General features: G+C 44.5%; 53 protein-coding genes (1 of these 53 running past the window's edge). 13 read left to right on the forward strand and 40 right to left on the reverse strand.

Going from position 1 to position 57,671, the window contains the following annotated elements; genetic code table 11:
- The first annotated feature begins 413 nt into the window (after window positions 1-413).
- The gene (locus B3850_RS02920) at window positions 414-725 is read left to right on the forward strand and encodes a hypothetical protein (RefSeq protein ID WP_016341413.1); all 312 of its coding nucleotides are present in this window, start codon (window positions 414-416) and stop codon (window positions 723-725) included.
- A gap of 308 nt (window positions 726-1,033) precedes the next feature.
- Here B3850_RS02920 and B3850_RS02925 read toward each other — a convergent pair whose 3' ends face one another.
- From B3850_RS02925 to B3850_RS02970, 10 genes are all read right to left on the reverse strand, one after another.
- The gene (locus B3850_RS02925) at window positions 1,034-1,330 is read right to left on the reverse strand and encodes a hypothetical protein (protein WP_011235827.1); all 297 of its coding nucleotides are present in this window, start codon (window positions 1,328-1,330) and stop codon (window positions 1,034-1,036) included.
- 41 nt (window positions 1,331-1,371) lie between these two features.
- Window positions 1,372-2,010: a hypothetical protein gene (locus tag B3850_RS02930; RefSeq protein ID WP_231378600.1), complete on the reverse strand. Its 639-nt coding sequence runs from the start codon at window positions 2,008-2,010 to the stop codon at window positions 1,372-1,374.
- 98 nt (window positions 2,011-2,108) lie between these two features.
- Complete coding sequence (locus B3850_RS02935) at window positions 2,109-3,275, reverse strand: hypothetical protein (protein WP_011235829.1); 1,167 nt, start codon at window positions 3,273-3,275, stop codon at window positions 2,109-2,111.
- A gap of 6 nt (window positions 3,276-3,281) precedes the next feature.
- Window positions 3,282-5,519, reverse strand: coding sequence for an ATP-binding protein (locus B3850_RS02940; protein ID WP_011235830.1), 2,238 nt, complete (start codon window positions 5,517-5,519; stop codon window positions 3,282-3,284).
- The gene (locus B3850_RS02945) at window positions 5,520-6,857 is read right to left on the reverse strand and encodes a class I SAM-dependent methyltransferase (RefSeq protein WP_011235831.1); all 1,338 of its coding nucleotides are present in this window, start codon (window positions 6,855-6,857) and stop codon (window positions 5,520-5,522) included.
- A 162-nt stretch (window positions 6,858-7,019) separates the two neighbouring features.
- Complete coding sequence (locus B3850_RS02950) at window positions 7,020-8,618, reverse strand: Tn7-like element transposition protein TnsE (protein ID WP_016341414.1); 1,599 nt, start codon at window positions 8,616-8,618, stop codon at window positions 7,020-7,022.
- A 3-nt stretch (window positions 8,619-8,621) separates the two neighbouring features.
- Window positions 8,622-10,130, reverse strand: a complete 1,509-nt coding sequence (locus tag B3850_RS02955; RefSeq protein ID WP_011235833.1) for a TnsD family Tn7-like transposition protein — start codon at window positions 10,128-10,130, stop codon at window positions 8,622-8,624.
- Window positions 10,131-11,798: an AAA family ATPase gene (locus B3850_RS02960; protein WP_011235834.1), complete on the reverse strand. Its 1,668-nt coding sequence runs from the start codon at window positions 11,796-11,798 to the stop codon at window positions 10,131-10,133. It abuts the gene before it with no gap.
- Window positions 11,798-13,876, reverse strand: a complete 2,079-nt coding sequence (locus B3850_RS02965) for a Mu transposase C-terminal domain-containing protein (protein WP_011235835.1) — start codon at window positions 13,874-13,876, stop codon at window positions 11,798-11,800. Before B3850_RS02965 ends, B3850_RS02960 begins: the two co-directional genes overlap by 1 nt.
- Complete coding sequence (locus B3850_RS02970; protein ID WP_011235836.1) at window positions 13,860-14,687, reverse strand: heteromeric transposase endonuclease subunit TnsA; 828 nt, start codon at window positions 14,685-14,687, stop codon at window positions 13,860-13,862. The genes B3850_RS02965 and B3850_RS02970 overlap by 17 nt, the downstream gene beginning before the upstream one ends.
- 334 nt (window positions 14,688-15,021) lie before the next feature.
- On the opposite strand from B3850_RS02970, the gene B3850_RS02975 reads away from it, so the two are divergent.
- Window positions 15,022-15,549, forward strand: coding sequence for a hypothetical protein (locus B3850_RS02975; RefSeq protein WP_011235837.1), 528 nt, complete (start codon window positions 15,022-15,024; stop codon window positions 15,547-15,549).
- A gap of 56 nt (window positions 15,550-15,605) precedes the next feature.
- Here the strand turns inward: B3850_RS02975 and B3850_RS02980 are convergent, their stop codons facing one another.
- The 17 genes from B3850_RS02980 to B3850_RS03060 all read right to left on the reverse strand — a co-directional run bounded on the left by B3850_RS02980 (window position 15,606) and on the right by B3850_RS03060 (window position 31,925).
- The gene (locus B3850_RS02980) at window positions 15,606-16,028 is read right to left on the reverse strand and encodes a helix-turn-helix domain-containing protein (RefSeq protein WP_011235838.1); all 423 of its coding nucleotides are present in this window, start codon (window positions 16,026-16,028) and stop codon (window positions 15,606-15,608) included.
- A gap of 395 nt (window positions 16,029-16,423) precedes the next feature.
- Window positions 16,424-18,256 carry a glutamine--fructose-6-phosphate transaminase (isomerizing) gene (glmS, locus tag B3850_RS02985; RefSeq protein ID WP_286911370.1) on the reverse strand — a complete coding sequence of 611 codons (1,833 nt, stop codon included), beginning with the start codon at window positions 18,254-18,256 and terminating at the stop codon, window positions 16,424-16,426.
- 3 nt (window positions 18,257-18,259) lie between these two features.
- On the reverse strand, window positions 18,260-19,627 hold the full coding sequence (glmU, locus tag B3850_RS02990; protein ID WP_286911371.1) for a bifunctional UDP-N-acetylglucosamine diphosphorylase/glucosamine-1-phosphate N-acetyltransferase GlmU: 1,368 nt from the start codon (window positions 19,625-19,627) through the stop codon (window positions 18,260-18,262).
- Between the two features lie 102 nt (window positions 19,628-19,729).
- The gene (locus tag B3850_RS02995) at window positions 19,730-20,146 is read right to left on the reverse strand and encodes a F0F1 ATP synthase subunit epsilon (RefSeq protein ID WP_053954494.1); all 417 of its coding nucleotides are present in this window, start codon (window positions 20,144-20,146) and stop codon (window positions 19,730-19,732) included.
- Between the two features lie 17 nt (window positions 20,147-20,163).
- Window positions 20,164-21,549, reverse strand: coding sequence for a F0F1 ATP synthase subunit beta (gene atpD / locus B3850_RS03000; RefSeq protein ID WP_058576458.1), 1,386 nt, complete (start codon window positions 21,547-21,549; stop codon window positions 20,164-20,166).
- A 42-nt stretch (window positions 21,550-21,591) separates the two neighbouring features.
- Entirely contained in the window at window positions 21,592-22,455 is an 864-nt protein-coding gene (atpG, locus tag B3850_RS03005) for a F0F1 ATP synthase subunit gamma (protein WP_053954492.1), read from the reverse strand.
- 57 nt (window positions 22,456-22,512) lie between these two features.
- Window positions 22,513-24,054, reverse strand: coding sequence for a F0F1 ATP synthase subunit alpha (atpA, locus tag B3850_RS03010; protein WP_053954491.1), 1,542 nt, complete (start codon window positions 24,052-24,054; stop codon window positions 22,513-22,515).
- A 14-nt stretch (window positions 24,055-24,068) separates the two neighbouring features.
- Complete coding sequence (gene atpH / locus B3850_RS03015; RefSeq protein WP_053954490.1) at window positions 24,069-24,602, reverse strand: F0F1 ATP synthase subunit delta; 534 nt, start codon at window positions 24,600-24,602, stop codon at window positions 24,069-24,071.
- A gap of 18 nt (window positions 24,603-24,620) precedes the next feature.
- Complete coding sequence (gene atpF / locus B3850_RS03020) at window positions 24,621-25,091, reverse strand: F0F1 ATP synthase subunit B (RefSeq protein WP_053954489.1); 471 nt, start codon at window positions 25,089-25,091, stop codon at window positions 24,621-24,623.
- Window positions 25,092-25,128: 37 nt separating this feature from the next.
- Window positions 25,129-25,383 (reverse strand): F0F1 ATP synthase subunit C, encoded by a 255-nt coding sequence (gene atpE / locus B3850_RS03025; protein WP_053954488.1) that lies wholly within the window; start codon window positions 25,381-25,383, stop codon window positions 25,129-25,131.
- Between the two features lie 74 nt (window positions 25,384-25,457).
- Window positions 25,458-26,255 carry a F0F1 ATP synthase subunit A gene (gene atpB, locus B3850_RS03030; RefSeq protein ID WP_053954487.1) on the reverse strand — a complete coding sequence of 266 codons (798 nt, stop codon included), beginning with the start codon at window positions 26,253-26,255 and terminating at the stop codon, window positions 25,458-25,460.
- 12 nt (window positions 26,256-26,267) lie between these two features.
- Complete coding sequence (locus B3850_RS03035) at window positions 26,268-26,654, reverse strand: ATP synthase subunit I (protein ID WP_286875449.1); 387 nt, start codon at window positions 26,652-26,654, stop codon at window positions 26,268-26,270.
- A 169-nt stretch (window positions 26,655-26,823) separates the two neighbouring features.
- Window positions 26,824-27,702, reverse strand: coding sequence for a ParB/RepB/Spo0J family partition protein (locus B3850_RS03040; RefSeq protein WP_053954485.1), 879 nt, complete (start codon window positions 27,700-27,702; stop codon window positions 26,824-26,826).
- 18 nt (window positions 27,703-27,720) lie between these two features.
- A complete protein-coding gene (locus B3850_RS03045) occupies window positions 27,721-28,515 on the reverse strand; it encodes a ParA family protein (RefSeq protein WP_053954484.1) in 795 nt (264 codons plus the stop codon).
- 45 nt (window positions 28,516-28,560) lie between these two features.
- Window positions 28,561-29,181, reverse strand: a complete 621-nt coding sequence (gene rsmG / locus B3850_RS03050) for a 16S rRNA (guanine(527)-N(7))-methyltransferase RsmG (RefSeq protein ID WP_286875445.1) — start codon at window positions 29,179-29,181, stop codon at window positions 28,561-28,563.
- A gap of 9 nt (window positions 29,182-29,190) precedes the next feature.
- Window positions 29,191-31,086, reverse strand: coding sequence for a tRNA uridine-5-carboxymethylaminomethyl(34) synthesis enzyme MnmG (gene mnmG / locus B3850_RS03055; protein WP_286875443.1), 1,896 nt, complete (start codon window positions 31,084-31,086; stop codon window positions 29,191-29,193).
- Window positions 31,087-31,475: 389 nt separating this feature from the next.
- Window positions 31,476-31,925 carry a flavodoxin domain-containing protein gene (locus B3850_RS03060; protein WP_126752085.1) on the reverse strand — a complete coding sequence of 150 codons (450 nt, stop codon included), beginning with the start codon at window positions 31,923-31,925 and terminating at the stop codon, window positions 31,476-31,478.
- 55 nt (window positions 31,926-31,980) lie between these two features.
- Between B3850_RS03060 and B3850_RS03065 the strand changes: the two genes are divergently transcribed.
- Window positions 31,981-32,475, forward strand: a complete 495-nt coding sequence (locus B3850_RS03065) for a beta-lactamase hydrolase domain-containing protein (protein ID WP_286875440.1) — start codon at window positions 31,981-31,983, stop codon at window positions 32,473-32,475.
- Between the two features lie 64 nt (window positions 32,476-32,539).
- Here the strand turns inward: B3850_RS03065 and gloA are convergent, their stop codons facing one another.
- Entirely contained in the window at window positions 32,540-33,091 is a 552-nt protein-coding gene (gene gloA / locus B3850_RS03070; protein WP_058576464.1) for a lactoylglutathione lyase, read from the reverse strand.
- Between the two features lie 76 nt (window positions 33,092-33,167).
- Between gloA and B3850_RS03075 the strand changes: the two genes are divergently transcribed.
- Window positions 33,168-33,419, forward strand: a complete 252-nt coding sequence (locus B3850_RS03075) for a GIY-YIG nuclease family protein (RefSeq protein ID WP_286875438.1) — start codon at window positions 33,168-33,170, stop codon at window positions 33,417-33,419.
- Here B3850_RS03075 and B3850_RS03080 read toward each other — a convergent pair.
- Genes B3850_RS03080 through rpmH form a run of 6 tightly spaced genes read right to left on the reverse strand, consistent with a single transcriptional unit; the run spans window position 33,402 to window position 38,933 of the window.
- The gene (locus B3850_RS03080) at window positions 33,402-35,081 is read right to left on the reverse strand and encodes an FUSC family protein (RefSeq protein ID WP_286911373.1); all 1,680 of its coding nucleotides are present in this window, start codon (window positions 35,079-35,081) and stop codon (window positions 33,402-33,404) included. The two genes, B3850_RS03075 and B3850_RS03080, sit on opposite strands and share 18 nt — an antisense overlap.
- Before the next feature lie 26 nt (window positions 35,082-35,107).
- Window positions 35,108-36,481 (reverse strand): tRNA uridine-5-carboxymethylaminomethyl(34) synthesis GTPase MnmE, encoded by a 1,374-nt coding sequence (gene mnmE, locus B3850_RS03085; RefSeq protein WP_053954143.1) that lies wholly within the window; start codon window positions 36,479-36,481, stop codon window positions 35,108-35,110.
- Between the two features lie 17 nt (window positions 36,482-36,498).
- Entirely contained in the window at window positions 36,499-38,169 is a 1,671-nt protein-coding gene (gene yidC / locus B3850_RS03090; protein ID WP_286875434.1) for a membrane protein insertase YidC, read from the reverse strand.
- Entirely contained in the window at window positions 38,166-38,477 is a 312-nt protein-coding gene (gene yidD, locus B3850_RS03095) for a membrane protein insertion efficiency factor YidD (protein WP_074668967.1), read from the reverse strand. Before yidD ends, yidC begins: the two co-directional genes overlap by 4 nt.
- The gene (gene rnpA / locus B3850_RS03100) at window positions 38,432-38,806 is read right to left on the reverse strand and encodes a ribonuclease P protein component (RefSeq protein WP_286875432.1); all 375 of its coding nucleotides are present in this window, start codon (window positions 38,804-38,806) and stop codon (window positions 38,432-38,434) included. Before rnpA ends, yidD begins: the two co-directional genes overlap by 46 nt.
- On the reverse strand, window positions 38,799-38,933 hold the full coding sequence (gene rpmH, locus B3850_RS03105; RefSeq protein ID WP_011235863.1) for a 50S ribosomal protein L34: 135 nt from the start codon (window positions 38,931-38,933) through the stop codon (window positions 38,799-38,801). The genes rnpA and rpmH overlap by 8 nt, the downstream gene beginning before the upstream one ends.
- 424 nt (window positions 38,934-39,357) lie before the next feature.
- On the opposite strand from rpmH, the gene dnaA reads away from it, so the two are divergent.
- The 4 genes from dnaA to gyrB are packed head-to-tail and all read left to right on the forward strand — an operon-like array spanning window position 39,358 to window position 45,373.
- Complete coding sequence (gene dnaA, locus B3850_RS03110) at window positions 39,358-40,731, forward strand: chromosomal replication initiator protein DnaA (protein WP_053954097.1); 1,374 nt, start codon at window positions 39,358-39,360, stop codon at window positions 40,729-40,731.
- A 28-nt stretch (window positions 40,732-40,759) separates the two neighbouring features.
- Entirely contained in the window at window positions 40,760-41,863 is a 1,104-nt protein-coding gene (dnaN, locus tag B3850_RS03115) for a DNA polymerase III subunit beta (protein ID WP_053954098.1), read from the forward strand.
- Between the two features lie 11 nt (window positions 41,864-41,874).
- Window positions 41,875-42,939: a DNA replication/repair protein RecF gene (recF, locus tag B3850_RS03120; RefSeq protein ID WP_286875429.1), complete on the forward strand. Its 1,065-nt coding sequence runs from the start codon at window positions 41,875-41,877 to the stop codon at window positions 42,937-42,939.
- 16 nt (window positions 42,940-42,955) lie between these two features.
- Window positions 42,956-45,373: a DNA topoisomerase (ATP-hydrolyzing) subunit B gene (gyrB, locus tag B3850_RS03125; RefSeq protein WP_053954100.1), complete on the forward strand. Its 2,418-nt coding sequence runs from the start codon at window positions 42,956-42,958 to the stop codon at window positions 45,371-45,373.
- 70 nt (window positions 45,374-45,443) lie between these two features.
- Here gyrB and glyS read toward each other — a convergent pair whose 3' ends face one another.
- Window positions 45,444-47,510 carry a glycine--tRNA ligase subunit beta gene (gene glyS / locus B3850_RS03130; RefSeq protein ID WP_286874738.1) on the reverse strand — a complete coding sequence of 689 codons (2,067 nt, stop codon included), beginning with the start codon at window positions 47,508-47,510 and terminating at the stop codon, window positions 45,444-45,446.
- Window positions 47,511-47,523: 13 nt separating this feature from the next.
- A complete protein-coding gene (gene glyQ / locus B3850_RS03135) occupies window positions 47,524-48,435 on the reverse strand; it encodes a glycine--tRNA ligase subunit alpha (protein ID WP_286874740.1) in 912 nt (303 codons plus the stop codon).
- A gap of 93 nt (window positions 48,436-48,528) precedes the next feature.
- On the opposite strand from glyQ, the gene B3850_RS03140 reads away from it, so the two are divergent.
- Together B3850_RS03140 and B3850_RS03145 are read left to right on the forward strand one after the other, a co-directional pair.
- Window positions 48,529-49,128 carry a DNA-3-methyladenine glycosylase I gene (locus tag B3850_RS03140; protein ID WP_286874742.1) on the forward strand — a complete coding sequence of 200 codons (600 nt, stop codon included), beginning with the start codon at window positions 48,529-48,531 and terminating at the stop codon, window positions 49,126-49,128.
- A 26-nt stretch (window positions 49,129-49,154) separates the two neighbouring features.
- Complete coding sequence (locus tag B3850_RS03145; protein WP_286874744.1) at window positions 49,155-49,646, forward strand: GNAT family N-acetyltransferase; 492 nt, start codon at window positions 49,155-49,157, stop codon at window positions 49,644-49,646.
- Window positions 49,647-49,664: 18 nt separating this feature from the next.
- Here the strand turns inward: B3850_RS03145 and tusA are convergent, their stop codons facing one another.
- From tusA to fadB, 3 genes are all read right to left on the reverse strand, one after another.
- Window positions 49,665-49,904, reverse strand: a complete 240-nt coding sequence (gene tusA / locus B3850_RS03150; protein ID WP_286874776.1) for a sulfurtransferase TusA — start codon at window positions 49,902-49,904, stop codon at window positions 49,665-49,667.
- 212 nt (window positions 49,905-50,116) lie between these two features.
- Window positions 50,117-51,280, reverse strand: a complete 1,164-nt coding sequence (gene fadA / locus B3850_RS03155; protein WP_286911374.1) for an acetyl-CoA C-acyltransferase FadA — start codon at window positions 51,278-51,280, stop codon at window positions 50,117-50,119.
- 20 nt (window positions 51,281-51,300) lie between these two features.
- The gene (gene fadB / locus B3850_RS03160; RefSeq protein WP_286911375.1) at window positions 51,301-53,457 is read right to left on the reverse strand and encodes a fatty acid oxidation complex subunit alpha FadB; all 2,157 of its coding nucleotides are present in this window, start codon (window positions 53,455-53,457) and stop codon (window positions 51,301-51,303) included.
- A gap of 87 nt (window positions 53,458-53,544) precedes the next feature.
- Between fadB and B3850_RS03165 the strand changes: the two genes are divergently transcribed.
- From B3850_RS03165 to B3850_RS03175, 3 genes are read left to right on the forward strand one after another with little or no spacing between them, the layout of a single operon-like run.
- Window positions 53,545-55,554: a transglycosylase SLT domain-containing protein gene (locus B3850_RS03165; protein ID WP_286911376.1), complete on the forward strand. Its 2,010-nt coding sequence runs from the start codon at window positions 53,545-53,547 to the stop codon at window positions 55,552-55,554.
- 9 nt (window positions 55,555-55,563) lie between these two features.
- Complete coding sequence (gene pepQ, locus B3850_RS03170; protein WP_286874756.1) at window positions 55,564-56,913, forward strand: Xaa-Pro dipeptidase; 1,350 nt, start codon at window positions 55,564-55,566, stop codon at window positions 56,911-56,913.
- A gap of 2 nt (window positions 56,914-56,915) precedes the next feature.
- A complete protein-coding gene (locus B3850_RS03175) occupies window positions 56,916-57,542 on the forward strand; it encodes a YigZ family protein (protein WP_286874758.1) in 627 nt (208 codons plus the stop codon).
- Here B3850_RS03175 and trkA read toward each other — a convergent pair.
- Window positions 57,539-57,671 carry the final stretch of a Trk system potassium transporter TrkA gene (trkA, locus tag B3850_RS03180; protein ID WP_286911377.1) on the reverse strand. 1,244 nt of this gene lie beyond the right edge of the window, so only the last 133 of its 1,377 coding nucleotides appear in the window; its start codon lies beyond the right edge, outside the window — the gene reads right to left on this strand; it ends in the stop codon at window positions 57,539-57,541. The genes B3850_RS03175 and trkA overlap by 4 nt on opposite strands.

The raw sequence follows: 57,671 nt of genomic DNA on the forward strand, positions 1-57,671 counted from the left end.
TCGGATTCATCCGAAACATGCACCTTGCTCAGCGAGTATTTTTATTTTGCCATTTCATCAACTCGATATGCTTTATTTCAGCATAACCGAGTTTCTATCTTTATCAAGATAAGCTAACTTTGGTTCTTTATTACTAGGTATTAAACTTTATTACTACGCCACAAAAAAATGTGGTGTGGTAATAAAGCTCCATACTATACTCGGCTAAGTTATTGATTTATTGAATCACATTCGCAGACCTGAATAATAAACAATCATACTAATAAATCGATTAGCCTTTTCTCTTGACTAAAATTTAAGAATAAAGTGTCATACCTACTGGCCTCTACAATCACAGACTAAAAGGCTTGATAATACGATGCTTTATATCAGTATAGCTTGAGGCTGAGAGACCATGTCTTAAGAGGTTATGAATGAAAAGCTTATCTTGCCCTGCCGCTCTATTCTTCCATGGCTCTATCGCTTGGCTAATCCGCTATCTTCACTCAAGGGCCGATGCGCTTTTTTATATCGTGTTAACACTAATCACTTCACTTGTTGTTCACTTTGCTACTTATAAAGGTGTATTTGTAAGATATTGGCCAGAACATCTCAAAGACGATGCAATATTGTCTAGACTTTTTACGGTACCGCTTCTTGCAACCGCCAATATTGCAGTAGCGGCGATTTCTCTTTTCATTGCATCCTTTATTCATAACCCCATGGGGGAGCATTTAAAAAAATAGAAGATACTATTTATAAAAATCAATTAAGCACTCAGAACGATCTTGAAAACCTCAGATTGCATATCCCTGCGTCAAAAGAGGTTACCGTAGTATCAGATTTTTTATTTTGGTTGAAAAGTCAATTTTTCTGAAACTCTTACTTTTAGTGTAATAGAGGCTTCTTTGACGTCAATCGTTTTATTTTATTTATCGAATATATTCTTTTTTTGATAATCAAACTAATTAAAACTATAGTTAATGGCTAGCTAATATGGCTTTCTATTGAACAAAAAAAGTATCAATTCGAGTTAAACCTATAGTTTAATCTATTACCAAAGTTCTCTTTCTGCAGTTTCTATAAAACTTTCTATTACGTCAAACTCGGCATTAGTAAAAGCTATTTTTGCTCCCCCATGTGTCAAGGTCACACCGGAGTCCGTAGAATAAAAACCATAATTAATATTATTTTTATGATTATCATTTCGATCATAATTTTTAATATAATTATTAGCAATCTCAGGATCGATCGGAACGGACCAGCCGCCTGAAGATACGATCAAAAGACCTTCTGAATCAGCTTTAAGGAATACTTTACCTTCATCTCTGTCAAGCTTAATCGTATTCATGAAATACACCTTTTAAAATGATAAGTCTAAATAGATATAAATTACTTCTTAAAACAATACCAATTATGACTACAAAGTTCCGAATTATGACTCATAAACAAATGTTTACTATAGTCATCACTCTCTGTCCCCGAGTCTGGCTTGAACCATTTTTGATGGCATTGGCTAATTAAATCGCTAAAGATAGAAACATGGATCCCTTCATCGTGGTCAACCAAGTGGTCTGCTATAATCATCAAAATTGTAGAATAAAAGTCTAACTGGCTAGTTGGAATTCTTACTGAGCCAAACCCTCGGTTTTTACTCTTTTCAAGACTTACGTTCAATTTATCGTGTATGTCATGAACCAATACAGAGTTGTCCTGTTGAGCATGAAATACAGGATGTGCCGGACTAACTTCCTTATCAAAATCGTAATGAAAACCTATAGGATCTTTAAGATTTAGTTTCTCACTTGGCTTGTTAGGTCGGCAATACAGTACATCCGTTTTGTATTTTGTAAAATAAATATCTTTACCCTTCTTAATTGCGTGCATATGGCCTTTTACATATATATTTATTTTACTCTTACGATCTGACTTGCCCGAGTCTGATACACTTTCAAATTTAGCTAAATCACATATATCACATTTAAAAATACCATCATCAATCTCTTCAATAGACCAAGGAGGTATATGCACGAAGGACCCTATATCTAACTTAGAACACATAGTTAAGATACAATTCGTAAAATGACTATGGTTCTTATCAAGTAGCTTTTGAAATGACATGTAAGTTACTAATTCTTAGATTCTAAGTATGGATGATATAGTTCATACGCTTCTGTAGCAATACGGCTCAAATCAGCACCTCTAGGCATCCAATCCAACGCACCTATAGAGTGTTTTTTACAAACAGGAGCTTCTTTAACCAAACAAAAATATCCCGCTGACTCTCCACACTCGAGACATGCAGATTGCTTGCATTCGATACCTTTCTTAAGAAGAAGTTGATAGCCTGAATCTACCTCTTCATCAATTAAAATATCATCTAAGTCGAATCGCCACCAAAATTCGTATTTTGTTTTCTGAGAGAATGGACCAGTGTATAAAGCTGAGTTAAATTGTTGCTTATTTTCTATGAAATCATCGTAATTAAGATCCAAATATGACGCAGCAGCTTCAGACTTCAAAATGACACCAGGAAATTTCAATACAGAATTATATAGCCAGAATCCTATTAAATAGGCTAACCCTGTTTTAAATTTTAATATAACGGAATCTTCATCAGAATTTTCATTATCTATAGCTTCAAGAAGCTCAACATAGTCACCGTATAAGTTAAAAGACCTCGCATATCCACTAAGAATGGGTTCCATATCGTCTTTATCCAAAATTTCTGTGGCTATGTCTACAATATCTTTTCTAGTATTATCTTCATTAACGAAGTCTTGCTTTTCTAGCTTATTAATTCTTTCTCTAAGTTCTTCAAATCCCAGGTAGATTGAATGAATACGTACAATATCCTCAGGGATTAATTCTATATCCTCGTTCCCCGTCCCTTTAAGGTCTAATTTCGCTGAATATAAATGAGCACGTTGAACGAGCTCTTTTATTCTTTGACGCGGAGTTTGCTTGGACATAACGCGAGAATATCTGCAATGAGGCACCCCAGCAAGCTTACAGGCATCGCTCACTACAGACTCTGATAGCTTTGAGTTATAGCCGCTCAAATCGTGATCGACTACAACTAATTTTATATCAGGGTTATCTGTTAAGTACCGCTCGAATTGCTTCTCAGTTGAATTGTTAGCTCCAACTTTTTCAGATGGCTTCAACAAAGTTTCGCAAACAGAATCGTCGACTTCGACAACTTCTACACTATCTTGTTGTAATTGACGCCGTAAATTACTTACTACTTCGGATCGTTTCTTATTATCGTCGTCAATAACTAAAATTTTATCCATAAAAACCTACTTAACAGGAAGTTCAATTTCAAAGGTAGTTGCAAACCCATTCTCAGGCGAGACCAACTCTATCCTGCCACCGAGCTTTTCGATTATTTGTTTTACTAAGGGCAACCCCAATCCCATTCCACTACCTAATGGGTTATTTTCGTTAGAAGTGGTCGTATACAGTGGGTCCCATATGAGTCTTCTAGTTCCAGGAGGAATACCTGCACCATTATCACTCACTCGAATAAAGTGACTGTTTTTCCGATTCAGAGTCGAGATTTTTATGCATTTATTCTCTTTTGATTCAGATACAAGAGCCTTAAGGGCATTAGTATATAAATTGTGAATGATTCCTTTATAGACAGCCACCGGCATTTTAGGCGCATACACATCTCGGTCTACATCTACCATATCTATATCAATATCGCGTTCTAACCTGAACTTAGAAAACGAATTAACGACATCCTGTATTTGAGGAAAAGCTCTAAAATAGACCTCATTGCTGAAATTGATCGACTCAATAAACGACTCAGTATACTCGGTATAAGCTAAAAAAGCAGACAACGACTCATCAAGCTTTTGTGAGTGGCCAGATAATTCAGGATAGTTAGCTTCGAGAAATTTTACTCGATCTAGAGTTTCCTCTAAAAGATGAAGAGTGCTTTTGAATTCATGCGTCATAAAACCCGCAACCACTCCGAGTAACCCCATATTTACAAAATTTTCACGGGTCTTTCTTTCATGATCTATGAGCTTATCATAGTCATTTCTCAAAGAGCTGTATTTACTTGTTAGTGCTTCCTTGTCCTCTTGGCTCAATGTCGACGTATTTTCGATTAGGTCAATTACCTCGTCTATCTCGTCTTGTGCCCTTTCATAATCTCTTTTTTTTCTTTCTTCCTCTTCATCCAGAGAATATTTTTTATCATGGTATGCGACTAGCTCTATGGAAAATCGGCATATATCATTTAGCTGTTGAAACCCCTCATTTTCTACTAGGCCTTGCCTATCGGTACTAGGAGAAAGAGATTTAATATCGTCAGTTATACGAGCATTGCTAGCCTCAATAAAAACCCCTCCAACTAACTGATGAGTTTCAGGTAAGGCAAGCATTGGGTTGAGTTTAGGACTCGTTCTTTGCTCAGTCGACATTTCATAGTGTTCTTTCATAAAGGGAGAACGCCAATGCCGTTCGCTGCGAGAACTATCCGCATTTAGACTTAACCAGTCATCATCAATCTCTCCGTAAGGAGGTACCTTAAAGCTTTTATCATATACAGCTACACTTGGTGAGTTTCTTATCCATGCTCTAGCCTTGTTCCCGTTAATAGTTCCATTTCGGAGCATACCTTTACGGGAAGGAAAATAATTCACTTGTCCGTATATATCACAACCCATTAAATTCTTTATTGGAATTTTTACTTCATCACATAAACCTTTATCACGATGAAGAACCTTCATAAAAAGATTATTTCCGTTGGTATAGAAGTAGGATCTAAATAGATAACTTTTGAGAACATCGTCCGCGATATTATCTACTTCAGACTTTCTTTTCTCGGTTTTGTCGCCAGGAACTATAAAATTTAAATTGAATTTATCGCTTTCTTCTGATGAAACTTCACGTTTAGATTTATAGGAATGCTTTAGCTTAAAGTCATAAGGTGCGTCAGACAAAAGTGCATCTATCGGCGATACCATTGATAAAGTGCTATCTTTGATTTGCTTAATTTTTTTGTAATCGAATTTGTGTCTGAGGTTTTTTATAACTAAGGTAGTTCCCGCACTATCCTCAACTCGATTATAAAGTCGATAACTAATAATAAGCGAGTCGATCGAGGATTGACTATCTACTTTTTCCCAATTAAATCTAGCAACTATTTTGCTTCTATCACCACATTTATTTTCATAGACCGTGATTAAAAGTAAAGTTTTTCCTAAAAATCTAGTCGCAAACCTTCCAATTCCCTTTGAGCCAGTAATTGTTCTACCAAACACTTTACTTGTAGGTGAGCCTGCTTTATTTCCGGTAGCAATTCGCATCCATTTATTCTTAAAGTCATCCAGACTCATTCCATGTCCGGTGTCTTTCACAACGATTCGGCTATCACTCCACTCAACATTACAGCTTGTTGCATCAGCATCGTATGAATTTTTAATCAATTCGGTCAACGCGACTTCAGAAGAGCTAACAAGCTGCTCTCCTAACTCACGGAGGATTGCACTTTCAACACTGAAACGAATTTCATCGCGATTCATTTAAGTCTGCCTTTTTAGCCAGTCGACTATCACGCTATTCATCTGGTTCACCTCTACCTTTTTTAGCTTATTCGAGTGACTTACTATCTGTCGCTCAAAGTCTACCGCCTTTAAATGATTAATCAAACTATCAATATCATCCTCAGCGACTTGATGAACTCCATGTACTGTACCTATAGCAATGGCACCAATCCTGTTAGTAAGAGTTCTTGGTCCAAACTTTGTAAATCCGGAGTTGTACAATATAGAAGGGGATGGATGAGGACTATATCTCCACCACGGCGATTGCTTCCGGCAAGTATAGGTATCTATAAGCTCCTCAGGAACTGAATCAAAATAGCGTTGAAGATTTTTTGAAGGTGAAGAGGACGGAGAAACAAGCCAGCACTTCTGATCGCCCAAAACGTAATATTTAAAAAAATTATTCTCATCTAAAGAGTCGATGTTAGGCGGCAAAGTCTTCATTTGGGTAATGCAGGGAAAGACATCAAATCCCACTTTCAAGCCAAACTGCTTTCTTATTTTTTCTGTCAGACAGAAAACAGTCTGTGAACCCGGACTAAGGCCTCGTTGAGCAAAAATTTCTTTATCTCGTTTTGTATAAGAAAGAAGTCTCTCATCACTCCCTGTTACCGACTCAGCTTCCTTAATTTTTAAATCTTCCGATACTTTAAAAAACCTCCAACGGCATGAGCTCGTAGATTTATCAATTATTGAAAGGCTTGCTGTTGTTAAAACCTTTGAATCAGTAAAGATATTTGACTCAAATCGATACACGTCAACTGACCAACCTTTCTTCTCTATTGCGTTACGTAAAAAGGCTGCAGAAGGTCGTGATACCCATTCGTACGGAACTACTTGAGCACAAAGTCCGTCATCTGCAGTACTCAAGAGTGCTTGGCACATAAAATAAACAAATCCATTAGCTCGCTTATCGAACTTTTCGTCCAGCGCACGACCAAGTATGCCCGATAACTCTAGCTTCCACTTCGGAGACAAATCGTGGTGTCGAACATAAGGAGGGTTACCGATAGCCAAATCGAAATCGCCCCCAAAATCCTCACCAAAAAAAGCACATTGGTTCAAAATCCTTTTGCGATTTTCGTTTTGAAAATCGCCAAGCCGTTTACTATCTACTTCGATCCCGAGATAACTATCATATACGTCTGATCTCGAAAAATTTCCCGAGCCGGCACCTAAGTCCAAAACTGAACGGATATCCCTTCGATACTCTTTCACCAATTTCCAAACAAATTCGACAATTTTATCTGGCGTATCAATTTGACACCTTGATAAATAGTTATCCATAAATTGGTTACTTTCAGGATTTACAGTCATCTTTGCACTTTGCCCAGTATTTACATAGATATAATGTAACCTTTTGAGTCGACGTCCACAATCCCCATAGGTACTATTTACCCGAAGAAATTAGCTTTTCTTAATGTACGAGAGAGAAGTTAATCGATATAGCTTTTCTGTTCACTAGTTATTCATTACCACTCATACTCTGGCTAACAAATGGCGGCAAACATTATTAGCCCACCTCCTTACATTTTCTTGCCGTATTGAACCCGCTTTTTCAGACGCTTGATGTACTATAAAAAAATGATTGTCTTTACCAAACCCACTATCAAAATAATCCTTTGGCCAACTCAACGACTTTTTGAGTAGCTTTATCTCAATCTCGGATAGGTGTTCAACTACTGCTTTCGCAGAAGAAGCCATAACCACCTTTGTTGATAATGACTTTGCAGCATCCGAGGTATCAACCTCCATAAGGTAGAATTGGTGACCACTGACAGTCACCCTGGCCAACATCCAACACCTTGGCGCTAAGTCATCCCGCATTAGGTGCATTTTGCATCGACCAACAGATGGCAGCTTTCTAAAGGCTAGACGCTCAACTCTGCAGTTATGATTAGTAACCAAGTAGTTCAGCATTTTTGAAAAGCTTTCAAACTTACTATCGTACAAGTGCATATCATCAGTATTTTCGTCTAAACCATCCCATTCAGCACTAGGCAACTCACCCATAGGAGATTGTTCTTCTGTACTAACTAGACTGGATGCTTCGCTTCCGTCAGAATTGTCGCTGGAACCAACCTTTTTCCTTTTTCTTGCCGTTTTATGAGTATTTACCGCCTTTGCAAATTCAACTTTCGTTTTGACTCCATCAATTTGCACCGGATCATTTTCACCACTGGAGTCTTGATCCTCATCTACTTCATGATTAGGCGGTCGGTAATCTCCACCACGGGCACCCCTTCCACCACTCAGCTCAGGCACATAGAATTTGGGACTAAAGAACTCAACGTCACTAGGCACACCTGTCGGAATACCTGTTAATTCAGTGATTTCATAAACCAACAAGGTATTAGTTTCTGTATCTAAATTTCCGCGAACTTTTAAATTAACTCCTTGAAGGGGAGGAGGCTCAAACTCAAAGTTCCAAATCCTGTATGAGCCTCGGTTAAAGCCAGACTCTAGCTGCGCCTTACTGATACTTTCGTAGGAGAGCCGAGCATCGTTATCTAAGAGAAGCCAAGCTAAGTAACGCCGGTAACCGGGATCTGAAAATACGTTATCGGGGCAGGTGCTATTTGGGAGCACAGTAATGACGGCATGCTCTGAATTAGTCGCATCATGCTCTACTGAAAACTCATTCTGCAGTATTCCGTGCTCCATACACGCACGAGAGAAGTAGGCATTATGAAAAAATAACGCCCTGGCTAATTCAAACTGCGGTAAATACACTGTCATGCCATCAGGTAAGGTTTTAACGAAACAACGAGACTTCCGCTCCTTTGGCAAATCTCGCTCTTTCGCAGGGCAGTCTTCTAGATTGCTTACTTCCCATTTTTGTAAGTTATCGACGGTGAACTCTATCTCAGAACCTTGTTTCCGAAATGGTCGCGTGGGATTAATAACATTTTTTCTGACTAGAATTGGGGCTTGAGACAATAGAACACTATCGTTGCCTCTCGTTTTTCTTGGGTAAATACTTAGATTAATCCCCCATTGGCTTCCATCAGTCCGTTTGAACACTGATCCAATACCATTTATCCAGGTGTTATCTTCAAACCCACCGAGCCTATCCATCGCTTACAACCCCATTACCTCAGAAAGAAACTCTCTTGCTTCTTCCGTTAAGCGCTCTTCACTAAGCCCAGCGCTACGCAAAACATCCCATCGTTTAAGGTGTTCACTTTGTTTATGCCGCTCAATCGCCACGTGTGTTATGCGGCGGATCTGATAGTCCGCAATCGTTTCCGTGTATCTACTTAGAAACAGCTTACACAGGGGAAGCTTATATAAGTTTTTTTCCACCTTTGACTTATGATCCAACTGGTTAAAGTACCAGTTTCTTGATCTCCTAGGGCTCTCCAGCTTTATTTCAAAGCAGTCACGAATGGATATCAGAGCCTTTAACAAGCCGCGATCAAATGAGCTCCAATTCACTCGTGTAGACAGTGCTGACCTTTTACACATCAACTTTGCATTAAGCGACAATAACCAAGCTCTATCGTGGCGATACAGCCAAGTATAGTCTCCTCCGGCACCTTCAAGGCGAGCCCTTTTCGTCCCTTTATTCTTTATCGCTTTAAGCCAAACTCTGCGCCGTTTAAGTATTGTTAACTTATCAGCCTGGAGCATAAGGCTGTGAGTAACTGACTTTTCCGGCTCATATGATTTGACGTCTTTAATGACGTCATTTAACGCAATCGTATCTCCGAGAAATGCATGTAATACAACAAGGTGCTCAAGGTAACTGAAGCTTTTACGATGTTTTCTAAATAGGCTTCTTAGCCAGCATGTATCAGAGTCTATTAGTTTCAGGCCAACACTTTTCAACCAGCTTTCTGACCAATAGTTAGTGACTTTCCGAGCGACTTCTTCATGCTCTATATTGCAGCCTCTATTGAATCCAAAATCACAAGCAAGAGCTTTATAAAACAACCCCCATTGGATAACTGTTGGTACCGACTGCTCAGGCAGGTTCAAAATCGATGTAATGCTTGAATTCAAGACATTGCTCTGCCTATTCGTTTTGCTTTGCGGCTTACAAGAACATAAGTTTAGGTCTGCGGCCGTATACACATGGCGCTTATAAGAAGTCCGTCTTACTGCTGTTTCCTTTAGCTCCCCATGAATAGGACAGTAATCCATACCCGCAATTTGCCAGTCTCGTCGCCAGAAGCATTCGCCAAATTGATTCCATTGCTGTTCAATGCATTTAGGGCAATATCGTAAGTAGTACGGTTGAGTAATTCGGGATGCGGCGAATCCTGACATGACATGTACCGAATGCACTTTATCGGCTAAAAGCTGCTTTTTCAGTTCTGTTCTTCGTGATTCGCCAATAAACAGAGCGTACAGAGGAAACAATGTATGTTTATAAAGCAAACTCTCAGGTTGAACGTTCAGCTGGCCTGGATATAGTTCCGCTACCTGCTCTAAATGACCGTGTAAGTCAGACGTAGCAATGATTGTGTTCTTCCCAAACACTTCGTGTAAGAGCTCTTTAGGTGAGGTTAAACCGCTGTGGATACCATAACGGGCTATCGTGCTATAGATAAGCTCATCGGGATAAGGAAGCGGAAAACCGAGCATCTATCCCACCTGTTTTAACCTAGCTTCCATATCGAAAATGTCACGGCCTACTGCAAGCTCACCATAAAACTGACTTTTCCGTTGTGAGTATTTAAAGCGTAAATCATCGGATGGAAGGGTGTGCCATTCTTTTGACTTTATTGTTTTTGCCTTCGGTTTGGACTTTTGCACTGCCGTAGGCTCTTGCTCCGTTTTATACCACTCGAGAACGATACGAGTTAACTCCGGCAGCTCAAGCTCAGAATGTTCACTGAAAACTTTCTCAACCAGCGCCGGCAGCAAGTCAGATTCGCAGCCCATCGCCTGGAGCATATTATAAAGCCTTAAAGCTTTTTCATTATTGCCAAACGACACCTCTTTTTTCTTCTCTTCCTGCTCCTGTGCAATTAGGTTTCTGAGTTCAAGTAAGCGCTTATCTATTGAGGGTAAGTGTAAGTCCGAGTATTTCACTATCAAGTCAGCATCATTGCGTCTCAAGGCTTCAAGCATTGGGTGAACAGGAATAAGTTCTTGTTCATAAACTTTTCGAAGTAAGTCTGCGGTAATACGTTCAAGGCCCGTCGCTATTGCCCGCATTTGAGCCAATACAAAAATCTTCACGACGATATCTAAAACGCCTTGTGATAGGTCATACCAACAGTCTCGAACTTCGTCACTGAGCGTTTCATCTCGTCGCTCTAGCCACTGGTACTTCCATAGTTTATTAGTAAAGGCCTCCCATTCGCTCAGCTTTGGCTCTCCCGTTTTAGGGTGGTATCGACGAGTGCCTCGTTGCATTGGTTCCCAAAACAATGAACCAAATCCAGCGCTTCTTCTCCCAGCCTGCAGCTCCATTTCAAAGATCGGCCTGGCTTTTGGTGTTCCAACTAATACAACCGGAACACCGATGACGTTTACCAACGCAACAAAGAACTCAAGCATAGCTTCTTTACTTAAAGTACCTTTCAACCCTAGTCTTTGAATTTCATCGATAACAAGAACACCAATCGCTTTTTGAGTAGCTACTTGCCCCATCAAAGCCAGGAGAACTTCAGGCCCATGACGTTTTCGAACATACTTTTTCTCATAGCCTGTCTGAAGCGTCCGGTCGACTTCACGGAAAAAGTTCAAACATAAGCTTTTAAGAGAACCATCACTCGGGCATTCAATGCGCAGGTAGGGGAGTTGAATAAAATTATAGTCCGGATGGAAAATCACCTCAGGATAAGTAGCGAGTATACGGTTAACTGTGGTGCTTTTCCCTGACCCTGAACAGCCTATCAGGGACAAACATTTAGCCGTTGAATTCGACTGTGAAAAACGAAAGTCACTCGTCGCCCCCTCCATTATGCGCTGATATCCCTCCTGCATTTTTTTGTTAAGGGAGCCATCTGCAGGGTTACGACCAACGTAACCCGCCCGAATCATGATTGACAACTTCTCCTCTAACTGTAAATGCATTGATAGAGGTTGAAAGAAATCATCTAGCAAAGACGCTATGTTATGGGCTCTTTCTTGAGGCTCTGCAAATCGATTTTCTTGGTCGAACCGGACTTTTCCGGTGAGGCTATTTCGAAGTGTTTTGCGATCCATTATCGGAGGCAGAGCTTCAATCAGCGGGTTGCCCTGATAGCGCTCAGGTTTAAGAGGCCTGTAAACCGCTGAAACGTAATTATTGGGTAGCGGCATTAATCGTCATCCTCAAAGAGTTCATCAATATAATCCGGATAATCAAGGTCAGGGCTGCTTTCCTTAAGAGGGATAACATCAGCTGATTTATTACCCGACTGAGCATTTTTAGGTGCTTTGCTTTTACGCTCTAATCTTTTTTCACTAGACCGGTTGTCATTGATAGCTCTTATTCGCTCCGCTTTTGGCCGATCAGAGCGAGCGGGGGAATCAGATACAGTCTGAGAAATCTTATCAAGCACAAATTCTTCATGTTCTCGACGGCTTTCTTTAGCTGCTAACTTTGCTTTTGCAGCAACTTTCTTCTGCTCTTCTTGAAGTTGCCAAACATCCCAAAATGATGAGCCTCGGTATTGACGAGAAATTTCAGTCAGGCTGCACTTCCAGTACTTGTTGCTTCCTTTTTCATAAAAGAGATAAATACTGTCTGCACTCAACGGATCATATGCCGCCATCATCTTTTTAGGTCGTTTCACATCACGACCCCGATGCGTCCAACCTAACCGGACGATCTCTGAAGCAGTATAATACAAGCCAAATAACCCCACACCGCGCTCTGAAAGCGTTACCTCACTCCTGGGAAGCAGTGCAATTTTAAGTGCATCACTATCAGTCTGGCGGAGACGCCCAGTACGATTTTGAATACCCCAGTTCCAAAGGTGAATGGGAGTACTCGGTAAGTCCGTTGGCATATCAACTTCCCGATCGTATTTATCAAGTACCGCAAATTGATTGTGTTGCAGCACTGACGACAAAACAATTTGAGTGAAGTCTGTAATCGTTAGCTTGGCATCAAGACGGTAATCTGAGCCTCCACGCTTTTTCACCAAATTACCGGTTACATAACCAGGCACAAACGGACCAAAAGATTCGTGCATTGTTTTAAAATGCCTTTCGACAATACCTTTGGCTTCGCCTCGATACGGTGGAGTATTTTCTATTCGCATAGAAAAACTACTCTCTAAATTTTCAATCTGATGACCAAGTAATTCCCCTCTATCGGCCAGGAGGGCATCAGGCAAACCAATACATGGCCACTCATCGTCCGTGATATCAAAACCAAGCTCGCGACAATAGTCTGACTTACTGCTTATCGCTACGTGCAATGCCTGAAGCGCAGCGGCGTATGAGGGGTTTTCAAAACCGATATAAAATCCAGCCACCATTCGACTGAATACATCGATAACCATGTAAACAACCGGACGCCCAACGATATTGCCCCTGTCGGAATCAGAAACCAGATAAACATCCGCTATCGTCGCATCAATTTCATAACGAGAGCCGGGTCCCAAAGCTTGCGATGCTGCAGTTCCGTGTAACGGTCGTATATCTTTGCTGTAGTCTTTCTTCGATATCCTTTTTTGCAGCGCTTCCGTTTGATTATATTCTCGTTTATAGAAATGACGCAGCTGCCATAAGCTTGGTAGATTTTCCTCAGCAACATCCGGAAAGTAGTTGTGATACATGGTTTCTAAGCGACGATGTGCATAGGGAAATGAATGCCTCTTGTCGCTTAAAATATACTTATCAATCGCTATCCGAAATAACCGTTCAGTTTGTTCATCAACAATTGCTCCCGTGCCTGGTAAATACTTACGCGGGCGGCCTAATTTTTTTCCTTTGGCGACACGCTTTTTGCCCTTGCCACCAGAATTCTTGTAGTCAGGCAGTAAGGCATTAGGTATTTGTCCCCGTTGCCAATATCTCCGCGCTAGTCGGTAAACCGTCTGCTTTGTCGTACCAAACTCACTAACAATTTTATCAACTACTGGTCCTCGCCTTTTCGGATTATAAAAGTCAGTTAGTTCAATCAAAGGCCTCAACACCGCAAAATTCTTATCCCGTTTATCACGGGCAACGGTTCCCTCGCCCGGCGATTCATATGCAAGGTAGTTATACGGGTCGTCTATACGCTCAAAAGCGTCATCATCAATTGTCTTATAAATTTCGCTGATAAGAATTAACTCGGGCAGTGCTTTTTCATCGTCCAGACTTATCCAGACGAGTTGTTCATCAAGACTTTCGAGAATGCGAAAGCGCTCATCGTGAAACTTAACTACTTCATTGATTCGAAACACGATATGCCTCCTTGATAAAACTTAAGTCAGAGGCACGCAAAGCGCCAACCTTTAACTTCGTTATGGGAGTAAAAATATCAAATTCAAAGTAACGCTTAGCTAAAAGACGCCGAATCTCATACAACGACTCGCCAGCATTTAAACCATAACTGGTATCGAGTTTCTTACACAGTGAAATGATGGTTTGATTGGGATTTTGCGTGAACTGATGTTGATAAAACTCTATCTGCTCAGACGCTAATTCATCATCTTCTTCTGAGCGGCTAGCAGGATATAACCAGTTTACGTTCTTGCTAACTTCCTTGGGTATCTGATGATCGGTTATCAGGTACCAAGGCACACCTTTCTCCATCCAGTACCTGCGCTCCAATTCAAGTTTCTCAACCGTACGCTCATCATCTAGTGCACTCGCATACTTGGCCTGAAATACTAATCTTGGGGTTTCTTCATTTGACGAGTCGACTAGAAAGTCGCTCGACATGAAATGGTCAAAGCCATTTTGTGCTGGATGCTTAATACCTGCATCGGCAGCAAGTTGCTTAGTAAGGGTTCGGTCTAATGGGAACTGTTCACGTACTTGGGTAACATCGGGTAGCCACTCGAGAAGAAGAAAAACTGAGAGCTCTAGATCGGACAGTAAGTGATGGGTTCGTCTGGACTTGTGGCCAAATACTCGATGAACACGGCCAAGGGAGGGCAAATCTCGAACAGTCAGCCAAGGTCGATATTCTTCATTCTGGCCGCTACCGCGCCCTTCCTTTATCCATTTTAAGAAAGTCGCTTCGGAAATTAGGTTCTTCTTCGTTGCCATTACGAACCCCCTGACTTAGACATTAAGTCATACTAGTCAGTGAGTTAATGGTATGCAACTTTACGTTTTAACCTGCTATCAAATCGCTACACAAAAATAGCTTTATTAAGTTTATGAACATGAAAAAACGGATGTGTATTTATTCGAAAATCAAAATAAAACATTGACTTCTGGATGTTTATACAGTAGTGTGGCTCTGATTGGTTTTTTCCGATCAAGGTAGGCTTTTACGTAATTTTAGTAACAGCTTTGAACTATTACTAATAGAAGGAAGAAAAAATGTTTTTCTTAAAACTCTTCTCAATAACGACATACCTATTATAAGGAGGTAAATATGTCTGAAAACGACAGTACTAACGAAAACTCGCGTCAAGCTTTCCGCGTCTACAAATCTCAGGATAAAAATATTGTTGGTAGCAATATTCCTAAAGAACTAGATACTCACCTAGAAACGCCGCGGATTGTATTCGTTCGAGATAAGCATGTCAATAGTAGTTGGCAAAAAGTATTACCAACGGCTAAAAATGACATTACAGCAAAACTTATCGGCTTACAACACTATCCTGAAAATTACCTTTCTTACGACATAGACTTACTTACAAGTCTTGACCGTTCAAGCACGGTAAATGGAAGTGTTATTACTGCAGCAGGCCAAACAGGGAGCATTAATACCCCGTTCATTCTTCATGATCACGATACGCAATACCATGTGGCAGCGTTCGTTAGTAGTGAAGGGCTTTGCCACGTATTAAGTGTATGGCCATTTGATGTATCAGACAACAACGGCCAGGTTCACAATCGTAAACCTGAGTCCGTCATGTCTAAAGTTGAAAGCTTATATGAGGCTTTAGTACTAGCCTAATACGTTGTAAGAAATAGAGCCGCGATGTTCACCGCATCGCGGCTTTTACTTGTTACCTAAAGAACATCTAACTGGTTAGATGTGCTATCAGTACTGTTCTCTTTAGCAATCTGATGTGGGGATAGCTTAAACGTAAACCCTCCAGCGAATGCCATTTCAATAAGGCGATCAATACTAAATTGAGATACGCGCTGATTCTTCAAAAGGCTCACTTGCGCTTGAGTAATTCCTAACGCATTTGCAGCATCTTTTTGCTTCATATTTTTTACTAAACCATAGATAAACATCATCAAGTGTGACTTAAAGTTGGTTTTATAAAGCTCGACACTATCCATTCCCGTCTCAGAAATATGGACGGTTTTGCTACCTTGACGCGTCCGAGACACGTCAAACTTCGCAATATTACTGTGGCTTTCCTTTTTCTCCTGATCTCGTATCTCCGCGCTATCTACCACACATTTACTTGTGCCGTTTTTCATCCTAACTCTCCAATTTCACGCAGTTATTATTTAGCGAGTTTACAGAAGCTGACTCTCGCACTTGCGAGGTAGTAAAATTTACTATTAGCCAGCGACAAAAAAACCAGAGAAAAGTCTCTGGAAGTATTGACAGGTGTAAATATATCACCACTCGAATAAAAAAGCCAAATTTTTTGTTGCCTTTTTATACAATCTTTTGTAAAGACGGAAAATTTTTCTAGAGAGTCTGGAAATTACGAGAAAGAAAGTATCAGGAAAGCATTTAAGGCGGCAGTATTAAGAAGGAAAAAATTAGCAGTGGCGGAGTATCAAACTTTATTCCTAAGTATGATTCTTTATTACTAGGTATGAATCTTTATTACTCCACCACAAAAAAAGGGCCTTTCGGCCCTTCCTTATTCAACAGTAACTGACTTAGCCAGGTTTCTGGGCTGGTCCACATCCGTACCTTTTATCAAGGCCACGTAGTAAGACAGCAGCTGCAGCGGAACGGTGTAAACAATAGGTGCTATCACTTCGTCGCAATGACAAACGTTCAGTACGTTCATTGTGTCATCACTCTTGAAGTGAGCATTTTTGTCGGCAAAAACGTACATCAAACCGCCACGGGCTCGTACTTCTTCCACGTTCGACTTAAGTTTTTCCAGTAAGTCATTATTTGGTGCCACGACAATAACCGGCATTTCTTCGTCAATAAGTGCCAGTGGGCCGTGCTTTAATTCACCCGCCGCATAGGCTTCAGCATGAATGTACGAAATTTCTTTAAGTTTTAACGCGCCTTCCATAGCAATAGGGTATTGATTACCACGGCCCAAGAATAAGCTATGGTCTTTATTCGCAAAGTCCTGAGCCAGCTCTTCAATTTCATCGGCTAATGCCACCGCTTCTTCCAGCTTGGTTGGTAAGGCTTGCAGTGCATGAACAACTGCTTCTTGCTGTTGCTCTGGCATACCTCGGTATTTACCAATACCTAAGGTCAGCATTAATAGACCAGTAAGCTGGGTTGTGAAAGCCTTAGTCGACGCCACACCAATTTCAGCACCGGCGCGCGTCAAAAAGGCCAGGTCCGACTCGCGCACCATAGACGAAGAGCCTACGTTGCAAATGGTGAGGCTGCCTTTATAGCCTAGTTCTTTCGACAAACGCAGTGCCGCCAACGTATCCGCCGTTTCACCACTTTGAGAAATGGTGACCAATAAGCTGTTCGGGTGAACATACGACTTGCGATAACGGAATTCAGACGCTATTTCAATGCTGCATGACACATTCGCCATAGACTCCAGCCAATAGCGGGCAACCATACCGGCATGATAACTGGTGCCACAAGCAACAATTTGCACATGCTCAATGTCTTTTAAAATCTCCGCTGCATTTTCGCCAAAAGCATTATCGAGTACGGTAGTTTCCGACAAACGACCTTCCAGCGTATTACGAACGGCAATTGGCTGTTCATAAATTTCTTTCAACATGAAATGGCGGTACTGGCCTTTACCACCAGCGTCATAGCTGACATCAGACTCGACGACTTCGCGTTCTACTGAATTGCCTTCAGCGTCGTAAATGGCAATATCTGTGCGGTTAATGTCGGCTACATCGCCTTCTTCCAGGTAAATAAACTGACGGGTAACCGGTAATAAGGCCAACTGATCAGAGGCGACAAAGTTTTCACCAATACCAACACCGATAACCAATGGGCTGCCTGAGCGCGCAACGACCAAGCGCTCAGGATGCTTAGTATCCATAACGACAGTGCCATAAGCGCCTTCTAACTGACGAACAGCTGACTTAACCGCATCTAATAAGTCGCCCTTGGTTTTGCGCTCATGATGAATTAAGTGAGCGATTACTTCGGTGTCAGTCTGCGAGTTAAAAACATAGCCTTCGGCTTTAAGCTCTTCTCGCAGGCGCTCATGATTTTCAATAATGCCGTTATGCACTACGGCAATTTCATCCTCAGAACGGTGAGGGTGGGCGTTTGCTTCCGTTACACCACCGTGTGTGGCCCAGCGAGTGTGCGCAATGCCTATAGTACCGTCCAGTGGATTCTGTGCTATCGCATCTTTCAGTTCCTGGACTTTACCGGTTCGTCTGACACTCTTCAATTCGTTATTGGCATCAATGACAGCAACGCCTGCCGAGTCATAGCCTCTGTATTCAAGACGTTTAAGACCTTCCAACAAAATACCGGCGACACGGCGTTCTGATGTTGCACCTACTATACCGCACATAACTTAACTTCCTTTTTTCTGAGGGCGTTGCCAGCCACTGATATTACGCTGTTTTCCACGCGCTACCGCAAGTTCTTCATCGGCCACTTCCCGGGTCACTACCGAGCCGGCCCCAACGGTTGCATTGTTACCTATTTTTACTGGCGCAACCAACGAGCTGTTAGAGCCAATAAACGCACCGTTACCTATTTCCGTCAGGAATTTATTAACACCGTCGTAATTACAGGTAATGGTTCCGGCACCAATATTGGCGTACTCGCCAACTTGAGCGTCGCCCAGATAGGTTAAATGGCTTGCTTTGGAGCCTTTACCTAAGCGACTTTTCTTCATTTCGACAAAGTTTCCGACCTGCGCTTCATCAGCAAGTTCCGCGCCTGGGCGCAAGCGAGCAAACGGGCCAACTTTACAATTGTTCGCTACCGTCGCACCTTCAATGTGTGAATTAGCACGAATCACCGTGTTGTCGCCAATGATTGCGTCTTTAATCACACAGTTAGGCTCTACCGTCACGTTATTACCTATAGTGACATCGCCTTCAATAACCACGTTTATATCAAAAGTTACGTCGTTACCGACAGTAAGTTTACCGCGACAATCAAAACGAGCCGGGTCAATTAGGGTAACGCCCTGTGTCATTAATTCGTCAGCCTGACGACGTTGAAACGCACGCTCCAGCTGCGCTAATTGTTGACGGTTATTCGCTCCTTCAACTTCATAGGTCGCATCGGGTTGCGCAGTAGCAATTGTCACGCCTTGTTCAGCGGCCATAGCAACAATGTCAGTCAGATAATATTCTTTCTGGGCATTGTCGTTACTTAAGTTCTCTAGCCACGCTTTAAGCTCAACACCATCGGCAATCATAATGCCGGTGTTCACTTCCTGAATAGCGAGTTGCTCGGCATTTGCATCTTTTTGCTCGACAATGCCGGTCACTTGTTTATCCGTATTTCTGACGATACGACCGTAACCGTTAGGGTCGTCGAGAGTCATGGTTAGAAGGCCTAACTCTGTCGTCTGGGTGGCCGTTAAAAGCTTAATTAAGGTCGATTCGGTTAATAGCGGCACATCACCGTACAAAATAACGACTTTTTCATCATCTTTTAAGTAAGGGATGACTTGCTGAACTGCGTGTCCCGTGCCCAGTTGTTCGCGTTGCTCAACCCAGGTTAAGTCATCTCCCTGAATTGTGTTCTGTAGCTGCTCACCACCATGGCCGTATATTAGGTTTATTGCTTCAGGCTTTAACGACCGAGCCGTGTCTATTACATGCTCTACCATTGGCTTATTCGCTACTTTATGCAGCACTTTAGGCAAGTCTGAGCGCATTCTGGTTCCTTTACCAGCCGCCAGAATCACAACGCGTAACTTCATAGTCATCGAATCCTTAATAAAACGTTCATAACCCGCATTGTAACGACAAAAAAGGCCTTGTTGTACTCACAACAAGGCCTTTTACAGGTTATATACAAACTTTTAGCGTCTAAGCTTACGAATAACCTCAAGCTGAGCCAGCGCACGTGACAATTCAGCAATTGCTTCTGCGTAGGTGACATCGGCACCTGAATCGGCAATAGCTTCTTCTGCACGTTTTTTCGCAGCTTCTGCGGCTTGTTCGTCCAGTTCGTCACCACGTACTGCTACGTCAGCTAGTACAATGACGTGACCCGGTTGAACTTCTAAAACACCGCCAGCGACATACATAAGCTCTTCATCACCTGCTTCACTGACATAACGCACCATACCTGGCTTAATTTTTGTCAGTAGAGGTGCGTGACCCGGGTAAATACCCAGCTCACCTTCGCTACCAGAAACCTGAACCGTTTGTACAGCGCCGGAGAAAAGCTTTTCTTCAGCGCTAACAACGTCCAGAGTTAATGTCTGTGTGGCCATTTAAACCTCCAGATTGGTTACAGGTTTTTGGCTTTCTCAACCGCTTCTTCGATGGTACCTACCATGTAGAAAGCTTGTTCTGGCAGATCATCGTATTCGCCTTCAAGAATACCTTTAAAGCCAGCAATCGTGTCTTTCAGCGATACATACTTACCAGGAGCTCCGGTAAATACTTCGGCTACGAAGAACGGCTGTGACAAGAAACGCTGAATTTTACGAGCGCGGGCAACAGTACGCTTGTCTTCTTCTGACAATTCGTCCATACCCAAGATAGCAATGATGTCTTTCAGCTCTTTATAACGCTGAAGCACTTCCTGAACACCCATTGCCGTGTTGTAGTGCTCGTCACCGATAACCTGAGGGTCCAACTGACGTGACGTTGAATCCAACGGGTCAACCGCAGGGTAGATACCCAATGACGCAATGTCACGGTTCAATACAACAGTCGCATCCAAGTGAGCGAAGGTTGTTGCAGGAGATGGATCCGTTAAGTCATCCGCAGGTACGTAAACGGCCTGAACAGACGTGATTGAACCCGTCTTAGTTGAGGTGATACGTTCCTGAAGAACACCCATTTCTTCAGCAAGTGTAGGCTGATAACCAACCGCTGAAGGCATACGGCCTAATAGTGCTGATACCTCGGTACCTGCCAGTGTATAACGGTAGATGTTATCGACGAAGAATAGTACGTCGCGACCTTCGTCACGGAATTTCTCTGCGATAGTCAAACCAGTCAGAGCAACACGTAAACGGTTACCCGGTGGCTCGTTCATCTGACCATAAACCAGTGATACTTTATCCAGAACGTTTGAATCGTTCATCTCGTGATAGAAGTCGTTACCTTCACGAGTACGCTCACCAACACCTGCGAATACTGAGTAGCCGCTGTGCTCGATAGCGATGTTACGGATAAGCTCCATCATGTTAACGGTTTTACCAACACCAGCACCACCGAACAGACCGACTTTACCACCCTTAGCGAATGGGCAAATCAGGTCGATAACTTTGATACCAGTTTCTAACAGTTCGTTAGTGTTTGACTGGTCTTCATAAGTTGGCGCTGCGCGGTGAATAGACATACGCTCTTCTTCACCGATAGGACCCGCTTCATCGATTGGGTTACCCAATACGTCCATAATACGGCCCAGAGTTTTCTTACCTACTGGAACCATGATTGGCTCACCGGTGTTCTCAGCGGTGATACCACGACGCAAACCGTCAGTTGTACCCATTGCGATGGCACGTACAATTCCGCCGCCCAGCTGTTGCTGAACTTCCAGAATCAGACCTTCTAAACCACCGTCGGTCACTTTCAGTGCGTCGTATACTTTTGGTACAGCGTCTTGTGGAAATTCTAAATCCACAACGGCGCCGATAATTTGTACGACCTTACCTTGACTCATGACGTTTCCTCTAACTCTTCAATTCTTTTTACCGTTGCCGCGTTATACCGCTTCGGCGCCGGATACGATTTCCGAAATTTCTTGCGTAATTGCTGCCTGACGCGCCTTGTTGTACTGCAATTGCAGCTGATCGATAAGATCTTCGGCGTTGTCGGTTGCGGCTTTCATCGCAATCATCCGTGCGGCTTGCTCGCTTGCAAAGTTATCTACGACGCCTTGGTACACCTGCATTTCTACAAAGCGGCGAATAAGCGTATCTAAGATACTTTCAGGATTCGGTTCATACAGGTAGTCCCAGCTGCCTGTTTGTACATCATCTTCCGAACCTGTTTGCGGCAATGGCAACAATTGATGAATGGTCGGCTCTTGGGTCATCGTATTCACAAACTTGTTGAATACAACGTACAAGCGATCGATTTTGCCTTCTTCGTAGGCATCCAACATGACTTGGATAGAACCGGTAATTTCTTTCAGCTCAGGTTTTTCACCCATGCCTGATACTTGCGCCTGCAATTTACCAAAGCGCTTAAAGAATCCAGTTCCTTTACTGCCTATTGCAGCAAAATCGGCTTCTACACCTTGCTCTTTCCACTCATTTGCGTGCTTAACGACTTTTTTGAACTCATTTCCGTTCAAGCCGCCACACAAACCACGGTCGGTAGAAATCACAATATAACCCACGCGTTTTACCTGGCGTTCTTCCATAAATGGATGACGATATTCCAGATTACCGCGTGCCACATGACCAATCACCTTGCGAATGGTTTCAGCGTATGGGCGACTTGCTTCCATACGTTCCTGCGCCTTTTTCATCTTAGACGCAGCCACCATTTCCATAGCGCTGGTGATCTTCTGAGTATTACCGATACTCGAGATCTGAGTTTTTATCTCTTTACCGCTGGCCATGACGATTCTCCTGTTAACTCAACGACAAATGGCCGCGAATAGGGCGGCCACGTTCGATTACCACGATTGCGTTTGCTTGAATTTCTCAAGCGCCGCTTTCAACTGGGCGTCGATGTCGTCGTTATAGTTGCCAGTTTTATCAATCTCAGCCATTAGGTCGGCGTATTCACTCGCCATGAAAGATTGCAGAGACTCTTCAAAATCCATGATTTTGTCGACAGCAACGTCTTTCAGGAAGCCTTTTTCAACGGCGTAAATTGATACAGCCATTTGAGCAACGCTCATTGGCTTGTACTGTTTCTGTTTCATCAGTTCGGTAACACGTTGACCGTGCTCCAACTGCTCGCGAGTAGACTCATCAAGGTCAGATGCGAACTGAGCGAAAGCCGCCAATTCACGGTACTGAGCAAGAGCAAGACGGATACCGCCGCCCAGTTTCTTGATGATTTTGGTCTGTGCTGAACCACCTACACGAGAAACTGAAACACCCGCGTTAACTGCAGGACGAATACCTGAGTTAAATAAGTCAGTTTCTAAGAAAATCTGACCATCGGTGATTGAGATTACGTTAGTTGGTACGAACGCAGAAACGTCACCCGCTTGGGTTTCAATGATAGGTAACGCAGTCAATGAACCGGTTTGACCTTTCACTTTACCATCGGTGTGTTTTTCAACGTAGTCGGCGTTTACACGCGCAGCACGCTCAAGCAAACGAGAGTGAAGATAGAAAACATCACCCGGGAATGCTTCACGACCTGGTGGACGACGCAGCAACAATGAAATCTGACGATAAGCAACAGCTTGCTTAGACAGATCATCGTATACGATAAGAGCGTCTTCGCCGCGATCACGGAAGAACTCACCCATTGTACAACCTGAGTAGGCTGCCAAGTATTGCAGTGCTGCTGATTCAGAAGCAGAAGCCGCAACTACAATGGTGTTTTCCATTGCGCCGTGCTCTTCCAACTTACGAACAACTGCAGAAATAGTGGAGTTTTTCTGACCGATAGCAACGTAAACACACTTAATACCAGAATTTTTCTGGTTAATGATAGCGTCAACGGCTAATGCAGTTTTACCGGTTTGGCGGTCACCGATGATAAGCTCACGCTGACCACGACCAACTGGAATCATCGAGTCAATTGATTTGTAACCAGTTTGCACTGGCTGATCAACAGATTGACGTTCGATAACACCCGGTGCGATTTTCTCAACCGGCTCATAGCCGTCTGCTTCGATAGGGCCTTTACCATCGATAGGCTGGCCTAGCGTGTTAACCACACGACCTAGCAGTTTATCGCCAACCGGAACTTCCAGGATACGACCGGTAGATTTTACTTTGGTGCCTTCTTGCAAATCTGCATACGGGCCCATAACAACCGCACCAACCGAATCACGTTCAAGGTTCAATGCGATAGCGTAACGATTACCAGGTAGCTCAATCATTTCACCTTGCAGACAGTCTGCAAGTCCGTGAACACGAATAATACCGTCTTGAACAGACATGATGGTACCTTCGTTGCGAGCTTCGCTGGTGACTTCGAACTTCTCAATTCGCTGTTTGATCAGTTCTGCGATTTCATTTGAATTCAATTGCATGCTCAAGTCCCCAATTAGGATTGCAGTGCGGTGGCAAGTCTATCGAGCTTGCCACGCAAGGTGCCATCGATAACGGTGTCACCTGCTTCAATTACCAGTCCACCAATGATGGACTTATCAACACTGCAGTTCAGCTTAATTTTGCGTTGCAGACGTTTTTCCAGTGCTTTGCTTAACTCTGTTTGCTGCGCTTTGAGCAAACGAGTGGCTGATTTGACATCGACAGTGACTTCTTTGTCATATTCTGCACGAAACGCCTGATAAAGCTCACTAACCGCCGGAAGTGCCGGTAAACGTTCGTTTTCCGCCATAACCTTCAGGAAGTTTTTAACGTTTTCGTCGATTTCATCGCCGCAAACACCTAAAAATACTTCCGTTGTTTTCCCAACAGTCGCAGAGCTGCTCAAGAAAGACGCGATAATGTCATCTTGTGCTACCGAGGCAGCAAAAGAGAGCATTTCGTCCCATTTATCAAGCGCTCCTTGTTCCAAAGCAAAATCAAAAGCTGCTTTAGCGTAGGGGCGAGCGACCGTAGTCAATTCTGACATAAGCTCTAAACCCCTTTATTAAAGTTCAGCGACCAGTTTTTCAACAATGTCACTGTGAGCGTCTTTATCAATTTCACGCTCGATGATTTTCTGAGCCCCAGTTACTGCAAGAACAGCAACTTGCTTACGCAGCTCTTCGCGAGCGCGATTACGCTCAGCAGTCACTTCTTCGTGACCAGACGCAACGATTTTTTCACGTTCTTCGTGACCACGTTGAGTTTCTTCCTCAACGATTTTAGCGCCACGCTTTTTCGCCTGTTCAACGATTTCAGCTGCCTGCTGTTTCGCTTCTTTTAGCTGCTCAGCAATTTCTTCCTGGGCTTTTTCTAAATCTTTTTGAGCGCGTTCGCCCGCATTTAGACCGTCAGCAATTTTCTTCTGACGCTCTTCGATAGCATTGATGATCGGTGGCCACACGAATTTCATGCAGAACCACACGAACACTATGAACGCGATCGTTTGTCCAATTAGAGTTGCGTTGATATCCACAACGGACCTCCTTTATCTGGTGACCGTCGAATCGCGCTTAGCCTAACTGAGTTAAGAACGGGTTTGCGAAAGTGAATAGCAATGCAACCGCAACACCGATCATCGCGATAGCATCGATAAGACCCGCTACGATGAACATTTTAACTTGCAGCTGAGGCGCTAGTTCAGGTTGACGAGCAGCAGCTTCCAGGAATTTACCACCCAGCATACCGAAGCCAAGTGCTGTACCTAGTGCAGCAAGACCGATCATGATTGATACAGCGATAGCAGTAAAAGCAACTACAGTTTCCATTGATTTCTCCAGTTTTTCAGTAGATTAAAGTTAAAAAGTAAAACAAAAACTTTTTGGTTAAAACGTATTAAAACTTAGTGTTCAGATGATGCCATGCTTAAGTAAACAATGGTCAGCATCATGAAAATAAACGCTTGCAATGTAATGACCAGAATGTGGAATACCGCCCAGGCAAAGTGCGCTGGTAGCTGCCAAAAACCAATCATTGCAATAAGAATGAAGATTAACTCACCCGCATAAAGGTTACCGAACAAACGTAGCGCCAGTGACGCTGGTTTTGCCAATAACGTGATACTTTCCAGTACAAAGTTTACCGGGATTAACGCCCAGTGGTTAAATGGTGTGAACGTCATTTCTTTGGCAAAGCCTTTCACACCTTTGTACTTAATTGAGTAGATAATGATTAGCGCAAAGACGCTTAAACTCAGGGCAAAAGTTGTGTTCAAGTCTGTGGTTGGTACCACTTTCATGTACACATCGTGCGGATCGTCCACAAAGCCTAACCAATAACCGCCATACATGGCTGCTGTTGGTAACCAGTCGACCGGAATTAAATCCATCAGGTTCATCAGGAATATCCAGACGAAGATGGTTAAGGCCAAAGGCGCAATCAATTTATCTTTACCGTGAAAGGATTCTTTGACGCTGTTGTCGACAAACTCGACAATCATTTCGACAAAGCATTGCCACTTACCAGGTACCCCCGCAGAGGATTTTTTCGCTACTCTGCGGAAACTCCACAGAAACAGCACACCCAGTAACACAGACCAGAAGATAGTATCGACATTAACCGCCCAGAAACCGTCACCCACCGTCCAGTTTTGAAGGTGGTGCTGGATATACTGAGTCGGAGTTTGCTCTCCACTTATCATGTTGTTTCCCAGTTACGTTGATTTTAAATACAAAATTGGTGCAATCCACTGCATGATGACGGTTAAAACAAAGCCCACTAGTAACCACACAGGATTAAAATTTGTTACCAGCAACGCTAATACGAGTAGCACTGCCGTTAAAATTAACTTTACGCCTTCACCCACAAAAAAACTCTGGACGACTTTTTTATTCGCTCTTGCCCCTGCATGGCGAAACGCAATGGCTGCAAATAGAGCGTTGGGTATTACTGCTGACAATCCGCCAGATAAAACACCAAGACCCGACTGTAAGCTAAAATTTGTTATCGTGACTAATGATGCAACCAGCAACACCACAAATTGTGTTGCAACGATTTTTCCTGCCAGTTGTTTGCCTACCGCATTTAATGCCTGTGTCACGATGAAAACCTTTTAACTGGCGGCTCTTGTTGCACAGCTTTTAAACAGCTGTAATGAAACTGGCGCTAGTATAAAGATCTACCCCGAAATTGCAAACAAATTTGGCTGTAGGCGTTGTTTTCTATGCCATTTAACAAAAGTTCTACACGTTTCAGTAAGATGCGGATTTTTACTTGATGTGAGTCAGTATTCCGTCCAATTCATCAAGACTTGTATAGTTGATAACCAGTTTACCTTTACCTTTTCGACCATGATTGATTTGCACTTTCGCCCCAAGTGTTTCTGACAACTTGGTTTCTAAATGTTCAATATTCGCGTCGGGCTCTGGTTTTTCAGGTTGTTTGGGTGGGTCGATAGTACGGCGGACTAATTTCTCAGCGTCACGCACAGTCATATCTTTCGCTACTATTTGCTGCGCAACATCAGCTTGCTGCTCACCTTGCAAAGCAAGCAATAACTTAGCATGACCAAGTTCAATGTCACCGCGCTCTAAAAGCACTTTAACGCCATCTTCAAGGTTATTGAGACGCAATAAATTAGTCACAGTAGTACGGGACTTACCAACCGCCTGTGCGACATCTTGATGCGTCATCTGGAACTCATCGAGCAGTCGCTGTAATGCGGTTGCTTCTTCCATAGCGTTTAAATCTTCACGCTGAATGTTTTCAATTAGTGCAATAGCAACGGCGGCTTCATCGGGTACCTCTTTCACTAAGCAAGGCACCATATCAAGCTTCGCCAGTTGCGCGGCACGCCAGCGTCGTTCGCCAGCAATAATTTCATATTCGTCTTTAGCGGTCGGGCGCACCACAATAGGCTGAATAATGCCTTGCGCTTTAACCGACGCCGCTAGGTCTTCCAGCGCTTCCGGTGACATGTCTTTACGAGGTTGATAACGGCCCGGTTTCAGCTGCTCAATAGGCAGCTTTTGAAGTTCGCCTTTTGCTTCTTCAGAAACTTGTTCTGATGATTGACGCTCAGAGTTTTGCTGGTTACTCGTTAAAAGCGCATCTAAACCGCGACCCAGTCCTCGTTTTTTTGCCGACATGCTGAATAAATTCCCTTGTTAAGATTCTTCTACAACGCTGTTATTTTTTGTTTCTGCTCGTCGAATAAGCTCACCGGCCAATGACAAGTAGGCTTTAGAACCCGTGGACGACTTATCGTAATACATTGCTGGTGCACCAAAAGATGGCGCCTCGGCCAAACGCACATTACGGGGGATAACCGTGCGATACACTTTGTCACCGAAGTGATTTTTTAACTGTTCTGACACATCATTTGCCAGGCGGTTACGAGGGTCATACATAGTTCGTAGTATGCCTTCAATTTCTAGCCCCGGGTTCACAACATCAGCAAGTTGACGGATGGTTTCCATCAATGCTGTTAGGCCTTCCAATGCATAATATTCGCACTGCATAGGAACTAAAATAGAGTCAGCTGCGGCCATACCATTCACGGTCAACATGTTCAGCGAAGGCGGGCAGTCGATAAAAATAAAGTCGTAACTATCATCTACGGACTTCAATGCATTTCGTAAACGCAGTTCACGAGCAAAGACTTCCATTAACTTTATTTCAGCAGCAGTAGCGTCTGCGTTAGCGGCAATAAGATGGTATTTACCGTTAGTGTCGGTGATGGCAACGTCTTTGACCGGCTTTTCTTCTATCAGCAGTTCGTAAATGGTGTTTTCAACGTCGTACTTATCGACGCCGCTGCCCATTGTGGCATTACCCTGTGGATCTAAATCAATAAGCAGCACTTTACGGCGAGTCGCAGCCATGGAAGCCGCTAAATTCACCGCTGTTGTTGTTTTCCCAACGCCACCTTTTTGGTTTGCAATAGCAATGGTTGTAGCCACGGGTTTGGTAACCTCTTGTTGTTGTCGTCGACTCGACGCTCGGTTTTACGACCGTTTGCTTATAATGACGATATGTCGGCTCGCGTCAATGCCCGGAACGTTAATTTGCTGAATATCATCGACTTCGAAACCCTCAGTCAACTCGTCCAACTCATCTTGAGGGTATAAGCCTTTCAATGCATAAAATTTACCGTTCTTTTTCGGTAAATGCTGACACCAACTCAGCATATCATTAAGCGAGGCAAAGGCTCTACTGATAACGCCATCAAACTGAGTTTCGTCCTGATATTCTTCTACGCGGGCCTGAACAGCCGTGACATTATCAAGTTTGAGTTCATGGCAAACCTGGCGAATAAAACGAATTCGCTTGCCCAAACTGTCCAGTAATACAAATTCTTTGTCTGGCTCCGCTATAGCCAGCGGCAGTCCCGGTAAACCCGGACCGGTTCCTACATCGATAAAGCGCCGTCCGTGCAAATATGGGCGTACTGTCACACTGTCCATAACATGCCGCGTTAGCATATCGTTCGGATTACGGACACTGGTTAAATTGTACGCTTTATTCCACTTGTCTAATAAACCAACAAGCGCGACTAGTTGTTGAACTTGTTGGTCTGTCAGGGTTATGTCAGCTTGCTGTAAATACTGCTTTAACTGCTCTTCCACACTCAATCCTTAAGCACTTTTGCGCAATAACCCTTGTTTTTTAAGATGCACCAATAACATGGAAATTGCGGCCGGCGTTATACCTGATATACGAGCTGCTTTACCCACGGTTTCCGGCTGATGATCATTCAGTTTCGCAATGACTTCGTTCGATAAGCCTTTAATTTTAGCGTAATCGAACGGCGAGGGCAGCAGCGTATTTTCATGTCTTTGTTGTTTCGCAATTTCATCCTGCTGACGAGAAATATAACCGGCGTACTTAATTTGAATTTCTACCTGTTCAGCAGCTGCAGGATCAGTTACTCCCGGGGCGAAAAATTCTGTTTTAGCCAAATCTTTGTAATGAATTTCCGGGCGACGTAACAGTTCTTCACCGTTAACTTCTTTGGTAACCGGACTTTTCACTAACGCATTAATTTGCTCGACCGCTGGATGATCTTTATGAACCCAAGTCGCTTTTAAACGTTGTTTTTCCTGCTCAACCGCTTCCATTTTTTCATTGAATGCTGCCCAGCGTTCGTCATCAACTAAGCCCAGGTTTCGACCAATTTCTGTTAAACGAATATCGGCATTATCTTCACGGAGCAACAAACGATATTCCGCTCGAGACGTAAACATGCGATACGGCTCTTGGGTTCCCAGAGTCGATAAATCGTCGATCAATACGCCCATGTAGGCTTGATCACGACGTGGCGACCAGGACTCTTTCCCTTGTGCTTGTAATGCTGCATTCAGACCAGCGATAAGGCCTTGCGCTCCGGCTTCTTCATAGCCTGTTGTCCCATTAATTTGTCCGGCAAAGAACAAACCATTAATGACTTTGGTTTCCAACGATTGTTTCAGATCTCTTGGATCAAAATAATCATACTCAATGGCGTAACCCGGACGCGTAATATGCGCGTTCTCGAAACCTTTAATTGAGCGTACTAATTGTTGCTGTACGTCAAATGGTAAGCTGGTTGAGATACCATTGGGGTACACTTCAAAAGTATCCAGCCCTTCAGGTTCAACAAAAATCTGATGCGACCCCTTATCAGCAAATCGCATAATTTTGTCTTCTATTGATGGACAATACCGTGGTCCTACGCCTTCAATAACGCCTGAGTACATGGGCGAGCGATCCAAGCCTGAACGAATAATATCGTGCGTATTTTCGTTGGTATGAGTGATGTAGCACGGGATTTGCTCAGGATGATCAGCCTGCGACCCCATGTAAGAAAATACTGGCGTCGGGTTATCACCCGGTTGTTCCTGCATCACTGAGAAATCAATGCTATGGCTGGCAATACGCGGGGGTGTACCGGTTTTGAGTCGCTCAACACGAAGTGGCAAAGAACGTAATCGTTTTGCCAGTGCATTGGCAGGAGGATCACCTGCACGACCACCTTGGTAATTATCCAAACCAATATGAATTTGACCGCCCAGGAAGGTTCCTACCGTTAATACAACGGTTTTAGCCGTGAATTTAAGCCCCATTTGGGTAACGACACCGGTGACTTGATCGTTTTCTACGATCAAATCATCACAGCCTTGCTGGAATATCGACAGGTTAGGCTGTGTTTCTAATGCATAGCGTATGGCTTGTTTATAAAGCTGTCTGTCGGCTTGGGCACGTGTTGCACGTACTGCCGGGCCTTTTGACGAATTCAGAGTTCTGAACTGAATGCCTGCTTTGTCGGCGGCTTTAGCCATAACACCGCCTAAAGCATCAATCTCTTTAACTAAATGACCTTTCCCTATGCCACCAATAGCGGGGTTACAAGACATTTGTCCTAAAGTATCAATATTGTGCGTAAGCAATAGGGTATTAACACCTGAACGTGCGGCAGCAAGCGCGGCTTCCGTTCCGGCGTGTCCTCCACCGACAACAATAACATCAAAGTGTTGTTGGCTCTGTTGTGACATTTAAATGACCTTTCGTTAAAGAAGAGAAAAATAGCCGAGTATTTTAACGTGCTTTGACTCAGATCGAAACGGTTAAATTTCGTTCACTGGTTTTGATCTAAAAAAAGATCAATAAAGGATCTTATTTAGATCTTTTATTACTATTACTACTAGTCAGCGGTTTTCTGTGAATAGATCGCTGAATGCTTTTATATTCAACGCGTTCAGAGCGATCAAAAAGTGTAGATAACTGGATAATAACCCCGATCATAGATCGTGGATAACTAGGGTAGTTATACACAGATCTAATTGTCCCCACAGTTATACCCACCTAGTGGACAGTGCTTAACTCATCTTATACTTATCTTAATCACAGCTGTACAAGTCTGTGTAAAAGCCTGTGGGTATGATCACAGAGCCTTTAACGCATCCGTCATTGAAGGGATCCACTGTGCCGCTTTTTGTTCTGGATCGTCTTGCAGCATATCTATTTCTAATCGCTCTAACATTCGGGTACCACCAAGTTCCTGTAAACGTTCGTCACAGTGACGACCTGCCTGGCAAAAGGTGTCATAAGAAGACTCACCAATAGCAATAACTGCGTAATTAAGATCGCTTAAATCCGGTGTTTGTGGAGCAGTAATTTCGTCGTAAAAGTCGAGCATAGAGTCGGCATAATCGCCAGCACCATGACTGGATAACAGCACTAACCAAGGCTCTGAGGTTGGTAGGGCTTCCAGTTCAGGTTCGTAATGAAGTTCTGTTTCAAAGCCCTGTTCAATCAGCTCATCACTTATTGTGTCGGCTAAAAATTCAGTATTTCCAGAGGTTGTGCCAACTAATAGATGTAAAACAGCCATATTTCGCGTTACCTTTGCTATATTAGAAAAATACGAATCATACAGGAGAACAATTATGGTAAAAGCTTTCGTTAATGTATTAGTACTTATGAGTGCGGTTTTAGTTTCAATGAATGCTCATGCTGGTATTGAGTCACCTAAACAAGTCTCTGATAACCTTTGGGTTATGGGTACGCCGTCAGACGCGCAATTGTCTGAGTTCGCTAACAATGGTGGTGAGGTGGTTATTAATTTGCTGTCTCAAAAAGAAATGACGGACAGTAATGAAGCCGCTGTTGTCACAAAAAATGGCATGGCGTATTACCATGTTCCGGTCAACGGCGCTGGTGGAGTGACGTTGGAAAATGCTCGTATGGTCGATCGTATATTACTGAAAAACAGCGATAAGAATGTATTGGTTCATTGTGCATCAAGCAACCGGGTCGGGGCATTAATGGCATTACGAGCGGGTTGGTTAGACGGTATGTCTGTCGATGAAGCAATTGCTGTAGGTAAAGAGCATGGTATGACATCGTTAGAAGCGAAAGTAAAAGGTATGTTGTCTCAGTAAATAGTTAAAGAAGGTAAAAAAGCCAGTTCAAAAACGTGAAAACGCTCTGAACTGGCTTTGTATTTTATAAATGTTCTTTGAGTAACTCAGGCTGACGTTCCGGCGTGAATATCTCAATCCAGTAGCCGTCCGGGTCTTTAATGAAGGCAATGCCTTTCATATTACCGTCGTTTGGACGCTTCTGAAATTCCACACCCATTTCTTCAAAACGCTCACAGGCGGCGTCAATATCAGGTACCGCAAAGCCAATATGGCCAAACCCTTTTGGTTCTTCATTACCGCTGTGGTACGAAACAGAATCGTCGTTTTCGTCGCCCCAGTTGTGAGTCAGTTCTAACATGGCCGGTCGACCAAAGGTTTGCTCAATGCGCTTATCGTGGTCTGTTGACCAGTCACTGCGTTCCTCCGGCGACATAGACGCCATAAAATACAGCGTGAACTTCATTTCCGGAAAGTCGAGGCGTTTCACTAATGTCATGCCCAGTACATCGCTGTAGAATTTTAACGTGCGTTCTGGGTCTTTAATGCGAAACATAGTTTGGTTGAACACAAAATCATGTGTCGCCGGGTCATGGTTTTCAGATAAACCTTTTGCTTCATCGAAATGTCTGCTCATAATGGAATCCTTCTGGGTCTCATATGCCTCTCTTGGTACACTGTTATCTGAGGTTGATTACCAAAGAGTTCAAGTCATGTCGTGGTACGTTTATATTCTTAAATGCTCTGACAATACTTACTACACCGGCGTCACAAAGGATCTAAAACGACGTGTTGAGGAACATAACGGTGACGATAAAAAAGCAGCGAAATACACGAAAAGCCGTCGACCGGTTCGCTTGTTTTGGTCCGAGCCACATGAGTCGCGGTCATCTGCCTGCCAGCGGGAAGCTGCAATAAAACGGATGAAACGAACTGAAAAAGTCGAGTTAGCCAGTGGCGTTTAGACGGCTTTGTCCTTCCAATAATTGTTTGATAATAGGGGCTTTGTCTTTCATCGCGAGTTTGTCAGCCAATTGAGTGAGCTTAAATATACGATGGTAAAAGCGCGCTTTGCGGCGTTTGTATTGGCTTAATGTAAGTGATGTCGTGTTGAGCGCAGCTATTTCCTTTTCCAGTAAATCAAACAGTTGGTTATAGCGTTTCTTCAAACTGGTTGGATAAATTACCCGGTAGGCGAGCATGGCGAGTAAGGGGGCTGCTATGACTGCCAGTGCAACGCTAATCGACTGGCTTAAGTTAAACATATAAGGCACAGCAGGTTGCATCAGCAGCAGAAAGACCAGGTTGAAGTCCATACTGCCATTGGCGGTTTTTTGATGAGACATGGGAAAACCACCGATAAGAATAATCGGCATAATAGCAATGAGCATCCACAAAACTGAGTCACTAAATTGCCAGACACTGGCTTGCATCATTACAGCCGTTAATGCCCCGACGCTTTGCCCAAAAAATACGTATCTCATGGTCAGGGCAGGGTTATCAGCGGTTGAAAACAGCGTCAACATGACCGATGCACCAAGCATTAAATAAGCCATTTGAAACCAATGGGTGTACCACCATAACGCCCCAATTATAGCCAGTATTATGCAGGTTCTAATGGCAGAGTGACGAGCGCCACGCCAGTCTCTGTGCAGCAATGTCGTTGAAAGTAACGTTGAATTAGCGGTTTTGCCCGTATCTTTGAACGATAAGCGCTCTTCGGTTGCATCGATAAACTCTTTAAAACGACGTTTTACTGCGTCATTTTGCATTGCCTTATAGGCATTATTTAACGAACTTAAAATATCCTTTCGGTGTACAGACGCTTTTATTTTATTTGAAGCTTCAAGTAAGTGGGTACTTACTTCGTTATTTTCTTCAAAGCCCTGTATTTGTAATTCGGTGATAAAACCAAGTTGGGTGTTGATAACCTGGCGAATGGTTTTTGCTGACTCGTGAGCGCTAACTGAACCGGTACCGTGGTCTAACAGTTGTGACTCTAAGTTAGCCAGTTCTGACAGTTTTTTATCCAGTTGAATGGCGGTATTTTTGGGGTCTGAGAAGGCTTGAGCAAGCTCATATAGGTTAGCGGCCGTGTGCCGACGTAACTCATTAATGATGGTTTGTTCAGCACGTTTGTAAGTGAATAGAAAACCAATGATTAACGAGCAAATAATTCCAACGAAAACGGTCAGCAGGCGGTCAATACCCAGCGGAATAAGGGCATTCGGGCTTTGGGTAAGAAGCACCACCATAGAGGCCGAGTAGCCCGCCAAAATAGTGCCGTAGGAGATAAGCCCATGCAGGAGGTTACCCGTGTAAACACACAGCGTTACCCACAATGTCAGCCCTGTAACTAACCAAAGAATGTCACCGCCAGAGGTAACTACCAGAACCATACCAAATAAGGTTCCGAGCAGAGTCCCTAATGCCCGGTATGCGGCTTTTTCTATAAGAAGACCACGGGTAGGTTGCGATACTGCCCAAACAGTCATAGCGGACCACTGAGGATGCTCTAAGCCCATAGCCCAGGCAATAATAAGAGATAAGCAGGCAGCAACGCCGGTTCGAAAGCCAAACCGCAGGCGAACATAGTCAAACCCCCATTGCGCTAAGCTGTCTTTCAAAAAAGAGTCCTTATTTGTCGGTTTGTTTATTTACCGATACAGAACGACCCAAAAATTTGGCCCAGTAGGTCATCAGAAGTAAATTCACCGGTTATCTCGTTTAGGTGTTGCTGCGTTAAACGTAGCTCCTCTGCGAGTATTTCGCCGGCCATATTGGCTTCTAACTGTTCCTGACCTTGCAGCAAATGTGTTTTCGCCTTGGCAAGTGCGTCTAAATGACGGCGGCGTGCCATGAAGCTGCCTTCCGAAGTTGCATTATAACCGACGCAATGTTTCAGGTGTTCGCGTAACAGCTCTATGCCGTGACCTGTTTTTGCTGACAAATGAACAACCGGAATGCCGTTATGTTCGTCAATACCCGTGGGCTCTTCGGACAAGTCGACTTTGTTACGAATAACGGTGTAAGGCATGTCGTCGGGTAACTGAGCGAAAAACTCCGGCCAAATGTCGTCAGGGTGTATTGCCGAGGTTTCCTGACTATCGACCATGAACAGTACACGATCGGCTTGGCGAATTTCGTCCCAGGCACGTTCAATGCCTATTTGCTCCACCTGATCTGGGCTTTCGCGTAAACCGGCCGTATCAATAATGTGTAACGGCATGCCGTCTATTTGAATGTGCTCACGCAATACGTCGCGAGTGGTGCCTGCAATTTCAGTGACTATGGCCGACTCACGTCCGGCGAGCGCATTCAACAAGCTCGATTTACCGGCATTGGGGCGACCAGCAATAACAATACGCATGCCTTCGCGCATGAGTGTGCCTTGCTTAGCTTCTTGTTCTATATGGAACAGCTGGTCGATAATGTCGGCTAAATCGTTGGCGACTTTACCGTCGCTTAAAAAGTCGATTTCTTCATCGGGGAAATCGATAGCAGCTTCGACATACATACGAAGATGAATAACCGCATCAACGAGCTGATCGACCCGGTGAGAAAATTCGCCTTTTAAGCTTTGTAATGCGGCTTTTGCGGCTTGTTCAGAGTTGGTGTCGATAAGGTCGGCAATGGCCTCCGCCTGAGTTAAGTCGAGCTTGTCATTCATAAAAGCTCGTTCGCTGAACTCACCGGGGCGAGCAGGGCGAATACCAGGCATTTCCAGTATCGCTTTTATGATCATGTCGATTAATACCGGTCCGCCGTGCCCCTGAAGCTCTAAAACGTCTTCACCGGTAAAGGAATTAGGACCTTTGAAAAACAGCGCTATACCCTCGTCCAGTAACTCGTTGTTACTATCATAAAAGGGAAGGTATTCTGCTTTACGAGGTTTTGGGCAGTGGCCTAATAGCTGTTCGGCGACCTGGGTGGCAGCCGAACCACTAACACGGACAATACCAACACCACCGCGACCGGGTGGTGTCGCTTGAGCGACTATGGTGTCATCGCTAAAGGTATCGTCCATATTGCTGTCTATCATGCTTATTTCTTCTTATTACCTCTTACCATCATGCCTTTCTTCTCTAGCCCACGGTAGATAATCAGCATTTGTGCAATGGTAATTAAGTTACTGACTAACCAGTACAGTACCAGACCTGATGGGAACCACAGGAAGAATACGGTAAAGACAACAGGCATATACTGGAACAGTTTCTGTTGCATAGGGTCTGTTGCCGGCGTTGGCTGCAGACGTTGCATCAGGAACATACTCGCACCCATTAGTATAGGCAGTATGTAGTAAGGGTCTTTAGTCGATAGGTCCTGAATCCAGAAAATGAATTCTGAATGACGCAATTCGACGCTTTCCAGCAGTACCCAGTAAAGTGCCAGGAAGATAGGTAACTGCAACAGCATTGGCAAACAACCACCAAGTGGGTTCACTTTTTCTGTTTTGTACAGTTTCATCATTTCCTGAGACAGTTTCTGGCGGTCACTGTTGTAACGTTCACGAAGCTCAGTCATTTTCGGCTGCAGCATACGCATTTTCGCCATAGACACGTACTGTGCTTTGGTCAGCGGGAATAGCAGCGCTTTTACAATAACCGTGGTTAAGATAATAGCCAGACCCCAGTTAATAACGATACTTTGTAAGAACTGAAGTAATTTGAAAATAGGTTGCGCTAACCACCAAAGGAAACCGTAGTCGACGGTTAAATCCAAGTGCTCGACTAACTGCGCCATTGAGTCCTGGTCTTTCGGACCCAAATACAGTTTAGATTCAATAGTTTCAGTGCTGTTTGGATTTACCTGAGTAGCAGGGTAAACCACACCGATAATAGCTTGCGAGCCATTGGCAACACGCGAGAATAAACGATTGGTTTGTTGCTGTGTTGGAATCCATGCAGAAACAAAGTAGTGCTCCAGCATACTCACCCAACCGGTTTGAGAGGTGACATCCAAACGCTTATCTTGCATATCTTCGAAGTCATATTTCTCAAACTTGTCGTCGTCGTGAGAGTATGCGGCACCGAAGTAAGTTGGCATTATCATGCTGCCACTTTCACCAGTGCCCATTGAGCGTTTTAACTGACCGTAGAACTGCGTGCTTAAGGTGTCAGCGGAGTTGTTTTCAATTTCGAAACGAACATCAATATCGTAGTGACCCGGCGTAAAGGTGAATATTTTACGGTATACCACACCATTTTCAGAGGTGTAGGTAAGTGGCACTTCTATTTTTTCAGACGTCGATGAATAATCCGTCTTTTCGTAACTGTATACGGCACGACCGTTTTTATTATCGATACCGTCAGCACCGATTAGTCCCGACTGAGCAATATAAACGGCGTTTGATTCGTTTTGCAGTAGCTGAAAACGTTTATCAGAGTCGAGCTCTTTTGCGAACTGCAGCAATTTTGCAGAAACAATATCGCCGCCACGCGTATCTATTTGTACGTCGAGTACATCGGTTTCAACGTGAATAGTAGTAGCGCTTGACGTCTTCGGTACACCTTCGGCTTCAGGCACATCATTGGATGCAGCAACCGAACCGCTTGGAACGTCAGTTGAGCCTGCGCTGTCAGCAGCTTGCTGCTGCGTAGACTCAGAATTTGTTGGAGCCGTTGTACCTGGTGCCGATTCCACAACCCAATTTTGGTAAAGGAAAAATGACACCACTAAAAAGGCAATAAATAATATTGAACGTGGCGAATTCATAGTGATTTCGTCTCTGTTGGCTGTTTCGTTAATGATTGACTGTTATTTTCTGTTTTAGCTTTTTGTTCTTGCTCGCAAGGAGGGACGGGGTCGTAACCGCCCGGGTGACCGGGATGGCATTTACCGATTCGCTTGGTGGCAAGAAAAACTCCACGGATTGTACCGTGTTTTTCAATAGCCTCACAGGCGTAATGTGAACATGACGGATAAAATCGACAACGCGGTCCAAGTAACGGACTTATGACCCATTGGTAGATTTTAATTAGCGCGATTGGTACTGCACGCAGCGCTTTGCTAATTTTCGCCATAAATAATTCAACGTATCCCGTAAAGCGGCGTTATCTTGCTCAACGATACCTGGCTTGGCAATAATAACAATGTCAAAAGCCGGTAGTTTATGTTGGCTTAAGCGAAAAGTCTCGCGCATTTGGCGTTTTATACGATTGCGATCAACAGCGCGTTTGGCTCGTTTCTTACTAATAGTAACGCCGATGCGAGGATGGCCTTTCGTGTTGGGCGTTGCCAACATAGTAATGTGAGAAGTGACAGCTTTTACAGGAGGGTTTGAGAATACAGTCTGAAAGTCAGAGGGAGTTAGCAGACGTAACTCCCGTCCGAATGAGATACTCTTAAGCACTCAATACTTTACGACCACGAGCACGGCGGCGAGCCAATACTTTACGGCCGTTTTTAGTTGCCATGCGAGCACGGAAACCGTGAGAGCGCTTGCGCTTTAATACGCTTGGTTGAAATGTTCTTTTCATAACTAATCTTCCATCGGTCAGTTTGCTAGTTCCCACGCTGGCCGAAAAAGTTGAAACCAAACGTGACGGGAATTTTTTAGAGCGCGGATCTTACCGATCTTTTACCCGCTAGTCAACGACTACGCGTGCATTTATTAGCCTTTTTCGCTGACTTTTTGACGATTTTCGCAAATTGACGTCATCCACAATTATATCGGTTAAGTTTTCTTTAATGTGGATAAATTTTGAGTTATGCACTTTTTCTAATTTTTGTTTATTTTGTAATAGCGCTTTTAAAGCAAAATATGAGCCAGAGTTATAGCTCTTTATAAAATAAAAAAATCCTTTATTTATGCCGTTTTCAACGCATTTTGACTAGCGGAAAGCGAATGACTGAAGTACAATCGATGAATACTATAATAAATAAACGATCCAGGAGAAGAGTGTGAATAATTCGCTTTGGCAACAATGTGCAGAGCGACTGCAATCGGAGCTTCCGTTACAGCAGTTCAACACGTGGATCAGACCACTTCAAGCCGAACAAAACGGTGACACGCTTACCTTATTTGCGCCGAACATCTATTCGGTTGACTGGGTGCGCGACAAATACTTAAAAACCATTAACGACTACCTTTCAAACCTTTGTAATGGTGAAACCGCCCCGAATGTGGTTTTGAAAGTCGGTGAAGTCTCTAACGGCCGCTCTTCTTCAGTGGCATCGGTGCAAAAGCGAGCAGCAGCTGTTCGTAAAAAAGCGACCGGTTTTTCGGGAAGTAGTAACGAGTCCGCGGAAGAATTTGAAAGCAATATCCACCCAGAGTACACCTTCGATAATTTCGTTGAAGGTAAATCGAATCAGTTAGCGCGCGCGGCAGCTATTCAGGTTGCTGAGAACCCTGGTGGTGTCTATAACCCGTTATTTGTCTACGGTGGTACGGGTCTCGGTAAGACGCACTTATTACACGCTGTCGGTAATGGCATTATGGCGCATAAAAAAGGTGCCAAAGTGTTCTATATTAGAGCAGAGCGTTTCGTTCAGGACATGGTTAACTCCATCAGAAATAGTTCAACGAACGAGTTTAAGCGCTATTATCGGTCGGTCGATGCTTTGCTAATTGATGACATTCAGTTTTTTGCGAATAAAAAAGGGTCTCAGGAAGAGTTTTTCCATACCTTTAACGCTCTGCTGGAGGGAAATCAGCAAATAATCATGACCAGCGACCATTACCCGAAAGAAATAGAAGGGGTGGAGGATCGCTTAAAGTCACGTTTTGGTTGGGGACTGACCATTGCCATAGAGCCACCGGAGCTGGAAACGCGGGTGGCGATTTTAATGCGCAAAGCCGAAGAACGTGGTTTAAATATGCCGCATGAAGTAGCGTTTTTTATCGCAAAACGACTACGTTCCAATGTTCGTGAATTAGAAGGTGCTTTGAATCGAGTTGTTGCAAATGTCCAACTGACCGGTCGTCCAATAACCATCGATTTTGTGAGAGAAGCATTACGAGACCTTATCGCAGCGCAGGAAAAACTGGTTACTATTGATAATATTCAAAAGACGGTGGCTGAGTACTACAACATTAAGTTGGCTGATATCCTGTCAAAACGTCGTAGCCGATCGGTGGCAAGGCCAAGGCAATTAGCAATGGCGTTAGCTAAAGAGTTGACCAACCACAGCTTGCCGGAAATAGGGGACGCGTTCGGTGGTCGGGATCACACAACTGTGCTCCATGCGTGTCGAAAAATACAAGAATTAAAAGATGCTCAGAACGACATAAAAGAAGATTATCGTAATTTAATACGGACGTTGTCGTCTTAAGCATGTCGTCATTACAGGGGAATGAGTCATGAAATTTTCTATCAATCGCGATGCGTTTTTAAAGCCACTGCAAGTTGTTAGTGGCGCAGTAGAAAGACGTCACACTTTACCTATTCTTGCTAACTTATTGTTACAGGTTGAGAACGGTCAGTTGAAACTGACAGGTACGGACCTGGAAGTAGAACTGGTGTCGTCTGTAGCGCTAGAGTCGGCAGATATGGATGCATCGGTAACAGTGCCAGCTAAAAAGCTAGTGGACATTGTGCGTAGTTTACCCGATGGCTCTGTTATTGAATTTACTGCTGAAGGCGACAGCGCAACCGTAAAATCCGGCCGCAGTAAATTTAAACTCAGCACCCTGTCTGCTGATGATTTCCCGAATATTGACGACTGGAAAAGCGATATCCAGCTGGTGACAGAGCAAGGTATTTTAAAAGACTTAATGGAGAAAACACATTTCTCCATGGCAAATCAGGATGTTCGCTATTATTTAAACGGTATGTTGTTCGAAACGGACAGCGGTATGCTGCGCTCGGTCGCAACTGACGGCCACCGTTTGGCGATGAGCACCTGTGCCATCGACCAGCCGGGCTTAACTCAAAGACAGGTGATTGTTCCAAGAAAGGGGGTGGTTGAACTACTTCGTTTACTAGGCGATGACGAACACGAAGTTACGGTGTCTATCGGTAATAATCATATTCGTGTTGAAACACCTGAGCTTATGTTCACCAGTAAATTAGTAGACGGCCGATTCCCTGACTACCGTCGTGTATTACCTAGCGGCGGTGATAAAGTGGTTGTGGCTGACCGCGATATTTTACGCCATGCATTCAGTCGCGCCTCTATTTTATCGAATGAAAAATTCAGAGGCGTTCGCTTAAACTTAAGTTCGGGTGAGCTTTGCATTACCGCAACTAACCCAGAGCAAGAGCAAGCGGAAGAAATTATTGAGGTCGACTACCAGGGCGATGACTTGGAAATCGGTTTCAACGTCAGTTACTTACTTGATGTCATGAGCAACATTGATGAGGAACAGGTATCTTTCACACTGTCAGACTCTAACAGCAGTGCATTGATTGAGCCGCAGCATGATGACTCATGTTGTTATGTAATAATGCCAATGCGCCTGTAATATCATCATAGATGTTTATTGAATCTCTCAATTTAAGCCACTTTCGAAACTTTAAGGAAGTGGCTATCTCTCCTGATAGACATATCAATTTAATTACCGGCAGTAACGGGTCCGGTAAGACAAGCCTTTTAGAAGCGATTTATTTATTAGGCTTTGGTCGCTCTTTTCGACCTGGCGGATTTCGGCAGCTGATAAATGAACATACGGATCAATTTACGATATTTTGTCGTACGGCAAACCATTCGATAGGAGTTCGTCGGACTACTTCCGGTGATCAGACGTTGCGTTTAGATAATGCCAACGCAACAAAAATGTCTGAGGTCGCACGTTTGGTGCCGGTTCAGCTTTTGACTCCGGAGTCGGTCGATATTCTTTTAGAAGGACCTAGTTTAAGACGTCAGTTCTTAGATTGGGGAGTGTTCCACGTGGAACATTCGTTTTATAAAAACTGGGTTTCTTACACTCAAATACTGAAACAGCGTAACAGTTTATTAAAGCAATACTCAGCGTCTGCAACACAAGATAAGTACTGGCTCGAGCAACTTGCTTACTATGGTGAACTCATTAGTGTCAGTCGTGAAAATTATTTGAAAGAACTGTCGGATTATATACAAGAATTAGCGAAATCTTTCCTCTCAAATGTTACAATCGAGGTTCGACTAAAAAAAGGGTGGGATAGTACCCAATCACTTTTTTCGGCCTTAGAAAGCCATACAGAGAAAGATAAGAAATATGGCTTTACGTCAGTGGGTCCACACAAGGCGGATATTAAAATTTTAGCCGATGGCGTGGATGTAAAACACAGATTGTCCAGAGGGCAGTTAAAGACGTTGGTTTCAGCATTAAAGTTAGCGCAAGGGAAGCATTTTCAGTCTGTTAAGGGCGAATCTTGCGTTTACTTAGTGGACGATCTGACATCTGAACTGGATGCGGATAATCAACGATTGTTGTGCCAGCAGTTAGAAAAATTAAATGCGCAGGTGTTTGTCACAGCGATTACTGGAAAGCAGTTGTCGGATAAATTTCAAAAATCGCCCAAAATGTTCCACGTGGAACATGGGGCAATAAACGAATGATATCGAGATAATAACTATGGAAGAAAATAACTACGGTTCATCGAGTATAAAGGTCCTTAAAGGATTGGATGCAGTTCGTAAACGTCCAGGGATGTATATTGGCGACACGGACGATGGCACAGGTCTGCATCACATGGTTTTTGAGGTTGTCGATAACTCTATCGATGAGGCTTTGGCTGGGCATTGTTCAGAAATTCTCGTCACTATTCATTCTGACGGTTCCGTGTCAGTAAAAGATGATGGCCGTGGAATTCCTGTCGACATTCATGAAGAAGAGGGTGTGTCGGCCGCTCAAGTTATTATGACCGTACTTCATGCTGGTGGTAAATTTGACGATAACTCGTATAAAGTATCGGGCGGTTTACACGGTGTTGGTGTCTCAGTCGTTAACGCTCTGTCTGAAAAGCTGCAGTTAACCATTCGTCGTCAGGGTAAGGTTTATGAACAAACCTATCATATGGGTGAACCTGAAAGCGACGTTAAACCCATTGGCGATACCGACTCAACAGGTACTGAACTGCGTTTTTGGCCAAGTGCTGAAACCTTCAGTGACACTGTTTTTCATTACGACATTTTGGCCAAACGTTTACGCGAATTGTCATTCCTAAACTCTGGCGTTGGTATTCGTTTACGTGACGAGCGCGATGACCGTGAAGATTTATTTAAATACGAAGGCGGTATTGCCGCTTTTGTTAATTACTTAAACCAGAATAAAACGCCTATTCATGAGAAAGCATTCCACTTTGCGGCGGAACGAGAAGACGGTATATCCGTTGAAGTAAGTATGCAGTGGAATGACTCTTTCCAAGAGAATATTTATTGCTTTACGAACAACATTCCACAGCGCGACGGTGGTACTCACTTAGCGGGTTTCCGTGCAGCTTTGACGCGTACATTGAATGCTTACATGGAAAAAGAAGGCTTCACTAAGAAGACAAAAACCTCAGCGACGGGTGATGATGCCCGTGAAGGTTTGACCGCTATTATTTCTGTGAAAGTACCAGACCCTAAGTTTTCATCACAAACTAAAGACAAACTCGTGTCTTCTGAGGTGAAATCAGCGGTTGAGCAAGCAATGAACGAGCAGTTGGCGGACTACTTGTTAGAAAACCCAACCGAATCGAAGCTTATTATTAATAAGATTATTGATGCCGCTCGAGCGCGAGAGGCTGCGCGAAAAGCCCGCGAAATGACACGTCGTAAAGGTGCGTTAGATATCGCTGGCTTGCCAGGCAAGCTAGCTGATTGTCAGGAAAAAGACCCGGCACTTTCTGAACTCTATATTGTGGAGGGTGACTCGGCAGGTGGTTCTGCGAAGCAAGGTCGTAACCGTAAGAACCAAGCAATACTGCCGCTTAAGGGTAAAATTCTGAACGTTGAAAAAGCACGCTTTGATAAGATGCTGTCGTCGGCGGAAGTAGGAACGTTGATAACGGCTATGGGTTGCGGCATTGGTCGAGATGAATATGACCCGGATAAAACCCGCTACCACCGAATTATTATCATGACCGATGCGGATGTTGACGGCTCTCACATTCGCACATTGCTACTGACGTTTTTCTACCGCCAAATGCCGGAAATTATTGAGCGTGGTTATATTTATATTGCTCAGCCTCCGCTTTATAAAGTGAAAAAGGGCAAACAGGAAGTCTACATAAAAGATGACCCAGCACTTATTCGTTATTTGACCAGCCTTGCGTTAGATAATGCATCTTTGCATGTGAACGAGACTGCTCCGGGTATTTCGGGCGAGCGTTTGGAAACCTTAGTAAACGGCTACCAAATGGCACAAGAAAACATTAAGCGGCTAAGTCGTCGTATGCCTGAGAAGTTCCTGCAGCGTTTATTCTATGCGCCTCGTTTAACGGATGAGCGCTTGAAAGACCAAAGCTACATGGAAGGCTGGGTTAAGACACTTAATGATGACCTAACCGCTCGCGAAGTTGATTCAGCCACTTATACTATCTCTTTGCATGAAGACGAAGAGCGTAAGATGTGGTTACCGACAACGACCATTCGCCAGCATGGTGTCGATACCGATTACCCGCTAAATTACGAGTTCTTAATGTCCAAAGACTACGAGCAAATTGTCACCTTGGGTGAAGAAATTGACTCTTTAGTTGAAGAGGGCGGTTATGTCTTGCGTGGTGAGAAGAAACAGCCAGTGTCGCATTTCGTCGATGCCGTAGAATGGCTGATTAGTGAATCCAAACGAGGCATGTACGTACAGCGCTACAAAGGTTTGGGCGAGATGAACCCGGATCAGCTTTGGGAAACCACTATGGATCCTGAAACGCGTCGCATGCTTCAAGTAACTATTGAAGACGCGATTGGCGCAGACCAACTATTCACAACGCTCATGGGTGATGAAGTAGAACCACGTCGAGCATTTATTGAGTCTAATGCTCTTAAAGTGGCAAACTTGGACGTTTAGTCAGTTAGTAATGATACAAAAAAGGCGGCTTCCGTTTCCGGAGCCGCCTTTTTCTTTGCCTACTAAATAGTTATTGCAGTAATGAAATATCCGCTATTTCCAGGAACAGTTGGCGTAAACGGTACAGTAAATTCAAGCGGTTAAGCCGGATATCATCCTGTTCAGCATTCACCATGACGTGCTCGAAGAATTCATCCACAGGCTCTTTCAAGTTAGACAGTTGCGTCAGGGCATCGGTGTAGTTACCGTCCTGAATGAGCGGTTTAACCGTTTGCTCTGTTTCGTCTAGCAACTGATACAAAGCTTTTTCAGGGGCTTCGTTTAAAAGGTTTGGTTGAACCTTACCGTCTATCGATTCCTTAGATTTTGCCAGTATATTACCTACGCGTTTATTCGCGGCAGCTAAGCTCTCTGCTGAATCCAGCGATTTAAACGTTTCAACGGCTTTAACGCGTTTGTCGAAATCGACCGGTTTTGACGGAGAGCGAGCAAGCACCGCCTGAATGACATCAACGGAAATACCTTGCTCTTGATACCATGGACGGAAACGACCCAGCAGGAAGTCGAAGACATCGGCTTTTACCGTTTGGTTAGACAGCTTGTCTCCAAAACCTTCGGCCGAGGCTGCTAAAAGCTCATTTAAGTCGAGCGGTAAATCACGCTCAACCAATGTGCGTAAAAGTCCAAGTGCAGCACGTCGCAGAGCGAATGGGTCGCGGTCACCTTTTGGCACTTGGCCAATACCGAAAATACCGACTAGGGTATCTAGCTTATCTGCAAGCGCAACAGAGCACGCTTCTTTGCTTTCGGGTAAATGGTCGCCCGAGAAACGAGGCCAGTAGTGTTGCTCTATAGCCTCTGCAACTCTGGCAGTTTCGCCATCATTAAGCGCGTAGTGTTTACCCATAACGCCTTGAGTTTCGGGGAATTCTGAGACCATATCGGAAACCAAGTCGGCCTTACACAGCAGACCAGCGCGTTCAGCTGCTTGAGCGTCCGCTTTAAGAAGCGACGCAATTTTCCCTGCCAACTCAGCGATACGACGAGCTTTGTCGCCAATACTTCCAAGTTGCTTCTGGAAAAGAACCGAATCGAGTTTAGCGACTCGCGACTCAAGGGGCTGCTTCTTGTCGGACTCAAAGAAAAACTGAGCGTCAGCCAGGCGAGGGCGAATGACTTTTTCGTTGCCATGAATGATTTGCTGCGGGTCGCGACTTTCTATATTCGTAATGAATATGAATTGAGGCAGTAATTGACCGCTATTGTCCTCGACCGGGAAGTAACGTTGGTCATCTTTCATGGTGACAATAAGCGGTTCTTTAGGTACGTCCAAAAAGCCTTTATCAAAACTTGCTGTTAAAGCAACTGGCCATTCGACTAATGCAGCCACTTCTTCGACTAAATCATCGTCCTGAATAACGCGACCACCAAGTTCGTTTGCTAAGCGCGTTACTTCGGACTGGATAATATCAATGCGCTCTTCGAAGTTAGCGATTACTTTCGCTTCACGCAGCTTGTTTAAGTAGTTGTCGACATGATCAAGCTCGAAACCTTGTTTGGAATGGAAGCGATGCCCTTGAATAAAACGAGCGCTTTTAGTTTCCAATACTTCGGCATTAATGAGTTCATCGCCAAGCATGACTGTCAGTGTGTGTACCGGACGAATAAATTGAGCCGTACTGTCTCCCCAGCGCATGGGCTTAGGAATAGGCAGTGTCTTAATCGCTGACTCAATAAACCCTTGCGCTAACTGCTTTAAAGACTGGCCTTTAACCGTTGCTTTATGAAGTAGCCATTCGCCTTTATCGGTCTTTAAGCGCTCAGCCTGGTCAACCGTAATGCCATTAGAGCGAGCCCAGCCTTCTGCTGCCTTGGTCGGATTACCTGCATCATCAAAGGCAACGTTAACCGCAGGACCTCGTTTTTCTACAACTTTGTCCTGTTGTTCTGTCTCTACCTGATTCACAAGCACCGCTAAACGACGTGGTGTCGCATAAGCGTCTATGCTCTCGAAAGACAGCTCGGCCGATTCTAAACCGGCTTGTATGCCCGACTTAAAACTATCACGTAATGCTCTTAAAGCCTTTGGAGGAAGCTCTTCCGTGCCTAACTCAATCAGTAAATTGTCTTTATTCACAGCTATGCTCTCCTTAGTCTTCGGCTTTCTTTTCGGCCAGAGGGAAGCCTAACGCTTCTCGTGCCTGATAATAAGTTTCAGCAACTGCCTTAGCCATGGTACGTACTCGCAATATATAACGTTGTCTTTCGGTCACGGAGATTGCGTGTCTGGCGTCCAACAAATTGAATGCATGAGAGGCTCGCATGACTTGCTCGTAAGCTGGAAGTGGCAATGCTTTCTCTATGAGTAATTCACATTCTTTTTCGCAGTCTTCAAAGCGCTGAAAAAGAACATCGACATCGGCATACTCGAAGTTATAAGTCGACTGCTCAACCTCATTTTGATGGAACACGTCGCGGTACAGAATTTTACCGCGTGGGCCGTCTGTCCAAACTAAGTCGTAAATGCTGTCCACGCCTTGAATATACATTGCCAGGCGTTCAAGGCCGTAAGTAATTTCGCCGGCAACCGGGCGACACTCTAAACCACCGACTTGCTGGAAGTAGGTGAACTGGGTGACTTCCATACCATTGAGCCATACTTCCCAGCCTAAGCCCCAGGCGCCCAGAGTAGGCGATTCCCAGTTATCTTCTACAAAGCGTATGTCGTGAGTTAGCGTATCAAAGCCCAACAGTTCCAGAGAGCCCAGATAAAGCTCCTGAATGTCTTTAGGCGACGGCTTCATAATGACCTGAAACTGGTAATAGTGCTGAAGACGATTTGGGTTTTCGCCGTAACGACCGTCTGTCGGGCGGCGGCAGGGCTGCACATACGCAAAGCTGGCAGGCTCTGGCCCTAAAGAGCGTAAGAATGTCATGGGATGGAATGTACCTGCACCCACTTCCATATCGAGCGGTTGCACTACCGCACAGCCTTGCTGAGCCCAGTAATCTTGTAAGGCTAAAATAAGCCCCTGAAAGGTTTTTACATCGTATTTCGACATACGCTTTCTCTGCTTTGTTATTTGTGGTTGACCGATGGTCGAAAAATATGCGTAGATTATACCCTCTGAAGCGCCTTGGTTATAGGGGATGACATGACAAATAATGCGCCAGAACGGTGTTCATGGTGTGAATCTGCTGACGATTACCGAGCTTATCACGACAATGTCTGGGGCAGACCAGTCAGTGACCCGCAAGAGCTTTTTGCTAAGCTTTGCCTGGACGGGCAGCAAGCAGGTCTCAGCTGGATAACCATTTTGCGCAAACAAGCTGGCTACGAGAATGCTTTTTTAAACTTTAACCCACAAGCTATTGTGGCAATGAGTGACGAAGATAAAGAAGCGCTGTACACCAATAGTGATATTATTCGAAGTAAGAAGAAAATAGACGCCATTTTTACCAACGCCGAAGCTTATTTAAAGCTGGAAGAGCAGGGTATTAAGTTTGAACAGTGGTTATGGTCTTTTGTGGGCGGAAAGCCCGTTATTAACAGGTACAAAGCACAAGCGGAAATCCCCACGGAAACCGAAGCCTCGAGAACAATGGCAAAAGCGTTGAAAAAAGCAGGATTCAAGTTCGTTGGCCCCACCATTTGCTATGCTTTTATGGAAGCAGTTGGTATGGTTAACGACCATGTTATCAGTTGTCATTGTTACGAACCCGTCGTAAAACAAATGAAACAATTTACGTTATAGAACGTTGTCAAAAGAGCGAAGGAAGAATGATTGAAATAACACTGGCGGATTACAATAATCCCAAACATCGCAGCGCAGTTATCGCTATGCTCGACGCTTATGCCAAAGACCCAATGGGCGGCGGCGAAGGTATCTCAGACGAAGTGAAAGAAAACCTGATAGATGAAATGGCAAAAAGAGACCATGTCTTTTCATTGCTGGCCTACGATGGCGATACCCCGGTTGGCGTTGCAAACTGCGTTGAAGGCTTTTCAACCTTTGCAGCAAAACCACTAATGAACATTCATGACATAGCCGTTATTCCTGAATACCGTGGCCAAGGCGTTGCGCGTAAACTGCTGGAAGAAGTGAAAACACTGGCAGAATTCCGTGGCTGCGTGAAGCTGACACTGGAAGTGCTGGAAAACAATGACCGTGCTAAGCAAGCCTATAAAAACTTTGGCTTCGAACCCTATGAACTGGGTGAAGTTGGTCAGGCTGAGTTCTGGGAAATGTACTTAAATAAAGATAAAGCCTGACACCTAAACGTCAGGCTTTTAGTGGGATTTCCTAACCCAGTAGCGGTAAGGCATCTCTTCGGTTTCAGAAGCAACCAGCTCATGTTCCATAAACTCGCAAAAGCCCGGAATATCCCGGGTTGTTGCGGGATCATCCGCAATAATCAGTAATACCTCACCAACTTCCATTTTACGAATAGCCGCACGAACTAACATTACGGGCTCTGGGCATTTAAGGCCAAGGGTATCGAGTTCTTTGTCGCAGGTAATTTGAGTCATTAGCGTTAGCAAATTAAGTGGAATTAACAGAGAGTTTAACACTTTCGCGACTAAGGGGTGAGGGGGGAGTGATGGATTGCTGCAGTCAAGCCCCCAGGGAGGATTCACGGCGTGTTTCTGAGTATTTCCTGACAATAAAAAGGGGCGAGCCTTCGCTCCCCCCTTCCTCAGAGCAGTTAAAGTGTTAAACCGCCCTAACTTTGCTGTTTCTTTTAAACGCGTTCAAATACCGTCGCAATACCTTGGCCAAGGCCAATACACATGGTTGCTAAACCAAGCTTTGCGTCTTTCTCTTCCATCAGGTTAATTAGCGTCGTTGAAATACGAGCACCGGAACAGCCTAATGGGTGACCTAAAGCGATAGCACCGCCGTTCAGGTTCACTTTCTCTTCCATCTTGTCGAACAGTTTTAAACCTTTAAGTACAGGCAGTGACTGTGCGGCAAAGGCTTCGTTCAGTTCAACAACGTCGATGTCGTCAATAGACACACCAGCACGTTTAAGTGCTTTCTCAGTTGCCGGAACGGGGCCGTAACCCATAATGGAAGGATCGCAGCCTGCAACGGCCATTGAGCGAATCTTAACGCGTGGCGTCAGACCCAGTTCTTTGGCTTTATCAGCAGACATAACCAACATGGCAGCTGCGCCGTCAGACAAGGCTGACGATGTACCTGCGGTTACCGTGCCGTTGGCCGGGTCAAACACCGGGCGAAGCTGTGACAGGCCTTCTGCGGTGGTTTCCGGACGAATAACTTCGTCTTCAGTCACGCGTACCAGTTCGCCGTCGGCATTGTGGCCGTTAATTGGGTAAATCTCTTTCGCAAAGCGGCCTTCAACAGTCGCTTCGTGCGCTTTCTTATGAGAGCGCGCGCCGAATTCGTCTTGTTGTTCACGGGTAATACCGAACTTGCGAGACAACAATTCAGCTGTCATACCCATGCTGCCTGAAGCTTTTGCTACAGACTTATTCATGCCCGGGTGAAAGTCGATGCCGTGAGTCATTGGTACGTGACCCATGTGCTCAACACCACCGGCCATAAAGATCTCGCCGTCGCCGTTCATAATAGCGCGGGTAGCGTCGTGCAACGCCTGCATTGATGAGCCGCACAGACGGTTAACGGTAACACCGGCTACTTTGTGTGGAATGCCGGCAATTAACGCTGAGTTACGCGCAATGTTGAAGCCTTGTTCTAAGGTTTGCTGTACACAACCCCAGTAAATGTCTTCCAGTTCTTCCGGGTCAACTTCCGGGTTACGCTCAAGTAAGCCCTTCATCAGCGCAGCTGAGAGGTCTTCGGCACGAGTATGGCGGAAAACACCATTTTTTGAACGCCCCATTGGCGTACGAATACAATCTACAATGACGATGTCTTTCATTTTAATAACCTCCTCAAGCCTTACTTCGCGCTGGTTGTGTCAAAGTAAGATTTACCGGCTTTAGCCATTTCGCGCATACCGCCAGTTACTTGGTAAATTTCACCCAGGTGCGCGTATTTGTCTGCCAGTTGAATAAAGTTGTCGATACCTACAGTTTCCAGGTAACGGAACGGGCCGCCACGGAATGGAGGGAAACCTAAACCGTAAAGCAGTGCCATGTCAGCTTCTGCCGCAGAGCCCACGATGTCTTCTTCCAGGCAGCGAACCACTTCGTTCACCATTGGGATCATGCAGCGAGCAATCACTTCGTCTGCATCAAGCTTTTTACCTTGCTCACAGCCTAGTAACTCATAAGTCGCCGGATCAGCCTCTTTGGTTGGCTTACCTTTTTTGTCGGTGCCGTATACGTAGAATCCTTTACCGTTTTTCTGACCGTAACGCTCAGCAGCTGCCAGTTTGGCAATAGCGCTTGAGGTGTCACGTTTCATGCGGGTAGGGAACCCGTCTTCCATAACGACCGTACAGTGATCAGCCGTGTCGATGCCGACAACGTCACTCAAGTACGCAGGACCCATAGGCCAGCCGAACTGCTTCTCCATAACCTTGTCGATACCAACAAAGTCTACGCCTTCATCAACCATACCGGCAAAGCCTGCCAGGTAAGGGAAGAGTACACGGTTTACCAAGAACCCAGGGCAGTCGTTAACAACGATAGGGGTTTTGCCGAGTTTCAGTGCGTACGCTACAACAGCGTTAACCGTTTCGTCTGAGGTTTTCTCACCACGAATAATCTCAACCAGCGGCATCTTATGTACCGGGTTAAAGAAGTGCATGCCGCAGAATTTTTCAGGGCGCTTCAGGTTCTTCGCTAATTCAGTAATCGAAATGGTTGAGGTGTTTGACGTTAAAATAGCGTCGTCACCGATAACGCCTTCAATTTCAGCCAGCACTGAGCCTTTAACTTTTGGGTTCTCAACAACGGCTTCAACCACAATGTCGACATCTTTAACGGAATCGTTCAGCAAGGTCGGGGTAATAGACGACAAGACTTTTATCATCTTCTCGTTGCTAACCTTGCCACGCTCAACGCCTTTTTTCAGGATCTTGCCGGCTTCTTTCATGCCCAGGTCTAAAGCGTCTTGCTTGATGTCTTTCATCACCGCAGGTACGCCTTTGGACGCAGACTGGTAAGCGATGCCGCCGCCCATAATACCAGCGCCTAAAACACCCGCTGTTTTGATTTCTTTGGTTGCGGCTTTAGCGTACTTCTTCGACTTACCTTTAACGGCCTGATCGGCCAGGAAGATACCAACTTGTGCCTGGCATGCGTCAGTTTGAGTCAAATCGAAAAATGCGTTGTTTTCCGCTTTCAATGCGCCTTCGCGATGTTCGCGGGCGCCGTTTTCAATAGCTTCTAACGCCTTGTGCGGTGCCGGGTAGTGTTTACCAGCTTTGGCTGCAATTAAACCTTTAGCGGTAACCAGAGTCATCATTAACTCAGTGTCGTTAGCTTTCAGCGGCTCTAACTTAGGCTGACGTTTCGCTTTCCAATCTTGTTCGCCGGCAGCGGCAGCTTTCGCTAAATTCAACGCCGCTTTTGTCAGGTTCTCTGGCTCAACAATCGCATCAATTGCGCCAACTTTAAGCGCGTCTTCTGCTTTGTTGTTTTTACCTGTGGTGATCCACTCTAAAGCGTTATCAGGACCAATAACGCGAGGTAAACGCATAGTACCGCCAAAGCCCGGGATAAGACCCAGTTTCACTTCTGGTAGACCGATAGTCGCTGTGGTGTCCGCTACACGGTAATCACAGGCTAATAGTGCTTCACAACCACCGCCTAATGCGAAACCTTTAACCGCACCAACGGTTGGTACTGGCAGGTCTTCCAGTTGGTCAAATACGCGCGATGCTTTTGCAACCCAGCTACGGGTCTTTTCCTGATCAGAGAAGAGTGTCAGGAACTCTGTAATGTCTGCACCGACAATAAAGGTCGACTTGCTACTGGTGACAATGACGCCACGCAGGTCATCTGTATCTTTAAGTTTAGTCAGCGCTTCGCTGAATTCTTCTAATGTTGCCTGGTCGAATTTATTAACCGAGCCTTTCGCATCAAATTGTAATTCTGCGAAACCTGGTTCGATAAAATCGACCCGAATGCTTTCACCTTGATAGATCATCTTGGGTCTCCCACGACTTCCATTAATTTGTTGCTGTAAAGAAACTGATTCTGTTATAGCTTTGGGTTAAGGTAGAGAGAGTTTGGCGTGAATACGCTAATTTTTCAACGGTTATTTAAACATGCGTTTGAATTAATGAACAAGCAGTCGTTTATCCTACGTTACAGTCGTCCTTTTATTTTCGCTTGCGCAGTTGCTATAGGCGGGCTTTCGCATGCAGGGCCGGCGGTTACCGAAGTGATGGGGTCAGAGCAGCGAGAGCAGCAAAGAGAACTCTTTAAAAAGGCAGAGTACGCCGCCAAAAGAGGGCGTTTAAATGAGTACCGGCAGTTACTCAAAGAGCTCGAAGGCTACCCTTTAAAACCTTATCTGGAGCTTGCTCGTCTGGAGCAGGTGGGGTATTTAGCCAACGAAGACAGAGTGTTAAAGTTCCTTGAAGATTATGAAGGCACGCCATTGGATTGGCAGCTGCGCCAACCCTGGTTAAGTTATCTGGCTGGCGAAGACGAGCACAAACGTTTCATTCGCGACTTTAGACACCCCGGAACCCTCACTCATCGCTGCCAGTTTATTCATGCACGCCGTAAACAGGGCTTAGAAGACGGCCCCTTCAAGCGACAGGTCGATGCTATTTGGCAACATGGCTTCTCTCTGCCTCAAGCCTGCGACCCAATATTAAAAGAATGGACTGAATTAGGCGGGCGCACAGACGAGTTGGTCTGGAAGCGCCTGAGATTGGCTGCCACCAGTGGTAATGCGACGCTTGTTCCCTACCTGACGGGCCTGCTTCCGGAACTGCAGCAGTATCTTGGCGAGTTTTATCATAAGGTGCGTTACTCGCCGGCTGCGTTAGAGAATGGCAGTTGGTTTAAAGGCCGTTACCCCAATAAAGAGGCCGAAATTGCGACCTTTGGTTTGAAAAAGTTGGTTTGGCGAGATGAAAGTATCGCTCTAAGGACTTATAAAAAACTGAAAGACAGCCTCTCTTTTAATGATGAGCAACTCGCTGAGATAGCTGAAGAATTTGCGGTGGCGCTGAGTTTAGATGACCACCCTGAAGCAAGAATTTGGCATTCGCGAGTACCACCTGAAGCATTGAATGAAAGGGTGTTGCAGTGGCGGTTAGCGGTGCATTTAAAGGATAATGATTTTGAAGGGCTAAGAACGGTTATCAACGCGTTGCCTATCGCCATAAAGCAAGGGAACCAGTGGCGTTATTGGCTGGCGCGTAGTGAGGAAAAGCTTGGGAATGAGCTTGTAGCGCAGGAGCTTTATGAGGACTTATCAGACGAGCGTCATTATTATGGCTTTTTAGCGGCCGCGCGATTGCAAAAGCCTATTAGCCTCGAGCAGGAAAAGCTGGAAGTAAGCGTACTTCAGTTAGAGCAGGTACGCAGTCATCCCAGTGTCCAGCGGGCTTACGAGTTTATTCAGCTCGAACGCTGGGTGGATGCTCGCAGAGAATGGAACCATCTACTGACCCAACTCGACGGTGAAGAGCAAAAAGTTGCTGCGTATTTGGCAAGTGAGTGGGGGTGGCACGATCAAGCCATTTGGACACTCGCACAAATCGGTCATTTTGACGCAGTGGGTATTCGGTTTCCATTGGCCTACCAGGATATTTTAAGTCGTGCATCTCAGGCTGCAGGAATCGATGAAGAATGGGCTTTGGCAATAACCCGGCGAGAAAGTGCGTTTCGACACGATGCCTATTCAAGTGCGGGCGCGCGGGGGCTTATGCAAATACTGCCAAGTACCGCTAAAAAGCTTGATGGAAAGGGCAATTGGCGACGCCTGAATAACCCTTCAGTTAATGTGCGTTTGGGCACTTATTATTTAGGCCGTTTAAAGCATCGTTTCGAAAACAATTGGTTACTGGCAACGGCGAGCTATAACGCGGGCTACTACCGGGTGAAAGAGTGGTTGCCGGAAGAGCCTATGGAAGCAGATGCATGGATTGAAACAATACCCTATTATGAAACAAGAGATTACGTTAAAGCGGTATTAAGTTATCAGCAGATTTATCGGATGTTGGGTGGTAAAGAAGATAATTTATTTGAAGACGTGATAGACATGAAAATTGTTGGTTCAGAATAGGACGACTTTATGACCACATCGGCCGGTTTATGGCGGTTGTTTCAAAGCCACATTGATGAATTGCAAAAGCGTGCAGAGCGCTTGTTAGAAAGAGAGAATTTAGAGTTACTCGCGATTCATTCAGGTCAGCAAAAGCGCTGGTTTCTGGATGACATGAATTACCCGTTTAGAGCTAACCCTCACTTCAAAGCATGGTGTCCAGAAACGCAATTACCGAACGCCTGGATTATCGTTCAACCAAAAACAAAGCCGACCTTGGTTTTGCTGGCAGCTGATGATTTTTGGCATACCGTTAAATCGGTTGAGTCTGAAGATTGGACCGCGGCGTTCCACGTGGAACATTTAAAAACACCTGAAGCTATAGAAACGCTGTTACCTTATGACAAAAAGCACGCCGCTTATATTGGTGAGCATATCGAGGTGGCTAAAGCTTTAGGTTTTGACAATATCAATCCAGACCCGGTATTACACTTTTTCCATTATCACCGGTTATTTAAAACCGATTACGAACTTGCCTGCTTAGAAGAAGCGAATGAACTCGCCGCACGGGGGCACATAGCGGCAGCTGAGGCTTTTGCTGAGGGCGCTTCTGAATTTGAGTGCTTACTGAGCTATATGTCAGAAACTAAGCAAGGCCAGAACGAGGTGCCATACAGCCACATTATTGGTCAGAATGAAAATGCCAGTGTGCTGCATCACTGGCAGCTTGCTACTGCAAATAAAACACCGTTGCGCTCAATGCTTGTTGATGCTGGCGCGGAGGTTTGCGGATACGCAGCAGACATTTCGCGGACTTGGTCGTACGAACATAACGAATACGAAGAGCTCATTGTGGCTGTCGATCAGATTACGTTGGCGCTGATTGATAAGTTGAAGCCTGGTGTCAGTTTCCCTGACTTGCACAAGCTTGCTCACGAACAAATAGCCAACTTGTTGTTTGCGTTTGGCTTTGTTCGTTGTAGTCCTGAGCAAATGATTGAAGAGGGTATTACAACGGTCTTTTTCCCGCATGGCTTAGGGCATCCACTTGGTTTACAAGTCCATGATGTTGGCGCGGCACAGGCTGATGAGCGGGGTACTCCCATTCCGTCACCTCAAGGTCAACTCACGCTGCGAACAACTCGAATGGTAGAAGCAAGGCAGGTTTATACCATAGAGCCCGGCATCTACTTTATTGAACCTTTGCTGAATAAGCTGGCGTCGTCGAATAAAAAACACCTGATTAACTGGAAGCGTGTCGACGAGTTTCGCCCGTTCGGTGGCGTTCGAATTGAAGATAACATTGTGGTGTACCGTGAAAAAAATGATAACTTAACGCGCCGAACAGAACTGAAAGACTTTAAATTTAAGGTGAACTGACGTTGTCCGGTGAGAATTATTTAATCGTCATAGAGGGCGCTGAAGCAGAAATTGAGGTGAAAGGCAGTCGCTTTATTGCCTGTTTAAGTCCGGCAAAAACACAAGAAGAAGCACTGGACTTTAAAGAGGCAATTAAAAGACGCTACCCAAAAGCGAGTCACTATTGTACCGCGTCAGTGTTTGGTCACCCCGAGGACAGTCATGGCTATGCGTACAGCGATGACGGCGAGCCGTCAGGAACGGCTGGCCGGCCTATGTTGATGGCTCTGTCAGACGTCGGTATAGGACAGGTAACTGCTGTGGTTGTTCGATACTTTGGGGGAACGAAGTTAGGCACAGGCGGTCTTCAGCGAGCCTATAAAGATGCGGTACTTGAAGCTTTGCCTAACTTGGCTTCTGAAATGCTGATATTCAAAACGCTTTTTTCAATCAATTTTGACTATACCGACCAAGGAGCTGTGGAGCCGCTTCTTGAGCGTTATGATGCTGAAGTTTCTGAGTCTGAATATAGCAATATTATTAAGCAGGAAGTTCGAATAGAGCCGTCTAAAGTGGGTGAACTACAGGAAAAACTAAAGGCCGCCACACAAGGGCGTGTGCAACTGCGGCCTTATGAACCCATCGATTAAAAGAACATTGCACTGGGTTGGAAAACTCGCTCAACCTGATCAATGTACTTCTTATCCAGTAAGAACAGAATAACGTGGTCGTCCGAATGAATGATGGTTTCACTGTGTGCCATAAGCACCTCGTTACCA

The sequence above is a fragment of the Idiomarina sp. UBA4520 genome (assembly GCF_002388365.1).
Taxonomy (GTDB): domain Bacteria; phylum Pseudomonadota; class Gammaproteobacteria; order Enterobacterales; family Alteromonadaceae; genus Idiomarina; species Idiomarina zobellii.

Bases quoted from the DNA above. Each gene is read 5' to 3' on its own strand.
- B3850_RS02975 (WP_011235837.1), top strand. From the start codon at position 15,022: ATGTCTGAAAACGACAGTACTAACGAAAACTCGCGTCAAGCTTTCCGC.
- B3850_RS02945 (WP_011235831.1), bottom strand. From the start codon at position 6,857: ATGACTGTAAATCCTGAAAGTAACCAATTTATGGATAACTATTTATCA.
- B3850_RS02995 (WP_053954494.1), bottom strand. From the start codon at position 20,146: ATGGCCACACAGACATTAACTCTGGACGTTGTTAGCGCTGAAGAAAAG.
- glyQ (WP_286874740.1), bottom strand. From the start codon at position 48,435: ATGTCGAAATACGATGTAAAAACCTTTCAGGGGCTTATTTTAGCCTTA.
- fadB (WP_286911375.1), bottom strand. From the start codon at position 53,457: ATGATCTATCAAGGTGAAAGCATTCGGGTCGATTTTATCGAACCAGGT.
- glmU (WP_286911371.1), bottom strand. From the start codon at position 19,627: ATGAAGTTACGCGTTGTGATTCTGGCGGCTGGTAAAGGAACCAGAATG.
- atpE (WP_053954488.1), bottom strand. From the start codon at position 25,383: ATGGAAACTGTAGTTGCTTTTACTGCTATCGCTGTATCAATCATGATC.
- tusA (WP_286874776.1), bottom strand. From the start codon at position 49,904: ATGACTCAAATTACCTGCGACAAAGAACTCGATACCCTTGGCCTTAAA.
- mnmE (WP_053954143.1), bottom strand. From the start codon at position 36,481: ATGGACGATACCTTTAGCGATGACACCATAGTCGCTCAAGCGACACCA.
- B3850_RS03060 (WP_126752085.1), bottom strand. From the start codon at position 31,925: ATGGCTGTTTTACATCTATTAGTTGGCACAACCTCTGGAAATACTGAA.
- yidD (WP_074668967.1), bottom strand. From the start codon at position 38,477: ATGGCGAAAATTAGCAAAGCGCTGCGTGCAGTACCAATCGCGCTAATT.
- pepQ (WP_286874756.1), top strand. From the start codon at position 55,564: ATGACCACATCGGCCGGTTTATGGCGGTTGTTTCAAAGCCACATTGAT.
- B3850_RS03075 (WP_286875438.1), top strand. From the start codon at position 33,168: ATGTCGTGGTACGTTTATATTCTTAAATGCTCTGACAATACTTACTAC.
- atpD (WP_058576458.1), bottom strand. From the start codon at position 21,549: ATGAGTCAAGGTAAGGTCGTACAAATTATCGGCGCCGTTGTGGATTTA.
- rpmH (WP_011235863.1), bottom strand. From the start codon at position 38,933: ATGAAAAGAACATTTCAACCAAGCGTATTAAAGCGCAAGCGCTCTCAC.
- B3850_RS02925 (WP_011235827.1), bottom strand. From the start codon at position 1,330: ATGAATACGATTAAGCTTGACAGAGATGAAGGTAAAGTATTCCTTAAA.
- gloA (WP_058576464.1), bottom strand. From the start codon at position 33,091: ATGAGCAGACATTTCGATGAAGCAAAAGGTTTATCTGAAAACCATGAC.
- recF (WP_286875429.1), top strand. From the start codon at position 41,875: ATGTTTATTGAATCTCTCAATTTAAGCCACTTTCGAAACTTTAAGGAA.
- B3850_RS02935 (WP_011235829.1), bottom strand. From the start codon at position 3,275: ATGGATAAAATTTTAGTTATTGACGACGATAATAAGAAACGATCCGAA.
- B3850_RS02980 (WP_011235838.1), bottom strand. From the start codon at position 16,028: ATGAAAAACGGCACAAGTAAATGTGTGGTAGATAGCGCGGAGATACGA.
- B3850_RS03040 (WP_053954485.1), bottom strand. From the start codon at position 27,702: ATGTCGGCAAAAAAACGAGGACTGGGTCGCGGTTTAGATGCGCTTTTA.
- B3850_RS03140 (WP_286874742.1), top strand. From the start codon at position 48,529: ATGACAAATAATGCGCCAGAACGGTGTTCATGGTGTGAATCTGCTGAC.
- yidC (WP_286875434.1), bottom strand. From the start codon at position 38,169: ATGAATTCGCCACGTTCAATATTATTTATTGCCTTTTTAGTGGTGTCA.
- B3850_RS03145 (WP_286874744.1), top strand. From the start codon at position 49,155: ATGATTGAAATAACACTGGCGGATTACAATAATCCCAAACATCGCAGC.
- B3850_RS02920 (WP_016341413.1), top strand. From the start codon at position 414: ATGAAAAGCTTATCTTGCCCTGCCGCTCTATTCTTCCATGGCTCTATC.
- gyrB (WP_053954100.1), top strand. From the start codon at position 42,956: ATGGAAGAAAATAACTACGGTTCATCGAGTATAAAGGTCCTTAAAGGA.
- B3850_RS02955 (WP_011235833.1), bottom strand. From the start codon at position 10,130: ATGCTCGGTTTTCCGCTTCCTTATCCCGATGAGCTTATCTATAGCACG.
- B3850_RS03065 (WP_286875440.1), top strand. From the start codon at position 31,981: ATGGTAAAAGCTTTCGTTAATGTATTAGTACTTATGAGTGCGGTTTTA.
- fadA (WP_286911374.1), bottom strand. From the start codon at position 51,280: ATGAAAGACATCGTCATTGTAGATTGTATTCGTACGCCAATGGGGCGT.
- B3850_RS02970 (WP_011235836.1), bottom strand. From the start codon at position 14,687: ATGGCAACGAAGAAGAACCTAATTTCCGAAGCGACTTTCTTAAAATGG.
- B3850_RS02960 (WP_011235834.1), bottom strand. From the start codon at position 11,798: ATGCCGCTACCCAATAATTACGTTTCAGCGGTTTACAGGCCTCTTAAA.
- atpH (WP_053954490.1), bottom strand. From the start codon at position 24,602: ATGTCAGAATTGACTACGGTCGCTCGCCCCTACGCTAAAGCAGCTTTT.
- B3850_RS02950 (WP_016341414.1), bottom strand. From the start codon at position 8,618: ATGGATAGGCTCGGTGGGTTTGAAGATAACACCTGGATAAATGGTATT.
- atpA (WP_053954491.1), bottom strand. From the start codon at position 24,054: ATGCAATTGAATTCAAATGAAATCGCAGAACTGATCAAACAGCGAATT.
- atpB (WP_053954487.1), bottom strand. From the start codon at position 26,255: ATGATAAGTGGAGAGCAAACTCCGACTCAGTATATCCAGCACCACCTT.
- B3850_RS02940 (WP_011235830.1), bottom strand. From the start codon at position 5,519: ATGAATCGCGATGAAATTCGTTTCAGTGTTGAAAGTGCAATCCTCCGT.
- mnmG (WP_286875443.1), bottom strand. From the start codon at position 31,086: ATGTCACAACAGAGCCAACAACACTTTGATGTTATTGTTGTCGGTGGA.
- glmS (WP_286911370.1), bottom strand. From the start codon at position 18,256: ATGTGCGGTATAGTAGGTGCAACATCAGAACGCCGTGTCGCCGGTATT.
- atpG (WP_053954492.1), bottom strand. From the start codon at position 22,455: ATGGCCAGCGGTAAAGAGATAAAAACTCAGATCTCGAGTATCGGTAAT.
- dnaN (WP_053954098.1), top strand. From the start codon at position 40,760: ATGAAATTTTCTATCAATCGCGATGCGTTTTTAAAGCCACTGCAAGTT.